This window comes from Brachybacterium sacelli (assembly GCF_017876545.1).
GTDB classification, from domain to species: Bacteria; Actinomycetota; Actinomycetes; order Actinomycetales; family Dermabacteraceae; genus Brachybacterium; species Brachybacterium sacelli.
This window is the reverse complement of the sequence record NZ_JAGIOD010000001.1, coordinates 460,003-516,714: the sequence shown is the minus strand read 5'-3', so window position 1 is coordinate 516,714 and position 56,712 is coordinate 460,003. Positions and strand designations below refer to the sequence as shown.

52 protein-coding genes (2 of these 52 cut by a window edge) are annotated in these 56,712 nt (G+C 70.9%); 38 read left to right on the top strand and 14 right to left on the bottom strand.

Features of this window, described 5'->3' with window-relative positions; genetic code table 11:
- Positions 1–432, top strand: the 3' portion of a protein-coding gene (locus tag JOF43_RS02160; RefSeq protein ID WP_209898452.1) for a glycoside hydrolase family 32 protein. 897 nt of this gene lie to the left of the window's left edge; only the last 432 of its 1,329 coding nucleotides appear in the window; its start codon lies beyond the left edge, outside the window; its stop codon occupies positions 430–432.
- Positions 433–441: 9 nt separating this feature from the next.
- Here JOF43_RS02160 and JOF43_RS02155 read toward each other — a convergent pair whose 3' ends face one another.
- The 5 genes from JOF43_RS02155 to JOF43_RS02135 form a co-directional block, all read right to left on the bottom strand.
- Entirely contained in the window at positions 442–1,557 is a 1,116-nt protein-coding gene (locus JOF43_RS02155; protein WP_209898449.1) for a PLP-dependent cysteine synthase family protein, read from the bottom strand.
- 25 nt (positions 1,558–1,582) lie between these two features.
- Positions 1,583–2,359, bottom strand: coding sequence for a GNAT family N-acetyltransferase (locus tag JOF43_RS02150; protein WP_209898446.1), 777 nt, complete (start codon positions 2,357–2,359; stop codon positions 1,583–1,585).
- Positions 2,360–2,531: 172 nt separating this feature from the next.
- Complete coding sequence (locus JOF43_RS02145; RefSeq protein ID WP_209898443.1) at positions 2,532–2,966, bottom strand: hypothetical protein; 435 nt, start codon at positions 2,964–2,966, stop codon at positions 2,532–2,534.
- A gap of 95 nt (positions 2,967–3,061) precedes the next feature.
- Positions 3,062–3,544, bottom strand: a complete 483-nt coding sequence (locus JOF43_RS02140; protein ID WP_209898441.1) for an SRPBCC family protein — start codon at positions 3,542–3,544, stop codon at positions 3,062–3,064.
- Positions 3,545–3,546: 2 nt separating this feature from the next.
- On the bottom strand, positions 3,547–3,912 hold the full coding sequence (locus tag JOF43_RS02135) for an ArsR/SmtB family transcription factor (protein WP_209898438.1): 366 nt from the start codon (positions 3,910–3,912) through the stop codon (positions 3,547–3,549).
- Positions 3,913–3,986: 74 nt separating this feature from the next.
- On the opposite strand from JOF43_RS02135, the gene JOF43_RS02130 reads away from it, so the two are divergent.
- The 4 genes from JOF43_RS02130 (at position 3,987) to JOF43_RS02115 (ending at position 9,157) form a co-directional block, all read left to right on the top strand.
- Positions 3,987–4,898, top strand: coding sequence for a hypothetical protein (locus JOF43_RS02130; protein WP_209898435.1), 912 nt, complete (start codon positions 3,987–3,989; stop codon positions 4,896–4,898).
- A 129-nt stretch (positions 4,899–5,027) separates the two neighbouring features.
- Positions 5,028–5,699: a hypothetical protein gene (locus JOF43_RS02125; RefSeq protein WP_209898432.1), complete on the top strand. Its 672-nt coding sequence runs from the start codon at positions 5,028–5,030 to the stop codon at positions 5,697–5,699.
- A gap of 130 nt (positions 5,700–5,829) precedes the next feature.
- Positions 5,830–8,037 carry a 3-hydroxyacyl-CoA dehydrogenase NAD-binding domain-containing protein gene (locus JOF43_RS02120; RefSeq protein ID WP_209898428.1) on the top strand — a complete coding sequence of 736 codons (2,208 nt, stop codon included), beginning with the start codon at positions 5,830–5,832 and terminating at the stop codon, positions 8,035–8,037.
- 178 nt (positions 8,038–8,215) lie between these two features.
- Positions 8,216–9,157, top strand: coding sequence for a hypothetical protein (locus JOF43_RS02115; protein WP_209898426.1), 942 nt, complete (start codon positions 8,216–8,218; stop codon positions 9,155–9,157).
- A gap of 160 nt (positions 9,158–9,317) precedes the next feature.
- On the opposite strand, the gene JOF43_RS02110 is transcribed toward JOF43_RS02115, so the two are convergent.
- Both JOF43_RS02110 and JOF43_RS02105 read right to left on the bottom strand, forming a co-directional pair.
- Positions 9,318–10,541 (bottom strand): aminotransferase class I/II-fold pyridoxal phosphate-dependent enzyme, encoded by a 1,224-nt coding sequence (locus JOF43_RS02110; RefSeq protein WP_209898423.1) that lies wholly within the window; start codon positions 10,539–10,541, stop codon positions 9,318–9,320.
- A 65-nt stretch (positions 10,542–10,606) separates the two neighbouring features.
- Positions 10,607–11,311: a GtrA family protein gene (locus JOF43_RS02105; RefSeq protein ID WP_342592061.1), complete on the bottom strand. Its 705-nt coding sequence runs from the start codon at positions 11,309–11,311 to the stop codon at positions 10,607–10,609.
- A gap of 253 nt (positions 11,312–11,564) precedes the next feature.
- On the opposite strand from JOF43_RS02105, the gene JOF43_RS02100 reads away from it, so the two are divergent.
- The 17 genes from JOF43_RS02100 (at position 11,565) to JOF43_RS02020 (ending at position 25,873) form a co-directional block, all read left to right on the top strand.
- Positions 11,565–12,365 (top strand): hydroxymethylpyrimidine/phosphomethylpyrimidine kinase, encoded by an 801-nt coding sequence (locus JOF43_RS02100; protein WP_209898420.1) that lies wholly within the window; start codon positions 11,565–11,567, stop codon positions 12,363–12,365.
- Positions 12,366–12,486: 121 nt separating this feature from the next.
- Positions 12,487–13,296 carry an amino acid ABC transporter ATP-binding protein gene (locus JOF43_RS02095; protein ID WP_281065006.1) on the top strand — a complete coding sequence of 270 codons (810 nt, stop codon included), beginning with the start codon at positions 12,487–12,489 and terminating at the stop codon, positions 13,294–13,296.
- Between the two features lie 76 nt (positions 13,297–13,372).
- Positions 13,373–14,356 (top strand): glutamate ABC transporter substrate-binding protein, encoded by a 984-nt coding sequence (locus JOF43_RS02090; protein WP_209898416.1) that lies wholly within the window; start codon positions 13,373–13,375, stop codon positions 14,354–14,356.
- A 126-nt stretch (positions 14,357–14,482) separates the two neighbouring features.
- Positions 14,483–15,184: an amino acid ABC transporter permease gene (locus JOF43_RS02085; RefSeq protein ID WP_209898413.1), complete on the top strand. Its 702-nt coding sequence runs from the start codon at positions 14,483–14,485 to the stop codon at positions 15,182–15,184.
- A gap of 99 nt (positions 15,185–15,283) precedes the next feature.
- Positions 15,284–16,111 carry an amino acid ABC transporter permease gene (locus JOF43_RS02080; protein WP_209898410.1) on the top strand — a complete coding sequence of 276 codons (828 nt, stop codon included), beginning with the start codon at positions 15,284–15,286 and terminating at the stop codon, positions 16,109–16,111.
- 57 nt (positions 16,112–16,168) lie between these two features.
- On the top strand, positions 16,169–17,116 hold the full coding sequence (locus JOF43_RS02075) for a class II glutamine amidotransferase (RefSeq protein ID WP_209898407.1): 948 nt from the start codon (positions 16,169–16,171) through the stop codon (positions 17,114–17,116).
- Between the two features lie 158 nt (positions 17,117–17,274).
- Positions 17,275–18,123: an ABC transporter ATP-binding protein gene (locus tag JOF43_RS02070; protein ID WP_209898404.1), complete on the top strand. Its 849-nt coding sequence runs from the start codon at positions 17,275–17,277 to the stop codon at positions 18,121–18,123.
- Positions 18,120–18,770 (top strand): ABC transporter permease, encoded by a 651-nt coding sequence (locus JOF43_RS02065; RefSeq protein WP_209898401.1) that lies wholly within the window; start codon positions 18,120–18,122, stop codon positions 18,768–18,770. The genes JOF43_RS02070 and JOF43_RS02065 overlap by 4 nt, the downstream gene beginning before the upstream one ends.
- Complete coding sequence (locus JOF43_RS02060; protein WP_209898398.1) at positions 18,767–19,438, top strand: ABC transporter permease; 672 nt, start codon at positions 18,767–18,769, stop codon at positions 19,436–19,438. The genes JOF43_RS02065 and JOF43_RS02060 overlap by 4 nt, the downstream gene beginning before the upstream one ends.
- Before the next feature lie 74 nt (positions 19,439–19,512).
- A complete protein-coding gene (locus tag JOF43_RS02055) occupies positions 19,513–20,460 on the top strand; it encodes an ABC transporter substrate-binding protein (protein ID WP_209898395.1) in 948 nt (315 codons plus the stop codon).
- Positions 20,460–21,296, top strand: a complete 837-nt coding sequence (locus JOF43_RS02050) for an SDR family oxidoreductase (protein WP_209898393.1) — start codon at positions 20,460–20,462, stop codon at positions 21,294–21,296. Before JOF43_RS02055 ends, JOF43_RS02050 begins: the two co-directional genes overlap by 1 nt.
- A gap of 233 nt (positions 21,297–21,529) precedes the next feature.
- Positions 21,530–22,000, top strand: coding sequence for an SRPBCC domain-containing protein (locus JOF43_RS02045; RefSeq protein WP_209898390.1), 471 nt, complete (start codon positions 21,530–21,532; stop codon positions 21,998–22,000).
- A complete protein-coding gene (locus tag JOF43_RS02040; RefSeq protein WP_209898387.1) occupies positions 21,997–22,404 on the top strand; it encodes an ArsR/SmtB family transcription factor in 408 nt (135 codons plus the stop codon). The genes JOF43_RS02045 and JOF43_RS02040 overlap by 4 nt, the downstream gene beginning before the upstream one ends.
- Positions 22,405–22,421: 17 nt before the next feature.
- Complete coding sequence (locus JOF43_RS02035) at positions 22,422–22,967, top strand: SRPBCC family protein (protein WP_245353989.1); 546 nt, start codon at positions 22,422–22,424, stop codon at positions 22,965–22,967.
- Between the two features lie 54 nt (positions 22,968–23,021).
- On the top strand, positions 23,022–23,894 hold the full coding sequence (gene fdhD / locus JOF43_RS02030; protein ID WP_209898384.1) for a formate dehydrogenase accessory sulfurtransferase FdhD: 873 nt from the start codon (positions 23,022–23,024) through the stop codon (positions 23,892–23,894).
- Between the two features lie 152 nt (positions 23,895–24,046).
- On the top strand, positions 24,047–24,538 hold the full coding sequence (locus tag JOF43_RS02025; RefSeq protein WP_209898381.1) for an ASCH domain-containing protein: 492 nt from the start codon (positions 24,047–24,049) through the stop codon (positions 24,536–24,538).
- Between the two features lie 252 nt (positions 24,539–24,790).
- Positions 24,791–25,873: a hypothetical protein gene (locus JOF43_RS02020; protein ID WP_209898378.1), complete on the top strand. Its 1,083-nt coding sequence runs from the start codon at positions 24,791–24,793 to the stop codon at positions 25,871–25,873.
- Positions 25,874–26,045: 172 nt separating this feature from the next.
- Here JOF43_RS02020 and JOF43_RS02015 read toward each other — a convergent pair whose 3' ends face one another.
- Entirely contained in the window at positions 26,046–27,005 is a 960-nt protein-coding gene (locus tag JOF43_RS02015; RefSeq protein WP_209898375.1) for a sugar-binding transcriptional regulator, read from the bottom strand.
- Positions 27,006–27,137: 132 nt separating this feature from the next.
- Here JOF43_RS02015 and JOF43_RS02010 point away from each other — a divergent pair, with 132 nt between their 5' ends.
- The 4 genes from JOF43_RS02010 (at position 27,138) to putP (ending at position 33,446) form a co-directional block, all read left to right on the top strand.
- The gene (locus JOF43_RS02010) at positions 27,138–28,886 is read left to right on the top strand and encodes a glycerol-3-phosphate dehydrogenase/oxidase (protein WP_209898372.1); all 1,749 of its coding nucleotides are present in this window, start codon (positions 27,138–27,140) and stop codon (positions 28,884–28,886) included.
- 157 nt (positions 28,887–29,043) lie between these two features.
- Positions 29,044–29,766 carry an MIP/aquaporin family protein gene (locus JOF43_RS02005; protein WP_209903017.1) on the top strand — a complete coding sequence of 241 codons (723 nt, stop codon included), beginning with the start codon at positions 29,044–29,046 and terminating at the stop codon, positions 29,764–29,766.
- 73 nt (positions 29,767–29,839) lie between these two features.
- A complete protein-coding gene (gene glpK / locus JOF43_RS02000) occupies positions 29,840–31,384 on the top strand; it encodes a glycerol kinase GlpK (RefSeq protein WP_209898369.1) in 1,545 nt (514 codons plus the stop codon).
- Positions 31,385–31,886: 502 nt separating this feature from the next.
- On the top strand, positions 31,887–33,446 hold the full coding sequence (gene putP, locus JOF43_RS01995) for a sodium/proline symporter PutP (RefSeq protein ID WP_209898366.1): 1,560 nt from the start codon (positions 31,887–31,889) through the stop codon (positions 33,444–33,446).
- A 110-nt stretch (positions 33,447–33,556) separates the two neighbouring features.
- On the opposite strand, the gene JOF43_RS01990 is transcribed toward putP, so the two are convergent.
- The 5 genes from JOF43_RS01990 to JOF43_RS22420 all read right to left on the bottom strand — a co-directional run bounded on the left by JOF43_RS01990 (position 33,557) and on the right by JOF43_RS22420 (position 39,614).
- Positions 33,557–34,408 (bottom strand): SMP-30/gluconolactonase/LRE family protein, encoded by an 852-nt coding sequence (locus JOF43_RS01990; protein ID WP_209898363.1) that lies wholly within the window; start codon positions 34,406–34,408, stop codon positions 33,557–33,559.
- A gap of 84 nt (positions 34,409–34,492) precedes the next feature.
- Positions 34,493–36,808, bottom strand: a complete 2,316-nt coding sequence (locus JOF43_RS01985) for an FdhF/YdeP family oxidoreductase (protein ID WP_209898360.1) — start codon at positions 36,806–36,808, stop codon at positions 34,493–34,495.
- A gap of 168 nt (positions 36,809–36,976) precedes the next feature.
- The gene (locus JOF43_RS01980; protein WP_209898358.1) at positions 36,977–37,984 is read right to left on the bottom strand and encodes a transketolase family protein; all 1,008 of its coding nucleotides are present in this window, start codon (positions 37,982–37,984) and stop codon (positions 36,977–36,979) included.
- Complete coding sequence (locus JOF43_RS01975) at positions 37,981–38,865, bottom strand: transketolase (RefSeq protein ID WP_209903014.1); 885 nt, start codon at positions 38,863–38,865, stop codon at positions 37,981–37,983. Before JOF43_RS01975 ends, JOF43_RS01980 begins: the two co-directional genes overlap by 4 nt.
- A 2-nt stretch (positions 38,866–38,867) precedes the next feature.
- A complete protein-coding gene (locus tag JOF43_RS22420) occupies positions 38,868–39,614 on the bottom strand; it encodes a FadR/GntR family transcriptional regulator (RefSeq protein WP_209898355.1) in 747 nt (248 codons plus the stop codon).
- 416 nt (positions 39,615–40,030) lie between these two features.
- On the opposite strand from JOF43_RS22420, the gene JOF43_RS01965 reads away from it, so the two are divergent.
- From JOF43_RS01965 to JOF43_RS01950, 4 genes are all read left to right on the top strand, one after another.
- Positions 40,031–40,810, top strand: a complete 780-nt coding sequence (locus tag JOF43_RS01965; RefSeq protein WP_209898352.1) for an SDR family NAD(P)-dependent oxidoreductase — start codon at positions 40,031–40,033, stop codon at positions 40,808–40,810.
- On the top strand, positions 40,807–41,673 hold the full coding sequence (locus JOF43_RS01960; RefSeq protein WP_209898349.1) for a sugar phosphate isomerase/epimerase family protein: 867 nt from the start codon (positions 40,807–40,809) through the stop codon (positions 41,671–41,673). The genes JOF43_RS01965 and JOF43_RS01960 overlap by 4 nt, the downstream gene beginning before the upstream one ends.
- Positions 41,674–41,738: 65 nt before the next feature.
- A complete protein-coding gene (locus tag JOF43_RS01955) occupies positions 41,739–43,166 on the top strand; it encodes a GntP family permease (protein WP_209898347.1) in 1,428 nt (475 codons plus the stop codon).
- An 80-nt stretch (positions 43,167–43,246) separates the two neighbouring features.
- The gene (locus JOF43_RS01950) at positions 43,247–44,158 is read left to right on the top strand and encodes an NAD(P)-dependent oxidoreductase (protein ID WP_209898345.1); all 912 of its coding nucleotides are present in this window, start codon (positions 43,247–43,249) and stop codon (positions 44,156–44,158) included.
- An 83-nt stretch (positions 44,159–44,241) separates the two neighbouring features.
- Here the strand turns inward: JOF43_RS01950 and JOF43_RS01945 are convergent, their stop codons facing one another.
- Positions 44,242–45,732 (bottom strand): FGGY-family carbohydrate kinase, encoded by a 1,491-nt coding sequence (locus JOF43_RS01945; RefSeq protein WP_209898343.1) that lies wholly within the window; start codon positions 45,730–45,732, stop codon positions 44,242–44,244.
- 314 nt (positions 45,733–46,046) lie between these two features.
- On the opposite strand from JOF43_RS01945, the gene JOF43_RS01940 reads away from it, so the two are divergent.
- The 8 genes from JOF43_RS01940 to JOF43_RS01905 form a co-directional block, all read left to right on the top strand.
- A complete protein-coding gene (locus tag JOF43_RS01940; protein WP_209898341.1) occupies positions 46,047–46,988 on the top strand; it encodes a sugar-binding transcriptional regulator in 942 nt (313 codons plus the stop codon).
- A 344-nt stretch (positions 46,989–47,332) separates the two neighbouring features.
- The gene (locus tag JOF43_RS01935; protein ID WP_209898339.1) at positions 47,333–48,421 is read left to right on the top strand and encodes a zinc-binding dehydrogenase; all 1,089 of its coding nucleotides are present in this window, start codon (positions 47,333–47,335) and stop codon (positions 48,419–48,421) included.
- A gap of 419 nt (positions 48,422–48,840) precedes the next feature.
- Positions 48,841–49,515: a DUF2291 family protein gene (locus JOF43_RS01930; RefSeq protein ID WP_209898337.1), complete on the top strand. Its 675-nt coding sequence runs from the start codon at positions 48,841–48,843 to the stop codon at positions 49,513–49,515.
- Complete coding sequence (locus JOF43_RS01925) at positions 49,512–51,068, top strand: sugar ABC transporter ATP-binding protein (protein WP_209898335.1); 1,557 nt, start codon at positions 49,512–49,514, stop codon at positions 51,066–51,068. Before JOF43_RS01930 ends, JOF43_RS01925 begins: the two co-directional genes overlap by 4 nt.
- A 26-nt stretch (positions 51,069–51,094) precedes the next feature.
- On the top strand, positions 51,095–52,324 hold the full coding sequence (locus JOF43_RS22880) for an ABC transporter permease (RefSeq protein ID WP_281065005.1): 1,230 nt from the start codon (positions 51,095–51,097) through the stop codon (positions 52,322–52,324).
- A 100-nt stretch (positions 52,325–52,424) separates the two neighbouring features.
- Positions 52,425–53,417 (top strand): D-ribose ABC transporter substrate-binding protein, encoded by a 993-nt coding sequence (locus tag JOF43_RS01915; RefSeq protein ID WP_209898333.1) that lies wholly within the window; start codon positions 52,425–52,427, stop codon positions 53,415–53,417.
- A 250-nt stretch (positions 53,418–53,667) separates the two neighbouring features.
- Positions 53,668–55,044: an RbtT/DalT/CsbX family MFS transporter gene (locus tag JOF43_RS01910; protein ID WP_209898323.1), complete on the top strand. Its 1,377-nt coding sequence runs from the start codon at positions 53,668–53,670 to the stop codon at positions 55,042–55,044.
- Positions 55,045–55,093: 49 nt separating this feature from the next.
- On the top strand, positions 55,094–56,712 hold the 5' portion of the coding sequence (locus tag JOF43_RS01905; RefSeq protein ID WP_209898320.1) for a dihydroxyacetone kinase family protein. The gene runs 85 nt beyond the window's last position; the window shows 1,619 of its 1,704 coding nt (coding positions 1–1,619); it begins with the start codon at positions 55,094–55,096; its stop codon lies off the right edge, out of view.

Below are 56,712 nucleotides of genomic sequence, written 5' to 3'. Positions count from 1 at the left end.
GGCCTCGAGCGCAGCCAGGAGCAGACCGACGTGCAGGGCTGGGCCGGCGCGCTGACGTTCCCGCGGGAACTCCGGCTCGACGGCGGCACCCTGCTGTCGCGGGTCCCGGCGGAACTCACGGCGCTGCGCAAGGAGCTGCTCGAGCTCCCGGCCGGGAACGTCCTCGACCTGCGAACCCCGGCGCGGGTCGAGGTGCGCACGCGCGGCAGGGTCCAGGTGGAGATCCACGCGGCGGACGGCACGGCCACCGAAGTGCTCGCGGCCGACGACGGCCCGGCCACCGTGTTCCTGGACGGAAGCCTGCTCGAACTCCTCCCGGACGGAGCGCCACCGTGCACCGTGCGGCTCTACCCGGGCGCCGGGGATCTCGTGCGAGTGCGCGGCGACCTCGAGGGGGCCTGGGCGCTGGAGAGGCCCGACGTGCGGAGCTGACCGTGCGACTCAGTGGTTCCCGATCGGCAGCTTCCGCTCGAGCACGGCCCGCCACGGGCCCAGGTCCCAGCCCTGGGCCGCGACCCAGTCGTCGTCGAAGTAGGTGTCGGTGTACCGGTCGCCGGCATCGCACAGCAGTGTGAGCACCGAACCGCTCTCGCCGCGCTCGCGCATCTGTGTGACCAGGTGCGCGACCGCCACCAGGTTCGTGCCCGTGGAGGCCCCGACCCGTCGGCCGAGACGCTCGGAGAGGTACCGGGCCGCCGCGACCGAGGCCGCATCGGGCACCCGGATCATGCGGTCGACCGCCCCGGGCACGAAGCTCGGCTCCATCTGCGGACGGCCGATGCCCTCGATGCGGGAGCCGGCCGCGGTGGTGCGGGAGGGGTCTTCGTGCACCCATCCCTCGAAGAAGGCGGAGTTCTCGACATCGGCGACGCACAGCCCGGTGGACAGACGGCGATAACGCAGGTAACGGCCGAAGGTGGCGCTGGTGCCGCCGGTGCCGGCACCGACGACGATCCAGCGCGGCACCGGATGCGGCTCGAGCTCCAGCTGACCGAAGGCGCTGACGGCGATGGAGTTGTTGCCGCGCCAGTCCGTGGCCCGCTCGGCGTGGGTGAACTGGTCGAGGAAGAGCCCACCGAGTTCATCGGCCAGGCGCTGGGCCTCCCGACTCATGAGCTCGGCGCGGTCAACGACGTGGCACCGACCTCCGGCCGATTCGATGAGCGAGATCTTGCGGGAGCTGGTGCCGCGCGGGATCACCGCGATGAAGGGGACCTCGAGCATGCGCGCCACATGCGCCTCGCTGACGGCGGTCGACCCCGAGGACGCCTCGATCACCGGCATTCCCGGCCTCAGCCACCCGTTGACCAGGGCGAACAGGAACAAGGACCGGGCGAGACGATGCTTCAGGCTGCCGGAGGCATGGCTGGACTCGTCCTTGAGGTACAGCTGGATGTCCCAGTCGGCCGGCAGATCGACCGTGACCAGGTGGGTATCGGCCGAGCGGCGGTCGTCGGCCTCGAGCCGGTGGATCCGCTCCGCCACCCAGGCCCCCAGTCCGTCGTCGCTGCGGTCGATGTCCTCGAGCTGTGCCAGCAGAGTCGCCTCGTCATCCATGCGATGACCGTAACGGGTCGACAGCTCAGGGCGTGCGTACGGCTCCGAACATCAGGCGGCGCCGCAGAGCGAATCCGAGCTTCTCGTACCCGGCGATGGCCGAGGTGTTGGTGGCCGAGGCGTGCAGGAGCGCCTTCTCGCCACGCTGCTGGATGCCGAAGGCGACGTCGAGCACGAGGCGCGAGGCGAGTCCCTGGCGGCGATGCTCCTCGTCGACCGCGACGGCGCTGATCTCGGTCCAGCCCTCGGGGTGCAGGCGCTCGCCGGCCATCGCGATCAGCCGTCCGGCGCGGCGGATCCCCACGTAACGGCCGAGCTCATGGGTGCGCGGCAGGAACGGGCCGGGCCGGGTCCGCTCGACCAGCTCGAGCATGTCGGTGGCGTCGGCCTCGCCGAGCTCGATCGCCTCCTCGTCGGGCCGGGTCTCGAGGTGCTCGGTCTGGACGAGCTGCACGCCGGGGATGGAGAACACCGGGGCCCAGCCGTCGGGCAGCAGCGGATCCGCGTGGGAGACGCTCACGGTCGCCTCGTGACCGAAGACGTCGAGGATCGCGTCCCACACCTCCGGGTGGTCCCAGTCCTTGACCCCCACGAAGGGGGAGACGTCGTCCGGGAAGCGCCGGACCAGCTCGTTCCCGATCGCGAGGTGGCCGTGGCGGCCGGTCAGCGAGGACCAGGCGGGGTTGTCCAGCACGGCGTCGGCGGCCGCCGTCCCGGGCGTGGGCCCGCCATCGGTCGACGAGTCCGCGTCGCGGGCGCTCACGTGCAACGGCTCGGCGGGGGAGGCGTTGTGCAGGTCCATGCGTGCTCCTGGATCACGGGGTCCCGATCGACGGGGGCGACGGGCGTCGACGGCACGGTACTCCGCAGGGCCGGTGTCGATGAAGAGTCGCGTCATCCGGCGTGACGTACCCGTCGGTGCGCAGGCTGTGCGCGCCGACTCGCGGTGGGCGGCGGTGGCACCTGGCGCGACCTCAGGCGCTCGCCGGCGCGGGGCGCTCCTGCACCGTGCGACGGGTGAGGATCCGGTCCTCCCAGCGTATGGACAGGAAGAAGGCGGCGCCCACAGTGAGCCCTGTCAGCGTGCGCAGGGCGAGCAGTGCGTCGTGCGGGAAGAGCAGGATCGCCAGCCACAGGGCGATCGTGAGCAGCAGCAGCAGCGCCGACGGCAGGTCGACGGAGAAGGCCGAGGCGCCTGCGCGGCCGTGGCGACGGTCCGCCCAGGTGGTGAGCAGCGTGGCCGCGGCGATCAACAGTGCGCCGGCGCCCAGGCCGCCGGGCAGAGGGAGCACGGCGAGCATCGCGAGCGCTCCGAGAGTGGCCAGCGCGCCCGCCACCAGATGCGTCGACAGCGGGATGCGGGTGGTCGCTCGTGCGGCGCGGCCTGAGGCCGGGTCCGATGCGTGCATGCTCGCCTCCTGGGTGTGCTCCGCCCACCGTAGAACCGCTCGGCGCCCCCTGTCACGTGACAGAGGGCGCTGAGCGGCGGTGTGGCGAGCGCGGTTCAGGCGACCAGGTCGTCGATCTGATCGATCGCCGAGCGCGAGCCCTCCTCGACGCCCATGTCGAGCACGGTCTGCAGCTCCTCGCGGCTCTTGTACGAGGTCACGTAGACCGCCTGTGTCCCGCCGTCCGTCGCACGGAGGGTGCTCACGCAGGTCGATATGGGCAGCTCGGTGTTCGGGGTGAAGTCCTCGTGGGCGAAGCCGTCCTCGTAGGAGAACGAGGAGGGCTCCTCGACCGAGAGCACCTTCCAGTAGCCGTAGTGACGCTCCCCCTCGGGGCTGGTCATGTAGTAGGTGACGTGGCCGCCCGGGGTGAGGTCGTGGTCCACGACCGTGGCCGGGTACTCCTTCGGCCCCCAGACCTTCTCGAGCTGGCGCGGATCCGCATAGATGTCCCAGATACGCTGCACGGGGGCGGCGAACTCCGCGGTGATGGTGAGGGTGAGCGCCTCGATATCGTGGCTGATGTCGGTGACGGGCATGGTCAGTCCTTCCGGTGGGGCGGGGGAGCCGGGGCCGGGTCGGCCTCGGCGGCCAGGAGCTCGTCGATGCGGGCGATGTGCTCGCGCCGCTCGGCTTCCAGCTCGGTGAGGAGATCGGAGACGGAACGCAGGGCGTCGGCGTCGCCGCAAGCCAGGCTCTCCCGGCCGCGACGACGCTTCGTGATCAGGCCGGCCCCTTCGAGCACCGCGACGTGCTTCTGCACTGCGGTCAGGCTCATGGAGTAGTTCCTGGCCAGGGACGAGACCGACTGTTCTCCCGTCAGCACCCGCCGCAGGATGTCGCGGCGGGTCCGGTCCGAGAGAGCGTGGAACCAGGCGTCGGCCCGGTCGTCGTCGATCTGATGCATACCCGAAACCTACAACCGAATGGTTGTATGTGGCAAGGGGTGTCCCGCGGTCGAGTGCGCCGTATGCTCGAGGCATGGCGCAGCAGCGGGGGAGGTTGCCCGACTACGACTGGGCGGGACCCCCCGCCCCCTCGGAGCCGGAGCCCCTCGCCCTGCCTCCTTCCGACGGTGGCCCCTGGTCCGACGCGGGCCCCTGGTCCGACGGCGCCCCGTGGTCCGACGGAGGAGGGACGACGGCGCCCGCGGCACCCGACGGCGCCGGATTCGGGGCGCCCCGCTTCGAGTATCCCGACGAGGACGATCCCGAGCCACCCTCTCGCGGGCTCCCTGCCTGGTCCATCGTCGCGCTCGTCGCCCTGCAGGTTCTCGCGCTGGTCGGCACGGTCGGCCTGGTGGTCGGGGGTGTGCTGCGCCTGACCGAGGAGGACCCCGTCCCGAGCGCCGGTCCGCCGTCCACGTCGGCCGGGCCGTCCTCGTCAGCTCCTTCGGACGCGGCGGATCCCCAGCGCGGGCCGGGCGTGGTCACCGACGCCGCCGGCACGGAGCTGAGTGACGGGACCGGGCGCTACGAGGATCCGGCTCGGATCGGCGAGCACACCTTCAGCTGGCGTGCCTGGACCGACGGCAGGCTCAGCGTGAGAGGCCTCGAGGTCGACAGGGACGCGACCCTGCCCGGCGCCGACGGCGCCGACGTCGTCGAAGAGGGGTACCGACTGCTCACCGTCACCTACGAGGTCCGGTACGAGGGCTCCGGCCAGCTCGCCCCGGCCGAGGAGCTGTGGCTGACCGGCGAGTCGGATCGCGCGTACTACCAGGACATCTCCCAGGGGCTGGTCCCCGATCCGATGCGCGACGTCCCGCCTCTGGGCAGCGGCGAGAGCGCCGAGTTCCGTAGCGTCTTCGTGGTGCCCGAGACGGACCTGGAGGGCTTCCGGCTCGGCGTGGAGACCTACAGCGGCGAGCCGCTCTACTACGCCGTGCACTGACCGGATCCCTCCGCGGGGCGGGGCACCACGTGCGCTAACGTGAGGTCGGTCGCGGGCCTGCGCGGCCGATGCCTGCCACGCCGAGAAGGGGGAGCCCGGCGCTGCGCGCCACGGCCCATCATGAACCAGATGCCACCCACCGAGCCGCTCAGCGCAGGAGCCCCACCCCGCACCCAGGCCCAGCGGACCTCGCGCTCGCCGTTCTACCTCACGGTCGGCTGCGCCTCCGTGGTCCTCGGGCTGGTCCTCGGCATCGGAGGCTTCTTCGGCGTGCGGGCGGTCACCGCCGGCGAGGCGACCGAGCCCACCGCCACCGGCCCCACCCAGGGCGAGACCCTCGAGACGGCACCTGTCGGGCGCGACGCGGCGGTCTCTCTCGGCGTCACCATCCCCCACGCCTCGCCCGACAAATTCCCCGGCGAGGCCGAGATCGCCCTCGCCGAGACCGACTGGGACGCGACCGAGGACGTCGCCGCGGCCAACGAGTTCAACCCGGCGCCGCCGTCGGGCGCGAAGTACATCAGGGTCACCGCGGAGGCGACCTACCACGGAGAGGGCGCGCTCTCGCCCCTGGACTGGATAGGGGTGCAGTACGTCGACCCCGACGGCGGTGAGCACTTCCGGACCTATGTCGTCACGGAGACGGACGCCGACCTGCCCGCCGAGGTCGCGGACGGCGAGAGCTTCCGGGACTCCTTCGTGTTCCAGATCCCCGAGGACACCCGGGCCGGTGGGCACATCGTCGTCCTCCCGGACCTGATGCACGGGCTGGACGAGGGCGCCTGGGTCGAGCTCGCCTGAGACCGACGGCCCCTCGGTCGCGGTGGACAGCGGCGGCCGCCCTGAGGCATGATCTACCTGAAACCCGCGGTATCAGACAACCGTGCGGGGAACCGCCTCCCCTCGACGACGAGATCGCGAAAGGTCACTGATGAGCAGCTACACCGAGCACGTCACCCGAGTCCTCACGGAGGATCGCGAGCATCCCGGACTGGGCACGGTGGCCGTGCTGACCTTCGCCCCGCCGGAGGGTGAGGAGAAGCGTCCCGCGACCCTCGGCCCCCGCTCCCTCGAGGCCGTCACCGGCGCCCTCGCTGCCGCGCTCGACCGCGCCGAGGCCGGCGAGATCCAGGCGATCGCCCTGACCGGGACCGGCCGAGTGTTCCTCGCCGGCGCCGACCTGTCGATGTTCTCCGACCCCACAGTGGTCGCGAACGTCGAGGACATGACCAGAGCCGTGCACGACCTGCAGGTCCGTGTGCGCGCCAACCCTGTGCCAGTGCTCGCGCACCTCAACGGCGTCGCCCTCGGCGGCGGGCTCGAGGTCGCGCTCATGGCCGACGTGCGCACCGTGGTCGAGAACGTCAAGGGCCTCGGGGTGCCGGAGACCAGTCTGGGCATCCTGCCCGGCTGGGGCGGCACCACGCTGCTGCAGTCCGTCGTCGGCCCCGAGACCGCCGTGCGGATGATCCTCGAGGACCCCGCGCGCGACAAGCAGCTGAACGCCGAGCAGGCCCTCGAGGCCGGGCTCGTCGACGAGATCGCGGCCGACCTCGACGAGGCCCTCGACGAGTTCGCCGCGCTGGTCGCCGCGCACATCGACGTCGACGAGGCCGATACCGACGTGGTCGACCCGGCGGTCGCCGAGGCCGCGGCCGACGTGACCGCCGTCCCCGGCGCCTGGGGCGACCGCACGGCGCCGCTGCCCGGTGTCGACACCCCCGAGGCCGAGGCTCTGCTCGACGCGCTCGACGCCGCGCACGGCAGCGCCGAGACCCGCCGCACCTGGGCCGCCCGCCTCGAGGGGCAGGGAGCGCCCGCCGTCGGTCGCGCCCTCACGCTGCTGCAGAAGCTGCCCGGATCCACCCTGCCCGAGGCCCTCTCCCGTGAGGCCGATGCGCTCGCCGAGCTGGTCCGCTCCGACGCCGCCGCGGCCTCCCTGTACTCCGCCGAGCTGCTGCGCCATGGCAAGCCCGGGCGGGCTCCGGTCGACGGGGCCCGCGAGATCCGCCGCGTCGGTGTGGCCGGAGCCGGCCTCATGGCCTCCCAGATCGCCGCGCAGCTGGCACTGGGACTCCAGGTGCCCGTGGTGATGCGGGACCTCGACGAGTCGATCGCCGCCAAGGGCCTGACCTCGGCGCGCGACGTGATCGCCCAGGCCGCCGCCCGCGGTCATCTCGACGAGGACACCGCCACGCAGGTCGCCGGGGCCCTGTCGGCCACCACCGACCTGCAGGAGCTCGCCGGCTGCGACCTCGTGCTGGAGGCTGTCCCCGAGGTCCTCGACATCAAGAAGTCCGTGTTCGCCGAGCTCGAGAGCGTGCTGGATCCCGAGGCGCTGCTGGTCACGAACACGTCCTCGCTGTCGGTGACACGGATGTCCGAGGGGCTCGCCCATCCCGAGCGCGTCGTCGGCCTGCACTTCTTCAACCCCGTCGCCAAGATGCTGCTGGTCGAGGTGGTCCACACCGAGGCGACCGACGGGGCCACGCTGGCCACCGGGCTCGAGGTCGCGCGCCGCCTGCGCAAGTTCGCCGTGCGCAGCGCCGATGCCCCCGGCTTCGTCGTCAACCGTCTGCTGTTCCGCGTCCTGGGTGCGGTGCTCGCCTCCGTCGACGCCGGTGCGGACCCCGCCGAGGTGGACGCCTCCCTGGATGCCCTCGGGCTGCCGATGCGGCCCTTCGCCCTGCTCGACCTGGTGGGCCTGGGGGTCGCCGACCATGTCGGCGCGGTGCTCCGCGGGGAGCTCGGCGACCGCTTCCACGCTTCCCCGGGCCTGCACGCCATGGTGGAGAAGGGGGCACGCTTCACCGAGCACAGCAAGAGTGCCGTCCATCCGCCGGTCTCCCCGACCGTCGCCGAGACCTTCGCGACCGACGCCGCCTCCGGCTCCGCGGCGCAGGCCCTCGTGGGCGACGCGCTGCTCGAGCGGGTCCGCGACGGCCTCGCCGAGGAGATCGCGATCATGCTGGACGACGGTGTCGTCGAGCGCCCCGAGCAGATCGACCTGGCGCTGATCCTCGGGGCCGGCTTCCCCCGCCACCGCGGCGGCATCACCCCCTACCTCGACGCCTCCGGCGCCGCCGAGAAGGCGGCCGGGCGCACTTTCCACGGGGAGCTGTTCACCGCGCAGCGGTGAGAGCGATGGTCGGAAGTCAGGGACGTCACCGCTCCTCGGCGATGCCCGTGCCCTGACCGCCGGCCGGGCCTGTCGCCTCAGGACGTACGATGTCGCGATCGGGCCGGTGGAGCCCGACCTTACGCAGTCGTGCCGCAAGAGAGGGGACGGCGCCGCGCGTGCGGCGCCGGTGAAGACCATGTCGCAACCACCGCAGAACGGATGGGGCCAGCCCCCGCCCGATGATTCCCACGGCCAGCCCTCCCCGAACGGCGGCTACGGCCAGGGTCAGTTCGGGGGCTACGGCCAGGGCCAGGCCAGTGGCTACGGCCAGCCGGGTGCTTTCGGCCAGGACGCCTCGCCCGCGCCCTCGTTCGGGGGCGCCGGAGGCGGATTCCCGCCGCAGGGGCCGGAGAAGACGGGCCCCGGGAAGGTCCCGCTCCTGATCTGTGCCGGCTGCGCGCTGCTCGCGCTCCTGCTCGTCATCCTCGGCGGCGGTATCTTCCTCTTCATCCGGAGCGGGGGTGGGGGGACCGACGGCGGGGAGACCACGCAGTCCGAGCCGGCGGGGGACGAGACGTCCGAGCAGCCGACGGACGCAGAGACCTCGGAGCAGCCGACGGACCAGGAGACGTCCGAGCAGCCGGCGGATGATGCCACCTCGGAGGGGGCGACCGAGGAGGCCGCCGCGGGCGCCGGCACCAAGGACGACCCCTACGCCGTGGGCGCGACGTTCACGCTCGAGGACGGCGAGGGCGGAACCTATGACGTGACGGTCGGCGAGGTCGATTGGGACGCGACCGACGCCGTCATGGAGGCGAACCAGTTCAACACCGAGCCCTCCGACGGCGAGACCTACATCCTCATCCCGCTCGAGCTGACCTATCACGGCGACAGCAGCGCCGAGGTGTTCAGCGCGGTGACCGTGCAGTACGCGACGAGCGGCGGCGACGTCTACGAGGACCTGGGCACGACCATCACTCCCCACGACTCCCTCGACGTGGAGTCGCTCTCCGACGGGGACACTGGTTCCTGGGAGATGGGGATGATCGTGCCGGAGGACCAGGTCAAGGACGGCGCAGTCGTCGTCGACACGTGGCTCAACGCGGAGGACGAGCCGGCCTGGGTCGCCGTCTCCTGAGCCGGCCTCCGGACCGCATTCGGCCCGCCGGTTCCCCGGTCTCCCGGGAAGCCGGCGGGCCGTCGTCGTGTGCGGTGCCGCGGTGGGAGGGACCGATGCGGTTCACCATCGGGGGCCGCAGGCGCGGCTCAGGGACGGTGCGCTGCCCATGCCTCGTCCTTCAGCGGCGAGGTGCCGCCCAGGCCTCGAGCCGCTCGAGGGAGCGCTCGAGCGTGGGGCGGTCCTTGCAGAAGGCCAGGCGCAGGTAGGAGGAGGCCTCGCCGGCGTGGCCGTCGCGGTAGAAGGCGGACAGCGGGATGCCGACCACGCCGGCCTCGCCCGGCAGGCGCTCGCACAGCGCGGCGGCGTCGGGCTCCCCGAGGCTCGCGGCGTCGGCCACCGCGAAGTATCCCGCCTCCGGCACGCTGACCCGGAAACCGATCGACCGCAGTCCGTCGGTGAGCAGATCGCGGCGCCCGCGCAGGTCCTGGGCGAGATCATGGAAGGCCGCGGGCGGCATGGCGAGGCCCGCCGCCACGGCCGGCTGGAACGGAGCGCCCGAGGAGTAGGTCAGCCACTGCTTGGCGCCGAGAATCGCGGTGACCAGCTCCGGCCGCGCCGTGACCCAGCCGATCTTCCAACCGGTCACCGAGAAGGTCTTGCCGGCGGAGGAGATCGACACGGTGCGGTCCTGGGCCCCCGGCAGCGTCGCGATCGGCAGGTGCGCGGGGCCGAAGGTGAGGTGCTCGTAGACCTCGTCGGTGACGATCAGGGCGTCATGGGCGATCGCCTCCTCGACGATCGCCTGCATAGCGCCCACCCACAGCATCAGCCCGGTGGGATTGTGCGGGGTGTTCAGCAGCACCATCCGGGTGCGGTCGGTGAAGGCGGCCCGGAGGTCGTCCTCGGCGACATCGAGCACCAGATCGCCCGCCTCATCGGTGCGGGAGCTGATCGGGACCGTGCGGTGCACCCCACCGGCGAGGGCGATGAGCGCGGCGTACTGGTCGTAGAAGGGCTCGAGGGTCACCACCTCGTCGCCCGGCTCCAGCAGCGCCAGCATCGTCGCCGCGAGCGCCTCGGTGGCACCGGTGGTCGCCAGCACCTCGGTTTCCGGGTCCCAGTGCAGGCCGTACCACTGGGCCTGGTGACGGGCGACCGCCTCGCGCAGCTCGAGCTCGCCGAGGCCCGGCGGGTACTGGTTGCGGCCGGCGCGGATCGCGGCGATCGCGGCATCGGCCACCACGGCGGGCGGGTCGTCATCGGGGAAGCCCTGGCCCAGGTTCAGCGCCCCGGTCGCGACGGCCTTGGCGGACATCTGGGCGAATACGGTGGGGCGGGCCTCGCCGTCGACGAGCAGGCCGGCGGCCTGCGAGGCGCGCATCCAGGGGCCGGTGGTGTCCATGCCCCGAGTCTGTCAGAGACCCGGCACCGTCGCGGGGTCGTCCGCAGAGCCGTGCCCGGTGGGGCTCAGCGGCGGGGGAAGACGAAACGGCCGTAGGTGACGTACCGGAAGGAGGTCGAGACGGCCTGGCCGATGAGCGTGCCCGAGATGTTGTCGGCCAGCACCGAGTCCAGCCCCAGCACGTACCGCGAGAAGCCCAGGCAGGACAGCTGCAGCCCGGAGGCGATGACGTTGATGAGGATGAACAGCATGATCGAGCGGGTGGTGTCCGGTCGCGGCCGGTCCCCGAAGGTCCACAGCCGGTTGCCCAGATAGGTCAGGCACGAGGCGGCGGCGATCGTGAGCACCTTCGCCGTCAGCGGGTTGCCGTGCATGAGGCCCTCGCCCCAGCCCTCCGTCGGGTGCCAGAACACCAGCACGTTGTACATCGCCGCGTCCAGCAGGAAGACGACGCCGCCGACGAGCAGGAACTTCAGCGTGGAACCGAGATGCTCGTCGAGAAGGGTGCGCGCGGCGCCGGCGAACCGGCCGCGCGAGCTCGTGCGGGGGGAGCGGGCCGAACGGCGCCGCCCGGGGGCCGCGGAGTCCTCGTCCGCGGCTAGCTCCAGCGACGAGCAGGAATCCCACCGGTTCGGGGACGGGGGAGCGGTGCCCGTCGCCGAGGCCTCCTCGGAGACGGGAGCGGTCCCGGTCGCCGCGTGGCGGGACATGGGGGAGGCCGCGGGCCGGGTCGGGTCCGCGATCTCCGCCTGCGGGTCGGGCGTCAGCACGCCCGGCACTGTACCCGAGGCGTTAGGATCGACGTCCTGCCGCGGCGGCGGGTCGGAGGGACCTCACATCGGGTCCCCGGGCCGGTCGCCCGCGTCACGACCGCTGCGACGGGTCCGACGGGACGTCGGCGCCCTGGGAGCGCGCGGTCACGGCCGTCACGTCGGCCCCGACCCGACTCGTCGAACCCGGCGAGCCCGTCGAGCACGGTCGGCGTGCGGCGACCTCACGATCACCGCGCAGGAAGAGATCCTCATGACCCACGTCGCCCTCACCATCGCCGGCTCCGAGACCACCGGAGGCGCCGGCGCGCAGACCGACCTGAAGACGTTCCACCAGCTGGGAACCTTCGGCACAGCGGCGCTGACCTGCATCGTGTCCTTCGACCCGAGCAACGACTGGGCGCACCGCTTCGTGCCGGTCGAGCCCCAGGTGATCACCGACCAGATCGAGGCCACCACCGCCGTGCACGACATCGACACGGTGAAGATCGGCATGCTCGGCACCCCCGCCACGATCGACGCGGTCGCCGCCTCCGTCGCCGAGCGCTCCTTCACCCACGTGGTGCTGGACCCGGTGCTGATCTGCAAGGGCCAGGAGCCCGGGGCCGCCCTGGACACGGACAATGCGCTGAAGTCGCAGATCCTGCCGCTGGCCACGTTCGTGACGCCCAATCACTTCGAAGCGCTCTCGCTCTCCGGGATGGAGAGCATCGAGTCCGTCGCGGACCTCACCGAGGCGGCGCGGCGCATCCACGAGACCTACGACGTGATCGTGCTGGCCAAGGGCGGCGTGGTGCTCGAGGGCGAGGACGCGGTGGACGTCTTCCACGACGGGGAGCAGACCGTGGAGCTGCGCAGCCCCAAGATCGGTCAGGAGCGGGTCTCCGGTGCCGGCTGCACCCTGGCCGCTGCCGTCACCGCCGAGCTCGCCCAGGGCGCGACCCCGCTCGAAGCCGCCCGCGTGGCCAAGGACGTCGTCACCAGCTCCATCGAGCACCGCCAGGGCGGTCACGCCCCCTTCGAGGCCGTCTACCAGGGCGCGTACCGGGCCTGAGAGCCGGCATGCGGGTGGCCGGCCGTGGCCCGTTCGCCTGACCGGTCACGAAAACGTTCCGACATGCGGTCCGTCGTGTCGTGATCTGGACAGGCGTCCTCGGCACGCGCATTCTCGGACCATGAGCGACAGCAGCACGCCCCCGGGGACACCCCGCGCCGGGAGCGCGACCGCCGGCCCGACGAAGCAGATCGGCGAGCCGCTGATCTCGGCGCGCGGGGTCGACAAGTTCTTCGGCGACTTCCAGGCGCTGAAGGACATCGACCTCGACATCCACCGCGGGGAGGTGGTGGCGCTGATCGGCGCCTCCGGCTCCGGCAAGTCCACCCTGTGCCGCTGCCTGAACCGCCTGGAGACCATCACCCACGGGGAGATCACCGTCGACGGCCGGCCGCTGCCGGAGGAGGGCAAGGAGCTGACGGAGCTGCGCAGCGACGTCGGCATGGTGTTCCAGTCCTTCAACCTGTTCCCGCACCTCAAGGCCGTCGACAACATCACCCTGGGGCCGCGCCGGGTGCGCGGCGTCAGCAAGGCGGCGGCCGAGAAGCTGGCGAGGGAGCTGCTCGAGCGGGTGGGCCTGACCGACAAGGCGAACTCCCTGCCCGCCGCGCTCTCGGGAGGTCAGCAGCAGCGTGTGGCGATCGCCCGCGCCCTGGCCATGGCGCCCAAGGCGCTGCTCTTCGACGAGCCCACCTCGGCGCTGGACCCCGAGGTCATCCACGAGGTCCTCGACGTCATGACCGAGCTCGCCGAGCAGGGTATGACGATGCTCGTGGTCACCCACGAGATGGGCTTCGCCCGCCATGTCTGCGACCGCGTGGTCTACCTGGACCAGGGCGAGATCGTCGAGCAGGGCGATCCCGAGGAGTTCTTCACGGATCCCCGCAGCGACCGGGCCCAGGCCTTCCTCAGCAAGATCCTCGCCCATTGACCCCCCGCACCTGCTCGGCACCCGTCGGGCCGCCATCCCCGCTCCGCCCGGAGCGACTGACGAATCGGAGAGATCCATGACCCCCAGCACCTCCCGACCCGGTCGTCGCGCCGTCGTGGCGGCGGCCGCGGCACTGCCGTTCGGCGCTGCTCTGGCCGCCTGTTCCTCCGACACCGGTTCCGGCCCCGACCTCGGCGGAGGCGCCTCCGACGGTGGCGGCGAGGGCACCCCCTACGGCGACGCCATCGCCTCCGGTCCCCTCGCCTCCGAGGACGCCGTCGCCGCCAGCGCATGGGCCACCGCCATCAAGGACAACGGCAAGCTGGTGCGCGGCGGCACTCTCGCCAATCAGGTGTTCTCCCTGGCCAGCACCACCGGGGAGGATCCCACCGGCTTCGACGCCGGCATCACCCAGCTGCTTTCCCGGTACATCCTCGGCGAGGACGGGGCGGAGAAGGTCGAGTACATCGACACCACCGTCGAGACCCGCGAGACGATGGTCGAGAACGGCACCGTGGACTGCGTGATCGCCACCTACTCGATCACCCCCGAGCGGCTCGAGGTGATCGACTTCGCCGGCCCCTACTACCTCTCCGGCACCGCCATCCAGGTGCGCACCGAGGACAAGGACTCGATCTCCGGCCCCGAGGACCTCACCGGGCTCGAGCTCGTCACCCAGGCGAACTCGACCGGGATCCAGGCCATCGAGGAGAACGTGCCCGACCACGATCCCGACAAGGTCCAGACCCTCCCGGACAACGAGTCCTGCGTGGCCGCGCTCAAGCAGGGCCGCTCCGACGCGTACGTCCTGGACCAGGGAGTGCTGCTGGGCAACTCCAAGGCCGACCCCGACGTCACGGTGGTCGGCGAGCCCTTCGTCGACGACCCCTACGGCATCGGGCTGTCCACGGAGCACGAGGACGCCGCGGACTTCGTGAACACCTTCCTGCAGGAGATCATCGACTCCGGCACCTGGGAGGCGCTGTGGACCGCCACCGTCGGCGAGGTCGTCGACGGGGAGGCTCCCGAGCCGCCCACCCCCGGGGACCTGCCCGTCTGATCCGCCGACGGCGGGACGTGCCCGCGTGCACCGGAGGCGGCCCGCCGCCCGCGCACCGACCCGCCGCCTGCGCCTGTGCACCGAGGTCTCCCGCCGTCCGGCCCCGCCCGCATCGAGAGGGTTTGCATGGAAGCCATCGCCGAGAACACCCCCCTGCTGCTGCAGGGCATCGCGTACACCGTCGCGCTGACCCTGCTCGGCTATGTGCTCGCGCTCGTCGTCGGCACCGCCCTCGCGGTGTGCCGCGTCAGCCCGATCCCGCCGCTGCGCTGGGCGGCGACGGTGTACGTCGAGATCTTCCGGAACATCCCGCTGCTGAGCCTGCTGATCCTCATCTCTTTCGGCCTGCCCGACGTCGGCCTGCGCCTGCCCTACTTCTGGTGCGGCGTTCTCGGCCTGACGCTGTCCTCGGCCGCCTTCGTGTGCGAGAACGTGCGCTCGGGCATCAACACCGTGCCCGTCGGCCACGCCGAGGCCGCCCGCTCCATCGGGCTCGGCTTCTTCGGCACTCTGCGGTACGTGGTGCTCCCGCAGGCCTTCCGCACCATGATCCAACCCCTGGTGAACGTGTTCATCGGCACCGTGATCGGCTCGGCGCTGTGCTCGGCGATCGCGGTCAGCGAGATCACCTGGGTCACCCAGACCCTCAACATCCAGTACGCGCAGGCAGTGCTCATGTTCCTGGTCGCCGGAGCCGTCTATCTCGGCATGTCCCTCGGCGGTGCGGCCCTCGGCGGCGCCCTCGAGCGTGCTGTCTCCCCGGGCGGCGATTCCGAGCGCGGCAGGGACCGCAAGGCGCTGGACGTCACCGCAGGAGCGCAAGCATGATCCCCGGTCGACGAACTGCGAGGCACGAGCGGGAGGAGATGGGGTCATGAACCTCCCCGGTCGACGAACTGCGAGGGACGAGCGGGAGGAGATGGGGTCATGACAACCACCAGCAACTCCGCCACGCAGGTGCTCTTCGACGCCCCCGGGCCCAAGGGGCGCCGACGCATCCTGCTGCTGTCCCTCCTCAGCACGGTGGTGATCCTGGGCCTGATCGCCGGCGGGCTGTGGCAGTTCGCCGAGAACGACCAGCTGGATCCGAACAAGTGGGTCGTCTACCTGCGGGTCGACTACCTCGCCTTCCTCGGCCGCGGGCTGTTGGGCACGCTGCAGGTCACCGCGGTCGCGGCCGTGGTCGCCTTCCCCTTCGGCCTGCTGCTGGCCCTGGCCCGCCTCTCACGGTTCAGGCTCCTGCGGGCCCCGGCCGCCACCTGGATCGAGTTCTTCCGCGGCATCCCGATGCTGCTGGTCGTCTACGCCTTCCTGCTGGCGCTGCCCGCCTTCGGCGTCACCCTCCCACGGTTCTGGATGCTGGTCATCCCGATGATCCTGGTCTCGGCCGCGACCACCGCCGAGGTGTTCCGCGCCGGCATCAAGGCCGTCGACCGCGGTCAGCACGAGGCCGCCGCCGCGATCGGTCTGGGCCGACGCGACGCCCTGGTCCACGTGATCCTGCCGCAGGCGGTGCGCCTGGTGCTGCCCAGCCTGATCCTGGCCCTGGTCACCCTGTTGAAGGACTCCACCCTCGGCTACGTGGTCAGCGTCAACGAGCTCCAGTTCCAGGGCAAGACGATGGTCTCGATCACGCGTTACCTGGTGCAGACCTACGTGGTCGTCTCCGTCATCTACATCGTGCTGAACTTCCTGCTCACCCGTATCGCGCTCGCCCTCGACGCCCGGATGAAGGCGCGCGCGACCGCGGGCTGAGCCCGTCCTTCGTCCCGAGGTCCGGTCCTGCCCCTGCTCGCGAAAGCTGGTGCCCCCATGTGCCGTCTGCTCGGCGTCGTCTCCCGTGGCCCCATCGCCCTGGACCGGGCCGTGGGGGAGGAGATCGAGCCCTTCACCGCTCAGTCCGAGGTCCACCGCGACGGCTGGGGCGTGGCCTGGTTCGACGACGAGGACGGCCGGGAGCGTCAGGACCGACAGGGTGAACCGGGCGGCAGCGGTGACGCGGACGCCAGAGCTGACCCGGAGAGCGGCGCTGACCACGGCGGTTCGGCCGACCACGGTAGTTCGGCCGACCACGGTGGTTCGGCTGACCACTGCGGCCGAGGCGCGCGGCTCGCGAACCCCCGTCGGCCGCAGACCCGCCGCCACCTCGACGTGGCACGGGAATCCGCCGCCTATCGCGAGGCGATCGCCGCCGCGCGGGGGCCGATGATGCTCGTGCACCTGCGCCGCGCCAGTCCTGGTCTGCCGATGGAGATCGCGAACACCCACCCGTTCCGGGAGGGGGAGACGGTCTTCGCGCACAACGGCCAGTTCGACCTCTCCGCACCGCTGCGCGAGGCGATCCTGGCCCGCGGGGGCCGTACCCCGGAGGGCACCACCGACTCCGAGCTGTTCTACTCCCTGATCACCCTCCACCAGCGTGAGCACGACCTCGCCGCGGCGGTGCAGCACGCCGCGGCCGAGCTGACCGCGCTGTGCCTGCACCACGGCGCCCGGGTACCGGAAGCGCTGAACTGCCTGGTGATGACCCCCGACCTGATGGTCGCCTACCAGCAGCACGACCCTGCGCAGGCGGCGCGCCACCAGGTGGCCGACATGTACGCCCTGCGCTACCGCATCGACGCCGACCGCGTCATCGTCGCCTCCACGGGCATCCCGCAGACGGGCCACCTCGAGGTCGGCGAGGGACAGGCGCTGGTGATCGAGCGCTCCGACCTCAGCGTCGCCGTGCGCCCCGCGCTGGAGGAGACCGGGCGCTGAAGCGCGCGACAACCGCTGCCTCGTCGGGGCGATGGCGTAGTGTCGAACTCACCGGATCTCCAGGCCGGGCGGCGATCTACCCGTGCGGATCGGCCCGGGGAGCCGGTCCGCAGGACGCCGGACATCACTGCACATGACGACCCGATGGGGAGCAGCCCGTGATCGGATTCGAGAACGTCCGCAAGCAGTACCCGGGCGGCACGCTGGCCGTCGAGGACTTCAGCCTCGAGGTCGCCTCCCACGAGTCGGTGGTGCTGGTGGGCTCCTCCGGCTCCGGCAAGACCACCCTGATGCGCATGGTCAACCGGATGGTCGAGGCCACCTCGGGGCGGGTGCACATCGACGGCGACGACGTGGCGAGCCTGGATCCGGTGCGGCTGCGTCGCAGCATCGGCTACGTCATGCAGGCCTCCGGGCTGCTGCCGCACCGCACCGTGCTCGACAACATCACCACGGTCCCGGTGCTGCGCGGCACCTCCCGGCGTGAAGCCCGCGTCCGTGCCGGTGAGCTCATGGAGACCGTGGGCCTGGACGCCGCGCTCGGGCGCCGCTACCCCTCCCAGCTCTCCGGTGGCCAGCAGCAGCGCGTCGGCGTCGCCCGCGGCCTCGCCGCCGACCCCAACATCCTGCTGATGGACGAGCCCTTCGGAGCGGTCGACCCCATCGTCCGCGGGGAGCTGCAGCAGGAGCTGCTGCGCCTGCAGCGCGAGCTGCGCAAGACCATCGTCTTCGTCACCCACGACATCGACGAGGCGTTCCTCGTCGGCGACCGCGTCGTGATCCTGCGACCGGGCGGGATCATCGCCCAGGTGGGCACCCCGCAGGAGATCCTCGCCGAGCCGGCCGACGACTTCGTGGCCAGCTTCGTCGGAGCCGACCGCGGCGCCCGGACCCTGCATCTCGAGCGCGTCGACGGGCGCGACATCGTGGTGGACGCCGACGGGCGCGCGGCCGGGGTGCTGGGCGAGCGCGAGGACGCCCTCCCGTCCGGGGAGGCCCCCTCGTGAGCTGGGTGCTTCAGAACCTCGACGTGATCATCGGCTACACCGGCTCCCACCTTCTGCAGGCGCTGCCACCGATCCTGATCGCCTTCGCCCTCTCGCTGCCGATGGCGAAGCTCGCCAACGCCCGCGGCTGGTTGCGCACCGGGGTGACCACCACCTCGGGGCTGCTGTACGCGATCCCCTCGCTGCCGCTGTTCGTGCTGCTGCCCGGGATCGTCGGCACCGGCGTGCGCAGCCCGCTGAACATCGCGGTCGCGCTGTCGCTGTACGGGCTCGCCCTCATGGTCCCGGCGGCCTCCGACGCCTTCCGCTCGGTCGACCGCATCGTGCTCAGCTCCGCCACCGCCCAGGGTTACGCGCCCGGGGCCCGCTTCCTCCGCGTCGAGCTGCCGCTGGCGGGCCCGGTGCTGCTGGCCGGAGTGCGTGTGGTCGCGGTCAGCACGATCTCGCTGGTCACCGTCGGAGGCGTGCTCGGCGTCCCCAGCCTGGGCATGCTGTTCGTCGACGGCTTCCGCCGCGGCATCCTCGCCGAGATCGCCGCGGGCGTGGTGTTCACGGCGGTGCTGGCCCTGCTCACCGACGCGCTGCTGGTGCTGCTGGGACGTGCACTGATGCCCTGGTCCCGCACCACGGCCGGGAGGCGCTCATGACCGGCAACCCCTTCCTCGAGGCCCTCGCCTGGCTCGCCGACCCCGTGCACTGGTCGGGCCCCTCCGGCATCCCTCTGCGCACCCTCGAGCACCTCGGGTACACCGTGCTCGGCGTGCTGGTGGCGGCGCTGATCGCGGTCCCCCTCGGGCTGCTGGTGGGTCACACCGGCGTGGGAAAGGGCGTGGCGGTCACCGCCGCCGGCGCCGCCCGCGCCCTGCCCACCCTGGGCCTGGTCACCCTGTTCGCCCTGCTGCTGGGTATCGGGCTGACCGCGCCGCTGCTGGCCTTCGTCGTCCTCGCAGTGCCCTCCCTGCTGGCCGGCGCCTACGCCGCCGTCGAGTCCGCGGACCCCTCGACCGTCGACGCCGCCCGCGCCCAGGGCATGACCGAGTGGCAGATCCTCACCAAGGTGGAGATCCCGCTGGGCATGCCGCTGATCGTCGGCGGCTTCCGCGGCGCGACCGTCCAGGTCGTGGCGACCGCCATGCTCGCCGCCTACGTCGGCAACGGGGGGCTGGGGCGCTACATCTTCCTGGGGCTCGGCTCCCAGGACTACCCCCTGATGATCGCCGGCTCCCTGCTGGTGATCGCGCTCGCCCTGCTGCTCGACCTCGTCCTGCTGCTGACCCAGCGCCTGACCGCCCCGCGCGGAGCCCTGCCCGCCTGAGCCGGATCTCGTGAGAGATGCTCGTCCCCGTCGGCCCCCAGCTGCCCGTCCCGCTCGCACCCCAGGAGAACCCCATGAGCATCCACAGCACCCGCCGTCACCTGCTCGGCGCCCTCGGCGTCGGCGGAATCGCCCTCGGCGCGGCCGCCTGCGGCACCTCCGACCCCTTCGCGGAGGAGGACGGTGAGGGCACCGGTGCGTCCGACGGCGGCCGCGCGGCGCCGGGAAGCGTGGCCATCGGCTCGCAGGCGTACTACTCCAACGAGATCATCGCCGAGCTCTTCGCCCAGTCGATCGAGGCGGTCGGCCTGACCGTCGACCGCCAGTACCAGATCGGCCAGCGTGAGGTCTACATCCCCGAGCTCGAGGCCGGGAAGCTCGACGTGCTGCCCGAGTACCTCGGCAACCTGCTGCAGCACTACGACTCCGAGGCCGGGACCGCGACCCCGGAAGAGGTCCATCACGCGCTCGCCGAGGCACTGCCCGAGGAGCTGCGCGTGCTGTCCTTCGCCGAGGCCGCCGATCAGGACTCCTACACCACCACCTCGGCGTTCGCCGAGACGAACTCGCTGACCGCCATCGGCGACCTCGCGGACGTCGAGGAGGACCTGAAGATCGCAGCCAACAGCGAGTTCGAGGTGCGCCCCTACGGGCCCGAGGGTGTGAAGGAGGTCTACGGCGTCGACGTCACCGTCGTGCCGGTCGAGGACTCCGGCGGCCCGCTGACCGTGCAGGCCCTCGCCGACGGCGAGGTGCAGCTGGCGGACCTCTACTCGGCCGACCCGGCGATCGTGGCGAACGACTTCGTCGTGCTCGAGGACCCCGAGTCGCTGATCCTGCCGCAGAACGTGGTGCCCGTCGTCTCCTCGAGCCTCGACGAAGAGGCGGAGACGGCGATCACGACGGTCATCGAGGCGCTGAGCATGGACGACCTCATCGAGCTGAACCGCCAGAGCGTCGAGGAGAAGTCGAGCTCCGCCGACATCGCCAAGGCCTGGCTCGGCGAGAAGGGGCTGGTCTGATGCGCCTCGCGGTCACCGGCGCGAGCGGCAAGGTCGGGGGAGAGGTCGCCCGTCTGCTCGCACGCGCCGGGGCGCAGCCGCGGCTGGTGGTGCGCGATGCGCGCCGCGCTCCGGATCTTCCCGGCACCGAGGTGGCGCAGGCGCACTTCTCCGACGCGACGGCCTGCCAGGCGGCCTTCACCGGGGTCGACGTCCTGCTGCTGGTCTCGGCCGGGGAGTCCGCGGACCGGGTCCAGCAGCACCGCACCGCGATCGCCTCCGCCGCGTCGGCCGGAGTCGGCCACGTCGTCTACACCTCGTTCCTCGGCGCCGCCGCCGAGGCGGAGTTCACCTTGGCCCGCGACCACGGCGCGACCGAGGATCTCCTGCGGGACTCCGGGATGACCTGGACCTTCCTGCGCGACAGCTTCTACGCCGACGTGCTGCTCGACTTCGCGGGCGCGGACCACGTGATCCGGGGGCCCGGGGCGGACGGCCGTTGCGCCTATGTGGCCCGCGCCGACGTCGCGGCGGCCGCCGCCGCGATCCTGCGCGATCCCGCGCCCTGGGCGGGGCGCACGCTCGACCTCACCGGTCCGACGGCGCTCACCCTCGCCGAGGCGGTGGAGATCATGACCACGTCGCGCGGCGAGGAGTACTCCTATGTCGACGAGACCCTCGAGGAGGCTCGCGCCTCGCGTGCCCCGTACGGCGTTCCCGACTGGCAGGTCGAGGCCTGGATCAGCACCTACACCGCGATCGCCTCGGGTCAGCTGGACGTGGTCAGTGGTGATCTCGCGGCGGTGCTCGGCCGTGCGCCGCGGCCGCTCTCGGAGGTCGCTGCGGCGCCGCTGTGAGGAGGCGTCACTGTGGCCTGACGTCGTAGACAGTCATCCGCGCGCCATGGGAGCAGTCGGCCGAGCGCACCAGCTCCAGGTGCTGGTGGGTGCCGTCGCCGCCTCCCGGGCTTCGCCGGTGATCGGGCCATCTGCTCGATTAGTGCAACCAGAGGGTTGCACTGTGCGTGGCGTCGTGCCAGGCTGGATCCTGCGGCCGTCCCGGTCGCGCACCGCGATCGAGGAGTTCGCTCATGACCGACGACGTCACCTCCCTGACCACCGACGACATTCCCGACGAGATCGTCCGCAGCATCCGCATCGACGCCTCCGCGGAGACCGTCTTCGACCTGATCAGCGAGCCGGGCTGGTTCATCAACGACGGCGAGTACCGCGAGCACGAGATCACCGTCGACGGTGCGACGGCGACGGTCGTCGATCCCGTCCACGGGGAGTTCTCGATCGGCACGCTCGAGCTGGATCGCCCGCGTCGTGCCGTGTTCCAGTGGCTCGGGGGTGAGGTCGGTGCGCTCGAGGACTTCCCCTCGAACACGATCGAGTTCACGATCGAGCCCGCCGGCGACGGCGTGGAGCTCACCGTCCGTGAGGTCGGCTTCGCGGGGATCAGCCCCGACGCCGTCGAGCGCCGCACCCGCTTCGAGGACAACACCCAGGGCTGGATCGAGGAGCTCGGCGTCGCGAAGACCCGCGCCGAGGCGGCATGACCGGGCGCTCCCCGGCCGAGGTTCTGCTCGGGCAGGGAGCCGATGCGACCTTCGCGGCGCTCGCCGATCGCACCCGCCGGCAGATCCTGGTGCGCCTGGCCGACCGGCCGGACGACGCGGGGGCCATCGCCCGCGATCTCCAGGTCAGCCGCCAGGCGGTGGCCAAGCACCTGCGGGTCCTCGAGGACGCCGGGATCGTGCATGCGGCGAGGGAGTCGAGGCGGCGGGTCCACCGCGTCGACGCCGCCCGTGTCCTGGAGATCTCTGATCTGCTCGGCGTCGTCGCCCGCGGCTGGGACCGGCGGCTCGCCGGCGTCGCGGCGGAGGCGCAGCGGCGTGAGAGGTCGCCCGAACGGCCGACGTCTGACAGGCTTCTGTCAGGCGGTGACGATGCCGCCTCCTGACCACGAGGAGCGCAGTCATGGCTGACGAGTCCATCCTCCCGGGCGACGGCGAGGTGCCCGACGAGATCGTGCGCAGCGCGCTGATCCACGCGAGCGCCGAGACCGTCTTCGCGATCGTCCAGGAGCCGGGGTGGTTCATCAACGACGGTGAGTACCGGGAGCACCGGATCACGACCGACGGCCCGGTCACGCGGGTCCTCGACCCGGTCCACGGCAGCTTCGAGCTCACGGTCGAGGTTCGGGAGCCTCCCCATCGAGTCGCCTTCCGCTGGCTCGGCGGGGGAATGGGGGAGATCTCCGACGCGCCGAACAACACCGTCGAGTTCGTCATCGACCCGGCCGGCACCGCGAAGCGGAACCTGGTGCGACTCACCGTGCGCGAGCGGGGCTTCGCGAAGCTGGGACCGGATGAGTCCGTGCGTCGTCGCAACTACGAGGAGAACCTCCGCGGCTGGGAGCAGCAGCTCGACGTGGCGCGCTCCCTCGCCGAGGGCGGGTGCCGCGGGACCGACGTGGACGCGCCGGAGCAGAGCGCTGGGGAGGATGCCGGGTCCGAGCGCTGAGCGCCGGGGTGGATGCCGGGTCCGAGCGCTGAGCGCGAGCACTATCCTCGAGGGATGGGCAGGGTCACCGATTCCACGCGGATCCGCACCGTCCGGGTGCGCGAGGGCAGGCTGTATGCGGGGCGCAAGGCGGACCGTGTCGCCGTCGAGGAACCGCTCGACATCCGCCTGAACGGCCAGCAGCTGTCGCTGACCATGCGCACGCCCGGCCATGACATCGAGCTGATCCATGGCTTCCTCCACGGCGAGGGGATCATCGCCCATCGCGAGGACATCTCCGAGGCCAGGTACTGCGACGGCGCCGTGGTCGACAACAGCACCGGCTTCGCCCGCAATACCTACAACGTCATGGACTTCACGACTACGGCGCCGCTCCTGCTTCCTCAGGTCACGCGGAACTTCACGACCACTTCGGCCTGCGGGGTGTGCGGCTCGGAGAGCATCGACGCGGTGCGGCAGAAGAGCCGGTACACGCTGATGCCGAGCTGGTCCCTGGACCCCCGCGACCTCCTCGGTGCCGCCGGCGCCCTGACCGCGAAGCAGGCCGTCTTCGCACGCACCGGCGGCGTCCACGCCGCAGCCCTCGTCGACCTCGAGGGGAACCTGCTGGTGGTGCGGGAGGACGTCGGCCGGCACAATGCGGTCGACAAGGTCATCGGCTGGGCCCTGCTCGAGGACCGCCTCCCGCTTCGCGAGCTGTTCCTGCTGGTCTCCTCCCGTGCGAGCTTCGAGATCGCCCAGAAGGCGTACATGGCCGGGATCCCGCTCCTGGCCTGCGTCTCCGCCGCCAGCTCGCTCGCCGTCGACACCGCCGAGGAGTTCGGCATGACCCTGCTCGGCTTCACCCGCGCGGGCGAGCACGGCGACGGCCGCTTGAACGTCTACACCCACCCCGAGCGTCTCGACCTCACCGGCGCCGAGGGGTGAGGTCGCGCCGCCGGGCCGGCGAACGATCGCTTCATTCTCAGCCACTCTGGCCGTGAAAGTGGCTGTGATCCTGACGTAGATCGGCGCTGACCCGACCCGCGGAACGGAATGGATGCGGCGCTGCATCGCGGCGTCGCCTACCGTATCTTCTCGTGACCGCCTCCCACGTCGAGCTCACCCGCTTCTGGGCTGACGCCCGCGCCCTGCATCCCTCGCTCCCGGCGGAGCGTCCGGAGGCCTGGGCCTTCGGCGCCACCCCCGCGCATGCCGACGAGCTCCTCACCCTCGTCCTCGAAGGGACCAAGACCGCGACGGCGTCCTCGCTGTGGGACTACGAGGACGACGCCGAGCCGCTCCCCGCCGTCGGAGACCTCTCGATCATCCTCGACGGTGCCGAGGCGCCTCGCGCGGTCCTCGAGGTGACCGCGATCGACATCGTGCCCTTCGACGAAGTCGGCGCGGAGCACGCCCGCGCCGAAGGTGAGGACGACCGCACCCTCGCTTCCTGGCGCCGCGTCCACGAGCACTTCTGGAGCACGTACTCGACGCGGGGATCCGCCCCGGACATGCCGGTGCTCTGCGAACGATTCCGCCTCATACACTCGGCCCCGTCGGAGCGGAGCTGCCCGCCCGGGCTCGGCTGACCTGCCGGATCGCGGCGGAACTGCCCGGGCTGGGCTGACGTGCCCGGAGTGGCCGGATCCGCCTGGGAACGATTCACGTGACCTGCCGGATCGCGACGCGCGCCGAGGCGTGAGCGGAGCCTTCGGAGCACGATCGACGACACCCGCCTCGTGGGCACTCCGACGCCGTTCTTCTCTCCTCCCCACAAGGGTGCTGTCCACCGCGCGCGGCGGGTGGCAGACCGCCGCGACGACGCTGCGTACGGTCGCGCCATGCGTCGTTCGCTCGAGAGATACGCCGGTGCGCTGATCCATCACCGAGAGTGGGGCAGGCTCGGATTCCACACGCGCGACCTCGCCTCGGAGCACTTCACGACGGTCTTCCCGGGGTACCGAACGCCCACCGACCATCCGGCGACGGTGAACGTGATGGCGTGGGTGCTCCAGAACCGTGTCCAACCAGGGTGCGTGCTGAGCCACACAACAGCGGCGCTGTTCTGGGGGATCCCGTTCCCGCTGCGCCTCGACAGCGGGCTCGGCGCGCTGTATCGCCCGGGTCTTCCCGTCCGGCGAGGGGTGGCGGTCATCCCGGTGGTCGAGCCGGAGAGCTCCCTGAGGTCAGGTGCGCGGCTTCCTGTGCTGCGCTGCCGGGTCGACCGGGGCGGCACCTCGGGAGTGGGGCGGGGTGCGATCGTGCACCGCCTGCGCCCTGGGCACACCGCGCAGCTCGGGCCGCTCACCGTGTCAGCGCTTCCGGAGGTGCTGCGGGAGCTCGCGACGATGATGCCGCTGTGGGATGTCGTGGCCGCCGCCGACGCGATCATCGGGCCGCGGTTCCGCTGGCCGGGAGAGACGGTCCCGACGCTGACGGCCGCATTGGAGGAGGCTAGAGGTCTCCACGGCACCCCACGCGCCCTGGCGGCGTTGCGCCTGGCGAGTCCACGGGTGCGTTCGCCGGGGGAGACCGTGTTCCGTCTGCTCCTCGGCGCCGCAGGGTTTCCTCCGGCGACCCCGAACCTCCGGGTCCGCGAGCCGCTGACCGGGTCGGCACGAGAGATCGACCTCGCCTGGGAGGGGATCGGGTTCGGGCTGGAGTACGACGGCGACGTCCACCGGCGGACGAAGGACCAGTGGCGGAAGGACGAGGCACGGCGCGATGAGCTCTCCTCGTACGGATGGACGCTCGCCCGCGCGAACGGGGCGGATCTCGCCCACCCGCTGCGCATTCTGCTCCGGCTCCGGCGCACGATGGGCCGGCGAGGGCTCCGTGTTCCGAGCGAGGAGCACATCCGGCGCACCGTGGCCGAAGTCGGAGCGGGGCGACTCTCGCTGCGGATCGCCCAGCGCCAACCGTGACCCGGCCGCCCCCGGCTCGGGTAGAAGTGCTCCGTTCTCAGCCACTCCCGGTGCGAAAGTGGCTGAGAAGCTGACGCAAGACGGTGTGGGTGATGGGGTTGGTTCGGGGTGGGTGATGGGGATGGCGCGGTGTGGGTGAGGGGATCGGCGCCGTCCGGCGGCGCCGTGGTCCTCACCGCAGGGACAGCAGGCTCGCGGCCGTGAGCTCGTCGACCACCACGTCGGTGGCGACCCCGGCGCGCAGGGCGGCTCGCAGCGGCAGGGCCTTGCGGGAGCCGGAGACCACCAGCAGCCGATGGGCGATGCGGGAGAGCCGGCTCGGGTCCGTGCCGGAGCCTCGGGCGTTCATCGAGATGTCACGGAAGGAGCCGTCGGCCCGCAGGAACACCGTGCACACGTCCCCGACCGCCGAATCGGCTCGCAGCGAGGTCAGGTCCTCCCGGGTGAGGTAGTTGTTGGTGTAGACGTGGCTGGGCACCTCCGCGTCGAAGGCGCCCACGCTGAACACGGCCAGGGTGGTCTGCCGCTGGGTCTCCAGCACCTTCTGCACCGAGCGCTCGCGCCACATCGCCTCGCGGGTGGCGGCGTAGTCGAAGAACGCGGGCACCGGGAAGTGGTGGACCGTCGCGTCCCACAGCATCGCGGCCCGGGCCAGCACCGTCGAGACGTAGGTGAGCCCGGTGCCCTCGGTGTTGATCGCCCCGTTGAGCTGCACGATCCGGAGGCCGGGAATCGGGCGGGCCTGCACGCTGCCCAGCAGCGTCGCGATCGTGGTGCCCCAGGCGATTCCCAGGGTCATGCCCGGCTCCAGCATCTCGTCGAGCAGGTCGGCCCCGGCGTCGGCCACCGCCTGCAGCCGCTCGTGCTCGCCATCGCCCGCGCGGGTGGGCACCACCCGCGCCCGCACCCCGTACTTGTGGGCGATCCGCCGGCGCAGCTCCTCGACGCGGTGGGCGTCCGGTGGTCTCAGCGTGATCTGGACCAGTCCCGCCTCCCGGGCGTCGCGCAGCATCCGCGAGACCGTGGACCGGGAGACGTCGAGCCCGCCGGCGATCGCCTCCATCGTGCGACCCTCTGCGTAGTACATCCGTGCAGCCTCGAAGAGGTCATCGGACCGTGAACCAGGGGTCATGGCACCAGTCTTGCACGTCCGTGCATCCAGTTTGCGTCCCGCTGCACGGCGATTCCACCATGGCTGGATCGCCCGCCGTGACCGTCGCGACGGACCACGAGCCCATCGGTGCTATTGCGAAGGAGCATCCACGTGTCCGATCAGAACCGGTCCGCACTCACCCCGGGAGCCCGGACGGAGCACCTCGCGCGCCTGCGCGCCGCGACCGCTGAGAACCCCCTGGACGTGCTCGTCGTCGGCGGCGGGGTCAACGGGGCCGGTGCCGCGTTCGACGCCACCACCCGCGGCCTGTCCGTCGGCCTCGTCGAGACCCGTGACTGGGCCGCCGGCACCTCCTCGCGCTCCTCCAAGCTCATGCACGGCGGTCTGCGCTACCTGCAGATGCTCGACTTCAAGCTCGTCGCCGAGGCCCTGCGCGAGCGCGACCTGCTCATCGAGCACACGGCTCCGCACCTGGTCAAGCCCATCAAGTTCGTCTTCCCATTCTTCAAGAAGGTGGTCGACCGCGCGTTCATCGGCTCCGGCGTCGCCCTGTACGACGCGATGCAGTCCGTCGGTCGCAAGCGGGCGGTCCCCTTCCACCGCCACCTGCTGCACTCGAAGATGCTCGAGGTCTTCCCGGGGCTCGACGGCGACAAGGCGGTCGGCGCGCTCGAGTACTACGACGCGCAGATGGACGACGCCCGGTTCGTGATGATGCTGGTGCGCTCGGCCGCCGAGCACGACGCCTCCGTCGCCAACTACACGAGCGTCGTCGGTTACCTCCACGAGGGCGATCGCGTCGTCGGCGCCCGCGTGCGCGACGAGGAGACCGGCGAGGAGTTCGAGATCCATGCCCGCGACACCATCCTGGCCGGCGGCGTGTGGACCCAGGACCAGCAGGATCTCGCCGGGGCCGACGCCGGTCTCGAGGTCCTCGCCTCCAAGGGCATCCACGTCACCATCGCCCGCGACCGCATCCCCGCGGTGCCCGACACCGGGATCATCACCCAGACCGAGAAGTCCGTCCTGTTCATCATCCCCTGGGACGAGTACTGGGTCATCGGCACCACCGATACCCCGTGGACGCAGGACCCCACCGACGTCGGTGCCACCTCCGAGGACATCGAGTACGTGCTCGAGCACGCCAACGCCGTGCTCGCGGACGACCTGACCCGTGAGGACGTTATCGGCGTCTACTCCGGCCTGCGTCCCCTGCTGCAGCCGGTCCAGAAGGCCAGCGGCTCCGGGGCAGGATCAACGAAGGTCTCCCGCGAGCACACGGTGATGGAGGTCGAGCCGGGTCTGTCGGCGATCGCCGGCGGCAAGTTCACCACCTACCGGGTGATGGCCGAGGACGTCGTCGACTTCGCGATCACGGAGAACCAGCCGGGGCGCCCCAGTCTGACCCGCTCGGTCCCGGTGATCGGCGCCCAGGGCTACGAGCGGCTCGTGCGCGACAAGCAGGCGATCGCCCGACGGTACGGCTTCGACGCGCTGCGCACCGACCGCCTGCTGTTCCGTTACGGCGCGCTGCTGAGCGACGTGCTCGCCCTGATCGACGAGGATCCCTCGCTCGGCACGCCCCTCGAGCAGGCGCCGCGCTACCTGCGGGCCGAGGCGCTCTACGCGGTGCGCGCCGAGGGGGCGCGCCATCTGGCCGACGTCCTCGAGCGCCGCACCCGGCTGGACTACGAGACCCGCGACCGCGGCGTGGACGCCGCGGCGGAGGTCGCCGCCCTCGTCGGCCCCGAGCTGGGCTGGGACGAGAGTGCGCAGGCGGGCGAGGTCGAGACCTACCGTGCCTACATCGCCGCCCGGCTCGAGGGCGAGCGGAGCACGAGCGACGACGAGGCCGCGGCCCGCATCGGTGCCGTCCCCGAGGTGCCGCCGAGGCACTGACCCAGACCCAGCGATCCCCGGGCACCGGGCCCTAGGATCCCCAGGAGGCGGCAGAGCGCACGCCCCCGGAGGCCGACCACGGCCGCAGGCCGGCGGGAGCCGGCACTCGACCTGCACGCAGGCAGGTCGATCTCGACGAGGAGAACACATGGGAACGATCGGAACGATCCTTCTGTCAGAGGTCGCGGGCACCGCGATGCTGACCCTGATGGGCGGCGGAGTCGTCGCCAATAACATCCTGGGCAAGACCAAGGGCAACGGCGGCGGTTGGCTGATGGTCAACTTCGGCTGGGGCCTCGCGGTGTTCGCCGGCGTGTGGACCGCTTTCAAGACCGGTGCCCACATCAACCCTGCCGTGACCTTCGGGCTGCTCATGAGTGAAGCCACTGAGTACGCGCCAGGCATCCCGAAGACCTTCGGGACCACGCTCACCTACTTCGCGGCCGAGTTGATCGGTGCCTTCATCGGTGCCGTTCTCGCCTGGCTCGTCTACAAGAACCACTACGACCAGGAGAAGGACCCTGGCACCATCCTGGGAACCTTCTCCACCGGCCCGGAGATCCGCTCCTACGGCTGGAACCTGGTCACCGAGATCATCGCGACCTTCGTGTTGGTGTTCGTGATCATCATGTTCGGCAACACGCCGCACCAGCTCGGCCCGCTCGCCGTCGCGCTGCTGGTGCTCGCGATCGGCGCCTCCCTCGGTGGGCCGACGGGCTACGCCATCAACCCGGCCCGTGACCTCGGGCCGCGCCTGGCGCACGCAGTTCTGCCGATCCCGAACAAGGGCGGCTCCGACTGGGGATACTCGTGGGTACCGATCGCTGGGCCGATGATCGGCGGTGCCCTCGCGGGCCTGTTCTCGATCATCTACTTCTGAGCGGTCCCGAAGCCCGGCACCTCCGAGCGCCGCACCGGCCTCACCCCACCGCATCCACGACGAAGGAGTTCCGATGAACGACAAGTCCATGTACATCATGTCGATCGACCAGGGCACCACCTCGACCCGCGCGATCATCTTCGACCACGGCGGCCAGATCGTCGCCAGCGGGCAGAAGGAGCACGAGCAGATCTTCCCCAAGTCCGGCTGGGTCGAGCACGACCCGAAGGAGATCTGGAAGAACACCCGCGACGTCGTCGGCCAGGCGCTCGTGAACGCCGAGATCAACCGTCACCAGCTCGCGGCGGTCGGCATCACCAACCAGCGTGAGACCGCGGTGGTCTGGGACAAGAACAACGGCGAGCCCGTCTACAACGCGATCGTCTGGCAGGACACCCGCACCCAGAAGATCTGCGACGAGCTCGCGGGCGACGAGGGTGCCGACAGGTACAAGGAGCGCGTGGGCCTGCCGCTGGCTACCTACTTCTCCGGCCCCAAGGTGAAGTGGATCCTCGACAACGTCGAGGGCGCCCGCGAGAAGGCGGAGCGCGGTGACCTGCTGTTCGGCAACACCGACGCCTGGGTGCTGTGGAACCTGACCGGCGGCCAGAGCGGCGGCATCCACGTCACCGACGTCACCAACGCCTCGCGCACGATGCTGATGAACATCGACACCCTCGACTGGAACGAGGACATCGCCGAGGACATGGGCATCCCGCTGTCGATGCTCCCGGAGATCCGCTCCTCCTCCGAGGTGTACGGCACCGGCCGCAAGAACGACCTGCTCATCGACACCCCGATCGCCGGCATCCTCGGCGACCAGCAGGCGGCCACCTTCGGCCAGGCCTGCTTCGAGGTGGGCCAGGCCAAGAACACCTACGGCACCGGCAACTTCATGCTGATCAACACCGGCGAGGACCTGGTGCGCAGCGAGAACGGCCTGCTGACCACGGTCGCCTACAAGATCGGCGACGCCAAGCCGGTGTACGCCCTCGAGGGCTCGATCGCCGTGACCGGCTCGCTGGTGCAGTGGGTGCGCGACAACCTGGGCCTAATCAAGGAGGCTCCCGAGATCGAGGACCTCGCCAAGGAGGTCGACGACAACGGCGGCCTGTTCATCGTCCCCGCCTTCTCGGGCCTGTTCGCCCCGCACTGGCGCTCCGACGCCCGCGGCGCGATGGTCGGCATGACCCGCTTCCACACCAAGAACCACATCGCGCGAGCCACCTTGGAGGCCACCGCCTTCCAGACCCGCGAGGTGCTGGACGCGATGATCGCTGACGCCGAGAGCGAGGGCGTCTCGCTCAGCGAGCTCAAGGTCGACGGCGGCATGGTCAAGAACGAGACCCTCATGCAGTTCCAGGCCGACATCCTCGGCGTGGCCGTGGTGCGCCCGAAGGTCATCGAGACCACCGCACTCGGCGCCGCCTACGCCGCCGGCATCGCCGTGGGCTTCTGGGACGGCGAGCAGGACGTCATCGACAACTGGGCCGAGGACAAGCGCTGGGAGCCGTCGATGGACGAGGAGACCCGCGCACGGTACCTGCGCCTGTGGAAGAAGGCCGTCGAGCGCACCCTGGACTGGGTCGACGAGGACACGGAGATGCTCTACAGCTGATCGAGCGCAGCTGATCGACGAACTGCGAACGCGCAGTCGTCGGCGAGGGACGAGCCGGCGGCGCAGTGTTCGCGGGAGGAGAGCAGCAGGTCGAGCGCAGCTGATCGAGTACAACTGAACATCGCCTCGGGGTTACCCACCCGTCATGTGCACGTGGCTTCCATTCCTGGAAGTCGCGTGCACATGAGCGTTTTCCGCCGCAGTCGATGAGCAGGAGGCGCGGACCTGGGATTTCGCCTGCCCGGTGTCGGTGCGATGAGCCGCGACACACGTCACCGTCGTGCAACGACGCCGGTGCGCAGAGCCCGTGAGGCGTAGTCTCTGCGGCACCCCTGGTCCTCGACGCTCGCACGGCGTCCCGTCGTCGTCCCCGGGCGCGGATGCAGCCTCCCCGGTCTGTGACCGCGACCCCGGCTGCGCGATCCGAGCGTGTCCGTCGTCGGCCATCCCACCCACCACCCCGTCCCCGACCCCTTCCCCACACTGAGATCGGAGTCCTCTCGTGGATCTCGTCTTCAAGATCATCGCCCTGGCCGTCTATTTCGGTGCCATGATCGGCATCGGGCTGTACGCCTTCCGCAAGACCGCGGACGGCGAGGACTACATGCTCGGCGGGCGACAGCTGCACCCGTTCACCGCCGCCCTCTCCGCCGGCGCCTCGGACATGTCCGGCTGGCTGCTCATGGGCCTGCCCGGCGCGCTGTACATGAACGGACTGGTCGAGGCCTGGATCGCCGTCGGCCTCACGGTCGGTGCCGGTCTGAACTGGTTCTTCGTGGCCCCGCGCCTGCGCCAGTACACCCAGATCGCCGGCAACTCGATCACGGTGCCCAGCTTCTTCGGCAACCGTCTGCACGATCGGACGAACATCCTGCGCATGGCCGCCGGCGTGATCATCCTGGTGTTCTTCACGTTCTACGTCTCCTCCGGCATGGTCGCCGGAGGCGTGTTCTTCGAGTCGATGTTCGGCGGCAGCTATCTCTTCGGCATGCTGCTGGTCGGTGGCGTCACCATCCTGTACACGCTGTTCGGCGGGTTCCTCGGCGCCTCCTACACCGACGTCGTCCAGGGCATGATCATGCTGGTCTCCCTGCTCGTCGTCCCGATCACCGCGATGTTCGTCGTGGGCGGCCCGATGGCGATGTTCGAGTCCGTGCGCCAGGTCAACGCCGACTTCGGCTCCATGACGGCCGGCGGCACCTTCATCGGGATCATCTCCTCCCTGGCCTGGGGACTGGGCTACTTCGGCCAGCCCCACATCATCGTGCGCTTCATGGCACTGCGCTCCTCCCGCGATGCCAAGTACGGCCTGGTCGTCGGGATGACCTGGATGATCATCTGCGTGATCGGTGCCGTGTTCACCGCGCTCGCCGGCCTTGCCTTCTTCCAGCAGAACTCCGACGCCGTGCTCACCGACGCCGAGAACGGCGAGTCCGTGTTCCTGGACCTGTCGCTGATCCTGTTCCACCCGCTGATCGCCGGCATCCTGCTGGCCGCGGTGCTGGCGGCGATCATGTCCACGATCTCCTCGCAGCTGATCGTCAGCAGCTCCGCGCTGATCGAGGACCTCGTCGGCGGCGTCGGGGTCAAGCTCAGCGCCAAGGGAGCCCTGTGGGGCGGGCGCATCGGTGTGCTCGCCGTCTCCGTGATCGCCCTGATCCTCGCGCTGAACCCGGACAGCTCGGTGTTGGGACTGGTCGCCTTCGCCTGGGCGGGCTTCGGCTCCGCCTTCGGCCCGATCATCCTGCTGGCGCTGTTCTGGCGCCGACTGACGGCGGCCGGCGCCGGTGCGGGCATGGTCGCCGGAGCCGCGGTCGCGTTCGTGTGGGGCCAGTTCGAGCCCGACGTCAGCTGGGGCCTGTTCGGCGACCAGCACCTGTACGAGATCATCCCCGGCTTCGCGATCTGCCTGATCCTCGCCGTGGTGGTCAGCCTCCTCACGCCGCAGCCGCCCGCGAAGGCGATGGAGGAGTTCGAGGAGATGGAGTCTTCGCTCGCCACCGGTGACATCCCTGCGCATTCGGAGGACGCCGAGGTGGCCGGTTCGGGCTCCACCGCCTGATCCGTGCCGCGCGGTATCCCCTCCGGGGGCGGAGGCCGCGATCTTCCCCCGTGGGCGTGCGGATGATCGCACCCGTCGGCGTTGCCCAGAGCTGCGCCGACGGGTCCGGATCAGACGCCGAAGAGCGGCTCGATCTCCGGTCCGAGCGGCCCTGGCCGAGCGGCGAACAGCGAACCCGCCTGCGGGTCCTCGCCCTCGGCGAGGTTCTCCCGGCTGGTGGTGATGAACAGCGTCGAGCGGTCCTCGCCGCCGAAGGTGCAGGCCGTGACCTGCCGCGCCCCGACGGTGATCCTGGCGTGCACCTCGCCGTGCTCGTCGAGGCCGAGCACCTGGCCGCCGCCGTTCATCGCGACCCAGACCCGACCCTCCGTGTCGAGCGTGAGGCCGTCGGGGTGGCCGTCCTGGCCGGTCAGGTCCGCGAAGGGGCGACGTCCGATGAGACCGTCCTGGTCGGACCAGTCGAACACGTCGACCCGGCCGGTGGGAGTGTCGACGAAATAGGCGCGGGTCCCGTCGGCCGTGAACGCCAGCCCGTTGGAGATCGTGAGGTCACCGAACAGCTCCCGTGTGGTCCCGTCGGGCAGCAATCGCCACATCGACGCGGCACCGGGGTGTTGGTCGTAGGCCATCGAGCCGCACAGGAAGGATCCGTCGGGCGCGATGGCCCCCTCGTTCATCCGGACCGCCTTCTCCCACAGCGGCGGGAGCGGATCGATCGATCCGTCGGCGTCCTCGAGGGCGAAGCCCTTTTCCAGCGCGAGCACGGCACCGCCGCCCGTGGCCGGGCGCACGCAGGCCACCACGGGGCTCGGAGTGGCGATGCGGTGGGTCGCGCCCGCGGCGTCGAGGTGCATGATGTCGCCGGCGAGCATGTCCACCCAGCGCAGCCCGCCCCAGGTCTCGGACCAGTACGGCCCCTCGGCATGATGGGAGATCGAGTCGGTGATGCGGTCGGCGTGCATGAGACCTCCGGTGGCGCGGGACTGCTGGGCTCCCCACCGTACGGCGTGGGGCATCATCCTGCTCGGGCGATCCGTGAGGGCCGCTCAGCGCAGGGGTGCCGGGCCCTCCAGGGTGGTCGGCGCGAGCGAGATCTGGAGCGACTTGTACACGGGGGTGTTCGACTTCTCGGCGACGTGCGTGTTGTGCACGAGCACGTTCGCCTCCGGGAAGTAGGAGAAGGCGCAGCCGGGGGCGGTGGGATAGGAGAGCACCCGGAAACCCTGGGCGAAGCGCTGCTCCCCGTCGTGCTCGCTGGTCACGTCCACGATCTGCCCGCTGGTCACGCCCAGGCGGGTGATGTCCTGGTTGTTCACCAGGATCACCCGGCGCCCCTCGCCGATGCCGCGATAGCGGTCGCTGAGCGCATAGATCGTGGAGTTGAACTGGTCGTGGGAGCGGGAGATCTGCAGCAGCAGCCGGTCCTCGGGCAGACGCAGCACGTGCAGCGGTGAGGACGTGAAGTGGGCCTTGCCGTCGGGCGTCGCGAAGGTGCGGGAATCGCGTGGCCCGTTGGGCAGCTGGAAGCCTCCGGGCTCGTCGAGCCGGCGCTCGAAATCCTCGAAGCCGGGCACCACGCGGGAGATGTGGTCCCGGATCACCGAATAGTCCTCGATCATCTCTCCCCAGTCCACGGGGGAGGACGGGTCGAAGGTCTCCTGGGCGATCCCCACCAGGATCGAGGGCTCGCTCATCAGCATCCGCGAGGGCGGCTTCAGCGATCCCTGCGTGGCGTGGACCATCGACATGGAGTCCTCGACGGTCAGCCGCTGCGGGGCGCCGCCGGTCCGGTCGAGCTCCGTGCGGCCCAGGGTCGGCAGGATCAACGAGACCTCCCCGGGGGACAGGTGGGTGCCGCTGAGCTTGGTGGAGACGTACACGGTCATGTCCAGGGAGCGCAGCGCGGCATCGGTGATGTCGCTGTCCCCGGTCACGCGGGCGAAGTTGCCACCCATCTGGAAGAAGAACCGTGCCGTGCCGTCGGCCATGGCGCGCACGGCCTCGACGGTGTCGTAGCCGTGGCGGCGCGGGGCGGAGATGCCGAACTCGGTCTCGAGGGCGGCGAGGAACTCCTCCGTGGGCTTCTCGTAGATGCCCTGGGTGCGGTCACCCTGCACATTGGAGTGGCCGCGCACGGGGCACAGGCCCGCCCCGGGGCGGCCGATGTTCCCCGTCATCAGCAGCAGGTTCACGATCTCCTGGATCGTGGCCACCGACTGCACGTGCTGGGTCAGGCCCAGCGCCCAGCAGACGATGACGCTCCGGGCATCGATCACCCGCTGGGCGACGTCCTCGATCTGTGCGCGGGGCACACCGGCGGCGTACTCGATGTCCTCCCAGGAGATCGACGCGAGATGCTCGCGCAGCTCCGCGAGACCGGTCGTGTACTCGTCGATGAACACCTTGTCGAGGGCGTCGCGCTCGAGCAGGATCTTGTTGACGCCCTGGAAGAAGGCGAGGTCGCCAGCGAGGCGGATCTGCACGAACTCGTCGGAGATGACCTGCCCGCGACCCATCGCGTCCTTCGGGGACTGGGGGTCCTTGAAGCGCAGCAGACCGGCCTCGGGCAGCGGGTTGATACCGACGATCGACCCGCCGTTCTTCTTCGCCTCCCCGAGGGCGGTGAGCATGCGGGGGTGGTTGGTGCCGGGATTCTGACCGGCCACGATCAGCAGGTCCGCGGTCTCGACGTCCTGCAGCGTGACCGTGCCCTTGCCGACGCCGACGGTCGCGTTCATCGCCACGCCGCTGGACTCGTGGCACATGTTCGAGCAGTCGGGCAGGTTGTTCGTGCCCAGCTGGCGGGCCAGCAGCTGCAGCAGGAAGGCGGTCTCGTTCTCGGTGCGCCCCGAGGTGTAGAAGATCGCCTCGTCGGGGGAGTCGAGCCTCTGCAGCTGCGCGCCGATCAGCTCGAAGGACTCGCGCCAGGAGACCGGCTCGTAGTGGTCCGAGCCCTTCCGCCGGATCATCGGATGGGTCAGGCGCCCCTGCTCGCCGAGCCAGTGGTCGGAGCGCTCACGCAGGGAGGAGATCGAGTTCTCGGCGAAGAAGTCGTTGGTCACGCGGCGCAGCGTGGCCTCGTCGGCGACCGCCCGGGCACCGTTCTCGCAGAACGCGACCCGCTTGCGGGAACCGGGGTCCTCGTCCGGCCATGCGCAGGACTGGCAGTCGAAGCCGCCCACCTGGTTGACCTTCAGCAGCGTCTGCGCGGTGCGGACGGCACCCATCTGCTGGACGCCGGTCGCGACGGCGTTGACCGCCGCCGGGATGCCGGTCGCCCACGTGCCGGGCTCATGGACCGTGAGATCGCGGTCGCCCTTGTCCTCCGTGGGGGCCGGTCGGGCGAAGATCCGGGGGGTCATCGAAAGGTCCTTTCACCAGCTGATGCGTGGCGTCGTCGCCACCCCCATGGTCTCACGCGGCGGCCCCGTCGGCGCCGACGGCCTGTCCACCGGCGGGACCCTCACAGCACGCGACCCCTCACGCTCAGGGCAGCTGCTCCTCAGGTCCCGACCGGGGGCGCCCGCCGGTCACAGCAGGCTGCGAATCCTGGCGACCATCGACGCGACGCTCACGCCGTAGCGGTCCTCGAGCGTGGGCAGCGCGCCGGCGTCGAGGAACTCGTCCGGCAGGCCGATCGGGGTGATGCGCTCGCCGAGGCCGCGACCGGCCACCGTGCGGGAGACGGCGTCGAACAGTCCGCCCACCACCGAGTGGTTCTCCGCCGTCAGCACCAGGCGCCCCTTGCCGAGGGCGGAGACGACCGACTCCTCGTCGAAGGGCTTCAGGGTGGGGGAATGCAGCACCGCGACGTCGATCCCGTCCTGCTCCAGCGCGGTCGCGGTCTCCAGGGCGCGCTCGGTCATGAGTCCGCTCGAGATGAGCAGGACGTCCGCCCCGTCCCGCAGCAGCTTCGCCCGGCCGAGCTCGAAGGAGTAGTCGTACTCGTCCAGCACCAGCGGGACCTTGCCGCGCAGCAGGCGCGTGTACGTCGGGCCGTCCGATGCGGCGAGCTGCGGGACCGCCTGCTGGATGTCCAGGGCGTCGCAGGGGTCCACGATCGTCAGGTTCGGCATCCCCCGCAGGATCGCGACGTCCTCCGTGGCCTGGTGGGACGGCCCGTACCCGGTGGTCAGACCGGGCAGGGCGCAGACCATGTTGACGTTGAGGCCCGCCTCGGCGATGTCGAGGGCGAGGAAGTCGTAGGCACGACGGGTGGCGAACACCGAGTATGTCGAGGCGAAGGGGACGTAGCCCTCCATCGCGAGCCCGGTCGCCGCGCCGAGCAGCGCCTGTTCGGCCATGCCGATCTGGTAGAACCGCTCGGGCAGGGCGTCGCGGAAGATGTGCACGTCGGTGTACTTCGCGAGGTCGGCGGAGAGGCCGACGATCCGTTCGTCGCGCCGGGCGGCCTCGACCAGGGCGTGTCCGAGCGGCGCGGCGACGGTGCGCTGGCCCTCCTTCGCGAGGTCGGCGCTCATGGCGCCGGAGACCAGCTTCTTCGGGGCGGTCGTGGTGCTGGTGCTGTGCGTGCTCATCGTCCTGCGCTCTCGTTCAGCTTCTGGTGGGCGGCGGCCCACTCCGCGTCGTCGACCTTCATGAAGTGCAGCTTCTCCCGCTGCTCGAGGAAGTCGACCCCCTTGCCCAGGGTGGTGTCCACGATCAGGACCCTCGGGCGGGCGTCCTCGATCTCGCGCAGCTCGATCAGATGGCCGAGCACGGCGGGCACGTCGTGCCCGTCGCAGCGGCGGACGATCCAGCCGAAGGCCTCGAACTTGTCGGTGACCGGTTCCATGGACAGCATCTGCGTGCTGCGCCCGTCGGCCTGCTGGTCGTTGAAGTCGACGATCGCGATGAGGTTGTCGAGCTCGTGATGGCCGGCGACGGCGGCCGCCTCCCAGGTCGATCCCTCGCCGAGCTCCCCGTCGGAGAGCAGGTTGTAGACGAAGCGGTCGGATCCCTTGCGCTTCATGCCCAGGGCGACGCCGTTCGCGATGCCGAGGCCGTGGCCGAGGGAACCGCCGGAGATCTCGACCCCCGGGGTGTAGTTGCGCATCGAGGACATCGGCAGGCGCGAGTCGTCGCTCGCATAGCTCTGCAGCTCCTTCTGGGGCAGGAACTTCGCTTCCGTCAGCGCCGCGTACAGCGCCAGGGCGTAGTGCCCGATGGACAGCTGGAAGCGGTCGCGGTCCTCGGAGGTCGGGTCCGACGGGTCCAGGTGCAGCTGGTCGGCGTACAGGACGGCGAGGACGTCGGCGATGTCCAGCGCCTGGCCGATGTAGCCCTGGCCCTGGACCTCCGCCTGGATCAGGGCGTACTGGCGGATGCGGTGGGCGGCCTCGCGGATGCGCTCGATCCGTTCGGGGTCGAGCGCGGCCGTCGCCGCCGGCGGCTGCGTCGTCCGTGCTGGTTGCGGCATGGTCATTCTTCTCCTCGCGGGGTGGACGGGGTCGATCGGGTGGGGGAGTGCGAGATCCGCCGCCAGGAGTCGAAGTGCTCGACCATGGCCGCGGTCACCGCCTCCTTGCGGCGGGAGCGCAGGGCGCGGGTGATCTCGAAATGGACGGCGTCGCTGTCGAACATCGCGGGCAGCTCGCCGTGGTTGCGGGCGATCTCCTTGCCGATGACGATCCGGCGCCGCTCGAGCAGCAGGTCGTGCAGGGCGTGGTTCATGCCGTTGACCACGTAGGTCATGATCGGGTTGCCGACGATCTCGAACAGGGCGACGTGGAAGGCGTGATCGGCCTCCAGACCGCTGACGAAGTCCCGCGAGGCGGAGGCGTCGACCATCGCGTACACCTGGTCCTCGAGGGAATGGATCTGCTCGTCGGTGACCCGCTCGAGGATCCGTGGGGCGATCGCGACCTCGAGCATCTCGCGGGCCTCGTTGATCTGGGCGACGGTCACCAGGCCGGCGCGGAGCATCAGCTCGAAGACGTTGCCGGTGCCCGCCTCGAGCGCGGTGGGGGAGACGAGGACGTTCCCCGACCCCTGCACCTTCTTGAGCATGCCCAGCATCTGCAGCCCGGACAGCCGCTCGCGGACGCGGGCCCGGGACATGCCGCTGAGCTCGGCGAGCCGCCGCTCGGTGGGGATGAGGATGCCGCCGTCGACCTCGACGCCCTCGCTGACGAGTCCGTCCAGGAAATCCAGGGTCTGGGGTTCCACCTGACCTCCTTCGGTCGGGTTCGGGGCACCGGCGGGGCCTTCCGGGGGCGGGCGGCGACGCACCGGAGGGTGCGGCGGGGCCGATGCAAGCACGGGGTCGTGGAGCGGGCAATCGTCGAGGACCCGGAGGTTCGCCCCTCGGTGCGAGGAGCCGCAGGTCAGAGACGTGCCCACGCCCATGATATTGGTCGGCCAATTCTGCGGCGCCCGCTCCGGATGGGCATTCGGACGCGGTGCACGGGAGAATGGTCTGACCAATCGGGGAGGGGTGTCGATGCTCTGAACAGGACGATCACTGATGCCTCCCCGCTCATCCCTCGGTGATCGCTTGTTGGCATGACCTCTGCCTCGTAGCGTTCCCGTCGATCCGATCGGGGCCACCAGGGCCTCGGCCACACCGACGTGCAAGGAGTGCAGTGACGCACCACGAGCCCACGGGCACCCGGACCAGGACCGCAGTCGTCACCGGCGGAGCCTCTCCGCGCAGCATCGGCCGCGCGACGGCCACCCGCTTCGCCCGTGACGGCTGGGCGGTGGCGATCCTCGACCTCGACGGAGAGGGCGCCGGCGGGCTGGCCCAGGAGCTCGCCGCCGAGTTCGGCGTCCCCGCCGCCGGATACGGCGTCGACATCACCGACAGCGCCGCCGTGAACGAGGCCGCCGCCCGGGTCGCCGCCTCCGAGCTGCCGCCCGTCGGGGCGCTGGCGAACATCGCCGGCATCCCTTCCCCGGTGCCCTTCCTCGAGGTCGACGACGCGCTGTGGGACACGATCATCTCCGTGAACCTCACCGGCACCTTCTACGTCACCCGCGCCTTCCTGTCGGCCATGCTCGAGGGCGGCTACGGCCGCGTCGTGAACATGTCCTCGGTCTCCGCGCAGCAGGGCGGCGGCGTCTTCTCCAAGACCCCGTACTCCGCGGCCAAGGCCGGCGTGCTGGGCCTGACCCGCTCCCTGGCCCGCGAGATGGCGCCCGAGGGGATCACCGTCAACGCCATCGCCCCCGGCGCCGCGGACACCAACATCCGGGGCGCGAGCACCGAGGAGTCCGAGGCCGCGCTGTCCGCCTCGATCCCGATGGGCCGGCAGGCCACGGCCGAGGAGATCGGCGCCCTCGTGGTGTGGCTCTGCGGGCAGGACGCCGGCTACATCACCGGCACCACCCAGTCCATCAACGGCGGCGCGTACATCTCATGACCCCGTCCATCCCCACGACGACCGTGGTGACGGGGCATCCCGCCCGCCTCGGCGTCTCGACGATCTCCTTCCGCCATCGCCCCCTGCGCGAGGCGCTGCGCCTGATCAGCGCGACCGGCGCGTGGGAGATCGATCTCGGCGCGATCCCCGCGGTCACCGAGCACGTCCCGGTCCCCTTCGACGGGGACCCCGGCGAGTACGCCGGGCTGCTCCGCGAAGCAGGTCTGACCTGCGGCGCCGTCAACGCGGATCCCGGAGACCTCAACGATCCCGGGCTCACCGGGGACGAGCTCTTCTCGACCGTGGACCCCCTCGCCGAGCTGGCCGCCGCCCTCGGTGCGGCGCTCATCGTCCCCGCAGGCCGGGCCGACGACGTCCCGTTCGTCGACCACGAGGCAGACCTCACCCGGATCGCCGGGAACCTGCAGCTCATCTCCCGCGTCTGTGCGGCGCGCGGGGTGCGGCTCCTCGTCGAGGTGCTGCACCACCGCCGCTACGTGCACACGGTCGCGGTGGCGGACGACCTCCTGACGCGCTGCGATCCCGACTCCTTCGGGGTCCTGTTCGACGTCTCCCACGTGGTCGCCTCCGCCGAGGACCCGATCGCCTGGGCACGTCGCCTCGGCGACCGGATCGAGCGGGTGCACCTGCGCGACGCCGTCCCCGGGAACCTGAACCTCTCGCTGGGCGCCGGCGAGGTCGACCTCGCCGGAGTGCTCGCCACCCTCGAGTCCCAGGGCTTCACGGGCACCTACGTGCTCGAGCTCGAGACCCACGACGTCGCCGAGGCGGACCGTGAGGCCGACGTCGCCCGCAGCCTCGCCCTCGTCGGCTCGCACCTGGGTGCCGCGGCCACCGCCTGAGGCACCCGACCTGACCCCATCGGCCGCGCGAGGACGCACGGTCGCCCCGATCCCCTGGAGGAACCATGGACACAATGGTGATCGTCCATCTCGTGATCGCCGTCGTCGGCGTCATCCTTCTCATCGCCTGGGCGAAGATCAACCCGGTGATCTCGCTGGTCATCGGCTCGCTCTACCTGGGCGTCGCCGGCGGCCTCGGCTTCACCGCCACCGTCAGCGCGGTCAACACCGGCTTCGGCGACCTGATGACCGAGGTCGGACTGATCATCGGCTTCGGCGTGATGATCGGGACGGCGCTGTCCGCGACCGGGACCATGCAGCGGGTGGTCGACGCGCTGCTGAAGGTCGTCGGTCCCTCGCGCTCGCCCTTTGTGCTGGGCCTGGCCTCCGGCATCGTCTTCCCCTCGATCTACTTCGACGTCGCCCTGGTGATCCTGGCCCCCATCGCGGGCACCATCGCCAAACGCACCGGCCGCAGCATCGCGAACCTCGCCGGCGCGCTCGCGATCGGTCTCGAGGTGGGCCTGCTGGTGGTCGTCCCGGGTGTCGCCGCCGTGGCGGTCGCCGGGCCGCTCGGCATCCCGCTGGGCACGCTCCTGATCTGGGGCCTCCCGCTCGGTGTCGTCTTCATCGTCTCGAGCATCTTCCTGCACTCCCTGCTCATGGGGCGGATCTTCGATCCCGCCACCGACCTGGACCCCGACTTCGACGACTCGATCTTCGGCGAGTCGCCGGAGGAGGAGCGCCGGCGCCTCCTGGCCGAGCGGGACGACCGGTCCGAGGGGGCCGAGGAGTCCCTGCCCGGCCCCGGAGGCGTCGCGCTCGGGCGGGCCACCACCACGACGCACCGCTACCCGCTGGCCGTCGCCATGCTCCCGGTGATCACGCCGGTCGTGCTGATCGTCGCCGACACCTTCACCCAGGCGCTCGGCACCGAGATCGCCGTGCTCGGCTTCCTCGGCAGCCCCGTCGTCGCCCTGCTGATCGGCCTGGTCATCGGCATCATCCTCGCCATCCCCGAGGTCACCCGCGACGGCATCGACGACCTCGTGACCAAGGGGGCCGCCAACGCCGGCTCGATCCTCCTGTTCACGGGCGTGGCCGGCTCGCTCGGCGCGGTCATCGCCGAGGTCGGCGTGGGGGAGATGCTCGCGAACCTCTTCCAGGCCAATGCCGCCATCCCCGTGCTCCTGGCCTGGGTGGTCGCCGCCGTGCTGCGGCTCGCCCAGGGCTCCGCCTCGGTCGCCGCGATCACCGCCGCCACCCTGCTGGCCCCGATCATGGGCTCCATCGAGGCGGCCCCGCTGCTGATCCTGCTGGCCGCGGGCAGCGGCGCCGCTTTCGGCGGTCACGTCACGGACAACACCTTCTGGATCTTCAAGCAGATGCTGGGATTCACCACGAAGGGCACGTTCAAGATCTATACGCTCGCACAGGCGACCTTCGCGGTCGTCGGCCTCGTGGTCTGCCTCGTGCTCGACCTCTTCCTGTGAACCATGACCCCTGCTGCTCCGTATCCACCCCACCTCGCTGACAGGCTCGTGCTGCGTCGGCCGGAAGGAACCGTGACCCCATGACCGAGGACCTCCTCGCGACCCGACCCGTCACCGTCGTCGGCGTCGGCGCCATCGGACTGCCCATGGCTCTGCGCCTGGCCGCCGCCGGCGCCGCGGTGACCGGCGTGGATCCCGTCGAGGAGTCCCGCCGGAGAGCGGCGGCGCACGGGTTGACCGCGGAGGCCACGGCCGCCTCCGCCGCGGCGGCCGATACCGTGATCTGCATGGTCGCCACCCCTGACCAGCTGCGGGAGGCGGCGCTGGGCGCGAACGGGCTGCTGGCGACGATGCGACCCGGTGCGACCCTCGTGGTGATGAGCACCGTCGGGGTCGCCCCGGTGGAGGAAGTCCTCGCCGCGGCGGCCGGGACCGGCATCACGGTCCTGGACGTCCCTGTCACCGGCGGCGTCGCCGGGGCGGAGGCGGGCACGCTCACCCTCTTCGCCTCCGGGGATCCGGCGCGCCTGGCCGAGCTGCGCCCGTTGCTGGAGGCGATGGGCACGCTGCGCGACTGCGGCCCGGCGGTGGGGCGCGGCCAGGCGATGAAGGCCGTCAATCAGCTGCTCGCCTCCGTGCATCTCGTCGCCGCCGCCGAGGCCCTCGCCTTCGCCGAGGCGCTGGGCCTGGACCCCACCGAGGCGTTCGAGGCGGTCTCGGGCGGGGCGGGCGGCTCGTGGATGCTGTCCGACCGCGGGCCGCGCATGCTCGAGGGGCTCGACGCACAGGTCATGAGCTCGGTCGGGATCTTCGTGAAGGACTCGGGCCTGGTCTGCGACATGGCCGAGGAGGCCGGCTTCGAGGCGCCCCTGGTCACCGCGGCCCGGGACCGCTTCCGGGCCGCCGCCGAGCAGGACCTCCTCCGGCGCGACGACTCCCAGGTGATCCGCACCTACCGCGACCTCGAGAACGAAAAGGATCGGCAGGTGTGACCTGACCGGGCCCCGGCGTGCGGAGCGTGGTGCGGGTCCGGTTCCCTCAGCGCGCCCCACCCACCCGGTTCACCCGGAGCGCCTCAGCCCGCGCGCTGGAGCCGTGCCAGGGAGTGGGTGATGTCCTTCGTGGCGGGGTAGAGCTCCCGGTACATCCGATACAGCTCGTCGTAGCGCGCCCCGGCCTCTGGATCGGGGACGCAGACGTGGTCGATGTCGTTCCAGGTGCTGGTGTCCTGGCCGTGAGCAGCGCCGGCCGCGAGCATCGAGGTGCCGTAGGAGGCGCCGACGGTGCGCCGCGGCACCTCCTGCGCCAGCTGGGTGACGTCGGAGACGATCTGCGGCCACAGCTCGTTCTGGGTGCCGCCGCCCACCGCCACCATCCGGTCGATGCGCACGCCCGCCTCGCGCAGCGCCTCCACGTGGTGGCGCACCCCGAAGGCGGCGGCCTCGAGTGCCGCCCGATAGAGGTCGCCCCGGGTGTGGGAGAGGGTGAGGCCGGCGATCACGCCGCGGGCCGAGGGGTCGCTCATGGGGGAGCGTTCACCGGCGAAGTAGGGCAGCATGAGCAAGCCGTTCGCGCCGACACCGCTGATCTCGGCCTCCTGGACCAGCGTCGAGAAGTCGGCGTCACCGGTCAGCTCACGCAGCCATCCGGTGATCGCCCCGGAGCTCGCCATCCCGCCCGAGAGGGTGAACGTCCCCTCCGTCGTGCCGGAGGTGACCCACAGGCTGCGGCTGGGGGCCGGTCGATCGGTGATGGCGACCAGGAACGTCGTCGTGCCGTACATGAGCATCACGTCGCCCGGCGCGGTGGCGCCCACGCTGATCGCCTCGGCCCAGGCGTCGATGGTCCCGGCGACCACGGGCACGCCGGCCTCGACCCCCGGCAGCTGCCTGGCCGCCGCGTCCGAGACCGTCCCCGCGATCTCGCCCGACCACCGCAGGGGCGGCAGGTCCAGCCCCGGCGCTACCTGCTCTGACCAGGGGTGATGCCAGTCCAGAGTGGCGGTGTCGTAGATCGGGGTGACCATGCTGGCACTGGCGTGGTCGAGCATGTACTGCCCGGTGAGGCAGAAGGCGAGATAGGAGGAGGGCATGAACAGCCGCGAGGCCCGGGCGAACACCTCGGGCTCCTGGTCGGCGACCCAGCGGATCTTGGGGCCGGCGGCCTGGGAGGACAGCACGCTCCCGCAGCGAGCGAGGATCTCGTCCTCGCCGAAGTGCCCGGTCAGATGGGCGATCTGCTCCTCGGCGCGGGAGTCGACGCCGTAGAGGATCGCCGGCCGCACCGGCTCCCCGTCGTCGTCGGCCAGCAGCACGCAGGGACCCATCCCGGAGACGCCGATCCCCGTGACCCGGACGTCCGTCCCTGCGGTGAGCTCGGTGGAGATGCCGATGAACTCCTCCCACCACACACGGGCGTCCATCTCGACATGCCCGGGGAAGGGACGCTCGACGGTGTGCTCGCGGGTCGCCGTGCGCAGGATCGTCCCGTCGAGCGCCACCAGCACGCCCTTCGCGCTCGAGGTGCCGATGTCGACGCCCAGCACCGCGTCATCAGATCCCGCCATCGACCTGCCCTCTCGTCGTCCGCCTCGTCCTCGGGGCCCGTGCCGGGACCGACCGGCAGGACCTGTACATCCTGCCACCGACCGGCGTCGCGGGCGGTCAGTGACGGGGACTGTGAGCGGGTCGATCCTCGCCGCCGTGCGGGTTCCCGGGTGAGCGTGCGGAAGGGCGGCGAGCCCGTCGCGTCGGCCGACGGCGGTTGCGCGACCCACCACGGACCTCTATAGGATCGTCGCGCCGGGGGCGGCACGTCCTTGCGGCACATCCGTGCTTCGGCGTCGAGGCCGATCACGGGACCACGACGAAAGGGGTGGACGTGCTCGAATCGCACATGGATCCGCAGCTCCTGCACCGCGCGGCCACCGCCTACTACCTGGACGACCTGCGACAGGCCGAGGTCGCCGAGCGGCTCGGCGTCTCCCGTCCCACCGTCAGCAAGCTGCTCACCGAGGCCCGACGTATCGGGATGGTGCGCTTCGAGGTGCTCGACGTCGGCGGGCCCGACGTGAGCGATCTGGAGCGCCGTCTGCGTGGCCTGCTCGGCATCGACGAGGTCCGGATCGCCCCCGGCGACCAGACCCAGCGCGAGTACCGGGGCATCGGAGACCTGCTGGGGGAGGTGCTGCGCGGGCTCGAGCTGACCCGGGGCGACGTGCTGCTGATCTCCTCGGGCAAGACCACGCACGCGGTGAGCCGGATGCCCGGCATGCCGGAGCTGCGCGGCGTCATCATCGCCCCCACGGTCGGCGGCCAGCAGGAGTCCGACCCCGCCTTCCAGACCAACGAGACCGTGCGGAACCTCGCCACCCGCACCGGAGCAGTACCGCGCTTCATCTTCGCCCCCGCCCTGCCCAGCCCCAGCCTGTGGCGATCGCTGCAGGCCGATCCGAGCTTCGTCGAGATTACGGACCTGTGGACCCGGGCCGAGGTGCTGGTCACCGGGATCGGTTCCCCCTACGGGCGGCGCGAGTCGCTGACCTCGGTGGTACCCCGTGAGGACGCCGGTCTGCGCGGTGCCGTCGGGGACCTCTGCCTGCACTTCTTCGACGCGGAGGGCAAGGAGGTGCTGTATCCGGGGTCGGACCGTCTCGTGCGCCCCTCCGTGGAGCTGCTGCGGTCGATCCCGACCTCGATCGCGCTCGCCGCCGGGGGCGAGAAGGCTCCCTCGATCCGGGCGGGCGCGAAGGCGGGCCTGTTCACCACGCTGATCACCGACGTGCCCACCGCGCAGGAGGTGCTCTCCCTGGTCGACGACTGAGGTCGAAGGCGAGCCGCCGGGCCACGGGTCCGCCTCGAGATCGACATGGGGACCGCCGCTGGGTCGAGATCGACATGGGGGCTGGCCGTCCCCCTCGAGATCGACATGGGGACCACTTTCGACAGGTGAAAGTGGTCCCCATGTCGATCTCGGAGCCTGGAGCGGCCTCGATGCGCAGGGCGATCTCGCGGCGGAACGTCCGAGCCCAGAGGGAACAATTGTGCTTGACGAATGTGCACGGAGTGTCTAGGCTCACGGGCGAACGGGGCCGCGCCGCTGCGACGGACCCGAGGTCGGCCGCCGCGAGGACAGCGCGCGGAACGTATCGAAGGAGATGTGTCGAGATGAGCGAGACCCCGACGACCATGCAGGCCGTGGTCATGCATGCCCCGGAGGACTACCGGCTCGAGAGCAAGGACGTGCCGACCCCGGCCGCCGACGAGCTGCTGATCAGGGTCGAGGCCGTCGGCGTCTGCGCGAGCGACCTCAAGGCCTACGCCGGCGCCGCCAAGTTCTGGGGTGACGAGAACCGCGACCGCTGGGTCGAGCCCGGCATCACCCCCGGTCACGAGATCACCGGCGAGATCGTCTCCGGCTCCGCCGAGGCTCTCGCCCTCCACGGCGTCGAGGTCGGCGACCGCATCGTCGTCGAGCAGATCGTCCCCTGCGGCGAGTGCATGTACTGCCAGCGCGGCTGGTACTGGATGTGCGACCCCCACGACATGTTCGGCTTCAAGCACTACCACGGCGGCATGGCGGAGTTCATGATCGTCCCGGCCCTCGCGCGAGCCCACAGGATCTCCAAGGAGATCCCGCCGCATCACGCCGCCTTCGCCGAGCCGCTGTCCTGCTCGCTGCACGCCGTCGAGCGCGCCCAGCTCACCTTCGACGACGTCGTCGTCATCGCGGGCGCCGGCCCGATCGGTCTCGGCGCCATCATCGGCGCGGCCCACAAGAACCCCAAGATGGTCATCGCCCTCGACTTCGACGAGAACAAGCTGGCGCTGGCGGAGAAGTGCGGCGCGGACCTCACACTGAACCCCTCGAAGGTCGACGTCTTCGAGGAGATCCGCGCTCTCACCGGCGGCTACGGCGCCGACGTGTACATCGAGTGCACCGGGCACCCCAGCGCCGTCGGCCAGGGCCTGAACCTGCTGCGCAAGCTCGGCCGCTACGTGGAGTACTCGGTGTTCAAGGAGAACGTCTCGGTCGACTGGTCGATCATCTCCGACGACAAGGAGCTCGACGTCCTCGGCGCCCACCTGGGCCCCCACACCTGGCCGGCCGCCATCAAGATCATCGAGTCCGGGGTGCTGCCGCTCGAGGAGATCTGCACCCACCAGTTCGGCCTGAAGGACGTCCAGAAGGCTCTCGACACCGTCGCCGACTCCGCCGGCGCCTCGGTGAAGGTCTCGATCCTGCCCGGGTCCTGATCCGTCCGCTCCCGGTGTCGCACGGCACCGGGAGCGACCGGCCGATGCCACGGTCGGTCCCGTCCAGGGGATCGACCGCGGCGTCCCCGCCACCACCCACGCCACCACGCCGACCGCTCACCACCTGACCACTCCCCCCGGCGCTCACCGCCGAGCGCCTCCTTCCCCGAGTGCAGGCCGCCGACGAGGGCGGCCGGACCCGCACTCACCGAGATCACCCCGCATCGCTCCACCCGGAGCCGGACCTCGACGTCGAGGCCCTCGCGGGCCCGTCTCTCACCATTCGTCGACGACCTCCGCCCGTCCGGCTCGCGCCGTGACGGCGACGCCGTCGGCGACCACCGACCGGCAACGACGCCCTCGTGCGGACAACGCCTCACGCGGACTCCACCAGGGCACCCCCGACAGGAAGGCTCAGCATGAGCACCGCAACGGCCGCGGAATCGCAGCCCCCGCAGCGCGCGAGGACCACCCCGAAGCATCTGGGCCGCTGGATCGCGATCGCCCTGACCGTGATCGGCCTGCTCGTGGTCGTGCTCGGCACGAAGATCGTCCCCGAGGGCGCCCAGGAGGAGGCCGCCGGGCCGGAGGCCTTCGACAAGGCGACCTTCGGCGCCGAGCAGTTCCCCACCGCCCAGCAGGAGATCACCGATCGGGCCGTGCCCGCCCCCGAGCTCGCCGAGGCCCTCGCCGCGGATCCCGAGGCCGCCGCCGAGGAGCACGGCGTCGAATCGGCCGGTCAGATGGTCTACAGCACGACCTTCACCGGAACCGTCGGCGAGGGCGAGGGCGGCATCTACGACGTCGCCGTCGAGGGGATGCCGGACAGCGTCTCCGTGCGCATCCAGACCGGGCCCGCGATCAACGGCACCGAGCTGCGCGATGCGACCGGCATCTTCGGCTTCGGGCAGTTCACCAACCAGATCGAGTACCAGGATGCCGGTGCCGCGCTCAACGAGGAGATGAAGAAGCAGGTCCTCGACCCGCTCGACCCGAGCTCGCTGCCCGGGCAGAAGGTCACCGTGACCGGGGCGTTCACCGCCATCAACCCCGAGGGGTGGCTCGTCACCCCGGTCTCCTTGGAGGTCCAGTGAGCACCGCGGCCGCTCCCAGCACCCCGCCGGGCACGTCCCCGGCCGACGACGTCGTCCTGCGGGCGCAGGACATCGTGAAGAACTATGGCGGCACCCAGGCGCTCAAGGGCGTGAACTTCGGGGTGCACCGCGGGAAGGTCACCACCTTGTTCGGGGAGAACGGCGCCGGCAAGTCGACGCTGATGAAGATCCTCTCGGGCGTCGAGCAGCCGACGTCGGGCCGGATCGTCCTGGACGGGCATCCCATCACCTTCGCCGACACCACCGAGGCGCGCGACCAGGGGATCGCGATCATCCACCAGGAGCTGAGCCTCGCCCCGAACCTCTCGGTGCGCGACAACATCTTCCTGGGCCGGGAGATCACCACCGCCACCGGCGTCGACTACGCCGAGGAGACCCGGCAGACCGCTGCCCTGCTGGCGGACATGCGATTGGACGTGGACCCCTCGACCGACGTCGGTGACCTGCGCGTGGGCCAGCAGCAGATCGTCGAGATCGCCCGCGCGCTGTCGATCGATGCCCGGATCCTGATCATGGACGAGCCGACCTCGGCCCTGGCCGCGAAGGAGGTCGAGATCCTCTTCGGCATCATCGAGGACCTCACCGCACGCGGCGTCTCCCTCGTCTACATCTCCCACCACCTCGAGGAGGCGCTGCGGGTCACGGACCACGCCGTGGTGCTGCGGGACGGCGCCGTGACCGCTCGCGGCGAGCGCGAGGACATCGACCTCGAGTGGATCGTGCGGAACATGGTCGGGGAGAACTTCGACCTGGGCTCCCCGCCGACCGGCTACGCCTTCGGTGACCCGGTGCTCTCGATCGAGTCCCTCACGCTCTGCGATCCTGAGAACCCCGAGCGCGCCGTCGTCGACGACCTGTCGCTCGAGGTGCGCTCCGGGGAAATCGTCTGCCTCTACGGGCTCATGGGCGCCGGTCGCACCGAGGTGCTCGAGGCCGTGGCCGGGCGCGGGGACGTCGCCGGTGGACGCCTCGTCTACCAGGGGCGCGAGCTGACCGGCGAGTCGATCCGCGAACGCCTCGCGATGGGCATCGGCCTGGTGCCCGAGGACCGTCAGCGCGACGGGCTGGTCCAGACCATGTCCGTCGGCCAGAACCTCACCCTCGCCAGTATCAAGCAGTTCCTCCGCCGCGGCTTCACCTCCCGACGGAAGGAGGACGCCCTCGCCACGCGCCTGATCAAGGAGGTGACGGTGAAGGCACCGGGGCCGGGCACCGCCATCGGGGCGCTGTCCGGCGGCAATCAGCAGAAGGTCGTGCTCGGCAAGATCCTCGGGACCGATCCCGGGGTGATGCTGCTGGACGAGCCCAGTCGAGGGATCGACATCGGCGCCAAGGCCGAGGTGTTCGGGCTGCTCGCCGACCGGGCCCGCAACGGTCTCGCCGTCGTCTACACGACCTCCGAGATCGACGAGTGCTTCAGCATCGCGCACCGCATCGTCGTCCTCCATCGCGGGCGTATCTCGGCCGAGTTCGGGCCCGACGCGGCGAAGGCCGACGTCATGGCCGCCTCCGGCGAAGTCATCACCCCTTGAACCAGTCCACAGGAACGGAACGCACCATGACCTCCCTCGCCGCCGGCGACACCGCGAAGAAGCCGGACTTCTCCAAGCTCCTTCTCGAAGGGCGCGCCTTCCTCGCCCTCGCGCTGATCATCGTCGTCTTCTCCCTGCTCTCGCCGAACTTCCTCACGGTCGACAACCTGCTGATCATGTCCTCGCACGTGGCGATCTTCGCGTTGCTGTCACTGGGGCAGCTGCTCGTGGTCCTCACCGGCGGGATCGATCTGTCCGTCGGTTCCACCCTCGGGTTCACCGCCGTCATCGGCGGCTTCCTCCTGCGCGGGGTGGAGCTGGACATCTTCGGGGTGACGCTCTACCCGAACGTCGCCGCCTCGGTTCTGATCGCGGTCGTCCTGGGCGGGCTGATCGGGGCGCTCAACGGCGTGCTGGTGGCGAGGTTCAAGGTCGCTCCCTTCGTCGCGACCCTCGGCATGCTCTACGTGATCCGCGGCTTCGCGCTGCTGATGACCAACGGACGCACCCTCAACGACCTCTCCGGTGATGAAGCGCTGGGCAACACCGGGTTCGAGTGGCTCGGCTTCAACCGGATCCTCGGCATTCCGGCCGGGGTGCTGATCATGGCCGTGATCGCCCTGGTCATCGCCCTCGTCCTGGGACGCACCACCTTCGGTCGTTGGCTGTATGCGACCGGCGGCAACCAGCGTGCCGCGCAGCTGTCCGGCGTGCCGGTGCGCAAGGTGACGGTGTGGGTGTACGTCATCTCCGGGCTGTGCTCTGCGGTGGCCGGGCTGATCCTCGCCTCCACGCTGACCAGCGCCAGCCCCACCGCCGGCAACACCTACGAGCTGACCGCGATCGCGGGCGTCGTGATCGGTGGCGCCGCCCTCTCCGGAGGCCGCGGCACCGTGCGCGGCACCCTGCTGGGCGCGTTCGTGATCGGCTTCCTCTCCGATGGCCTCGTGCTGATCGGCGTCTCCGCCTACTGGCAGACCGTCTTCGTCGGTGCCGTCATCGTCGTCGCCGTGCTGCTGAACTCCCTGCAGTACGGCCGTCCGCGCCGGGCGGCCAAGGTCTCGCCGGGAGCCGGGGCGGGAGTCGGAGCCGGGGCCGACGCCGATCCCGCGACCGGCACCGGGACCGACCGCGCCGACGCGGTCCGCTCCGACGCCGACGCCGACGCCGATCCCACGACCGGCTCCGGATCCGATCGCCCCGACGAGGGCCGGTCCGGCCCCGGCGCCGGACCCGACACCGATCGGACCGACTGACCCCAGCTCGACCATCCCGACGACCACCCCGCTCACGGCACCCCGTGCAGGAGTCCCGATGCACCCCGTCCGGGATGCATCTCCCCGAAAGGAACACACCATGGAACGCAGGCATTTCCTCTCCGCCCTCGGCGTCGGTGCCGCAGCGGCCGGTCTCGCAGCATGCGGCGGATCCGACGAGGCGGGCGGCGGCTCGTCCGACGGCGGCGGTGGCGGCACCGACGGCGGGCTGATCACGATCATCGTCAACGACCCCTCGAACCCCTACTGGAAGACCGAGGGCGACGTCGCCGCGGCCAAGGCGGAGGAGCTCGGCTACACGACGACGGTGGGCGCCCACAAGGGTGACACCAACACCGAGAACACCCTGGTCGACACCGCCATCTCGAACCAGTCCGTGGCGCTGATCATGGACCCGGCCAATGCCGACGGGTCGATCGGCACCATCAAGAAGGCCGTCCAGGCGGAGATCCCCGTCTTCCTCATCAACGCCGAGATCAACGAGTCCGGCGTCGTCATGGCGCAGCTGGTCTCCAACAACGCTCAGGGCGCCGCGCTCGGCGCCCAGGAGTGGGTCACGCAGATGGGGGAGAGCGGGAAGTACGTCGAGCTGTTCGGGCTGCCCTCGGACAACAACGCCCAGACCCGCTCCAACGGCTTCACCACGACGATCAGCCAGTACCCCGATCTCGAGAAGGTCGGGGAGGAGGTCGCCGACTGGGACCGCACCATGGGACACGACAAGGCGCAGTCCCTGCTGCAGGCCCACCCGGACATCACCGGGCTGATCTCCGGCAACGACGAGATGGCGCTCGGGGCGATCGCCGCCTTCCAGGAGGCGGGGGCGCTGGAGAACATCCTCGTAGGAGGCTTCGACGGCTCCCCGGACGCGATCGAGGCGATCAAGAACGGCGACCTCGCCTACACGGTGCTGCAGCCCGTGGCGCAGTTCGCGGAGCTGGTGATCGAGCTGGCCGACGACTTCCTGCGCAACGGCACCGAACCCGAGCAGGAGAAGCAGGCACTGGACTGCATCCTCATCACGGAGGAGAACATCGACAAGATGACGGCGCCGTTCACCTACACCGAGTGAGCGATCTCCCCGGCGGGGCGGCGAGGTGAGGGCCGAGGACCGGTGCGGTTCTCGGCCCCTCGTCCGTCGGCCGATCGGTGCATGCTCATCGGTGAGGCAGTGATCACGCTCGTGCGGCACATTTGTGCTTGACGAATGTTCGGCCCGGGGCCTATGGTCATCCCGACCGACCGCGGGACACCTCGGGATCGGTCAGCTGTGAAGGTCGACCGCCGACCGCCGACCGCCCCCGCACGAAGGAGTGTCCTGTATGAGTTCGGTACCGAACACGACCGGCCCGGTCCCCGCTCCCGGGACGGGGGCCAGAGAGCCGCTCCTGGACCGCCTCGGCTTCCCCCACGCCCTGCGTTGGGGTTTCCTCGGCGTGCTGGTCTTCATGACCGGCAACGGCGTCGAGTCCAACTTCGTCTCCCCGCACATCGCCAAGGCCTTCGGCGGCGGCGATGACATGATCAACCTCGCCGCCACCATCATCACGATGTACAGCCTCGCGGTGCTGGTGGGCTCCTATCTCGCCGGTGCGCTGTCGGACCTGTGGGGGCCGCGCCGCGTGATGGCCCTCGGCTTCGCCGTCTGGGTCGTCTTCGAGATCGCCTTCCTCCTGGCGCTGGGGACCGACTCCGCCTTCCTGGTCGGGGCCGCCTACTTCCTGCGCGGCTTCGGCTTCCCGCTGTTCGCCTTCGCCTTCCTGGTGTGGATCAACGCCGTCGTGGACAAACGACGCAACGGCACCGCCGTCGGCTGGTTCTACGTCATGTTCACCGGCGGCCTGCCCACCCTGGGCTCGCTCGTGGCCGTCTTCATGATCCCGCGCTTCGGCGGCGGCTTCTCCGGCGAGACGTGGACCATGATCGCCTCCGCCGTCATCGTCGCGATCGGCTTCTGCATCGCCTGGTTCGGGGTGAAGGAGCGCCACGGCTCGATCCGTCTGGCCCCCGAGGGGGAGACCGCCGGCGCGGTCCTCTCCTCCGGCTTGCGCCTGACCTTCACCAACAAGCGGATCGCCATGGGCTTCCTGACCCGGCTGATCAACACCGCGCCCGAGTTCGGCATGTTCATCATCCTGCCCAACGTGATCGCGGTGCAGCTGGGCTGGGGCCAGTCCCGTTGGCTGATCATGACCAGCGTCGTCTACGCAGGCAACATCCTGTTCAACGCCGCCTTCGGCGCGCTCGGCGACAAGGTCGGCTGGGTGCGGACCGTGCGCTGGTTCGGGATCGTCGGCTCCGCGATCGGCCTGCTGCTGTGGTGGTACGTGCCCCACATGGTCCCGGCCGGCTCGGACTGGGGCTTCGTCGTCTCCGTCGCCGCCGGCACGGTCTTCGGCATCCTGCTGGCCGGCTTCGTCCCGCTCGGGGCGATCATGCCGGCCATCGCCCCGAAGCACACCGGCGCCGCGATGGCGATGTACACCACCGCCGCCGGCGGCGCCACCTTCCTCGGCTCGGCGGTCGTGGCGATCGTGCGGCCCTGGGGCGGTAACGTCGGTGTGGTCTGGGTGTTCGTGCTGCTGTACGCCTGCGCCTTCGCGATGACCTTCTTCCTGAAGGTCCACCAGCCGCGGCTGCACGGCCCCGTGGTCCATGGCGCCGACAGCCCCGCGGACAGCCCGACGCGACCGGCGTGACCCGTCCATCCGTCCGACCCCCTCACCCCGCCTTCGAGAGAGACGTGCGATGACCTACCTGTTCGATGATCCGAAGTCCTTCCCCGCCGACGCCGTGGAGGGCCTCGTGGCCGCCCACCCCGAGGAGCTGCTGCAGGTCCACGGCGGGGTCGTGCGCAAGGACGCCACGCCGACGGGGCAGCCGGCGCTCGTGGTCGGCGGCGGCTCCGGCCACTACCCGGCCTTCGCCGGCTGGGTCGGCCCCGGCTTCGCCCACGGCGCGCCGTGCGGCAACATCTTCTCCTCCCCGTCGGCCGACCAGGTCTACTCGGTCGCCCGCAACGCGGAGAACGGCGGCGGCGTGATCCTCGGCTTCGGGAACTACGCCGGGGACGTCCTGCACTTCGGGGTCGCCGCCGAGAAGCTGCGCGCCGAGGGCATCGACGTGCGCATCGTCGCGGTCAGCGACGACGTGGCCTCCGGGGAGAAGGGCCAGCACCGTGACCGGCGCGGTATCGCCGGTGACCTGCCGGTGTTCAAGATCGCCGGCGCCGCCATCCAGTCCGGCGCCGACCTCGAGGAGGCCGAGCGCCTGGCCTGGAAGGCCAACGACGCCACCCGCTCGCTCGGGGTCGCCTTCGACGGCTGCACGCTGCCCGGGGCCGAGGACGCCCTGTTCCACGTCCCCGAGGGGACGATGGCGATCGGCCTGGGCATCCACGGAGAGCCGGGCATCGACGAGAAGCCCATGCCCTCGGCCGAGGAGCTCGCGAAGATCCTGGTCGACGGGGTCCTGAAGGAGACGCCGGAGCTCGACTCGACGCGAGCGGCGGTGGTGCTCAACGGCCTCGGCACCGTGAAGTACGAGGAGATGTTCGTCGTGTGGAAGCACGTCGCGGCGCTCCTGGCCGAGGCGGGGCTCACCGTGGTGCGTCCTGAGGTGGGCGAGCACGTGACCAGCCTCGACATGGCGGGTCTGTCGCTGACGGTGATGCGTCTGGACGACGAGCTCGAGCAGCACTGGCTGGCCCCGGCCGACACCCCGGCCTTCCGCCGTGGCGGCAGCGTCCAGGGTGATCTCGGCACGACCCGCGGCGAGGTGTACGCCCCGGGCGAGGACCCGATCCCCGAGGCCTCCGAGGACTCCCGCGCCGGCGCCGCCCGCATCACCGAGCTCCTCGGTGAGATCGAGTCGCTGCTCGAGGAGCTCGAGCCCGAGCTGGGCCGGATGGACGCCATCGCCGGCGACGGTGACCACGGCCAGGGCATGGTGCTCGGCATCCGCGCGGCGCACTCCACCGCGCAGCGCGCCGCCGAGGCCGGTGCCGGGGCACGCACCGTGCTCGTGCAGGCCGGGGCGTCCTGGTCCGCCGAGGCCGGCGGCACCTCCGGAGCCCTCTGGGGCGCAGCGCTGACCAGCGTGGGCAGTGCCTTCTCCGATCAGGAGAAGGTCACCGACGAACAGGTCGTCACGGCCCTCGTCCAGGCCGTCGAGGCCATCGAGCGGCTGGGCGGAGCGAAGCCGGGCGACAAGACCATGGTCTGCGCCGCGGTGCCCTTCCGGGAGAGCCTGGCCGGGGCGGACGGCGCTGCCGGCGAGGCCATCGTCACCGCCGCGGAGAAGGCGAGCGCGGCCGCCGAGGCCACGGCCGATATCGTGGCCCACAAGGGCCGCGCCCGTAACCACGG

What these genes read in the sequence shown, in the direction of transcription:
- JOF43_RS02150 (WP_209898446.1), bottom strand. Translation starts at nt 2,359, where the DNA reads ATGGACCTGCACAACGCCTCCCCCGCCGAGCCGTTGCACGTGAGCGCC.
- glpK (WP_209898369.1), top strand. Translation starts at nt 29,840, where the DNA reads ATGAACGACAAGTCCATGTACATCATGTCGATCGACCAGGGCACCACC.
- JOF43_RS02050 (WP_209898393.1), top strand. Translation starts at nt 20,460, where the DNA reads ATGCGCCTCGCGGTCACCGGCGCGAGCGGCAAGGTCGGGGGAGAGGTC.
- JOF43_RS01955 (WP_209898347.1), top strand. Translation starts at nt 41,739, where the DNA reads ATGGACACAATGGTGATCGTCCATCTCGTGATCGCCGTCGTCGGCGTC.
- JOF43_RS02055 (WP_209898395.1), top strand. Translation starts at nt 19,513, where the DNA reads ATGAGCATCCACAGCACCCGCCGTCACCTGCTCGGCGCCCTCGGCGTC.
- JOF43_RS02120 (WP_209898428.1), top strand. Translation starts at nt 5,830, where the DNA reads ATGAGCAGCTACACCGAGCACGTCACCCGAGTCCTCACGGAGGATCGC.
- JOF43_RS02075 (WP_209898407.1), top strand. Translation starts at nt 16,169, where the DNA reads ATGTGCCGTCTGCTCGGCGTCGTCTCCCGTGGCCCCATCGCCCTGGAC.
- JOF43_RS02085 (WP_209898413.1), top strand. Translation starts at nt 14,483, where the DNA reads ATGGAAGCCATCGCCGAGAACACCCCCCTGCTGCTGCAGGGCATCGCG.
- JOF43_RS02130 (WP_209898435.1), top strand. Translation starts at nt 3,987, where the DNA reads ATGGCGCAGCAGCGGGGGAGGTTGCCCGACTACGACTGGGCGGGACCC.
- JOF43_RS02045 (WP_209898390.1), top strand. Translation starts at nt 21,530, where the DNA reads ATGACCGACGACGTCACCTCCCTGACCACCGACGACATTCCCGACGAG.
- JOF43_RS01945 (WP_209898343.1), bottom strand. Translation starts at nt 45,732, where the DNA reads ATGGCGGGATCTGATGACGCGGTGCTGGGCGTCGACATCGGCACCTCG.
- JOF43_RS01910 (WP_209898323.1), top strand. Translation starts at nt 53,668, where the DNA reads ATGAGTTCGGTACCGAACACGACCGGCCCGGTCCCCGCTCCCGGGACG.
- JOF43_RS01950 (WP_209898345.1), top strand. Translation starts at nt 43,247, where the DNA reads ATGACCGAGGACCTCCTCGCGACCCGACCCGTCACCGTCGTCGGCGTC.
- JOF43_RS02035 (WP_245353989.1), top strand. Translation starts at nt 22,422, where the DNA reads ATGGCTGACGAGTCCATCCTCCCGGGCGACGGCGAGGTGCCCGACGAG.
- JOF43_RS01915 (WP_209898333.1), top strand. Translation starts at nt 52,425, where the DNA reads ATGGAACGCAGGCATTTCCTCTCCGCCCTCGGCGTCGGTGCCGCAGCG.
- JOF43_RS02155 (WP_209898449.1), bottom strand. Translation starts at nt 1,557, where the DNA reads ATGGATGACGAGGCGACTCTGCTGGCACAGCTCGAGGACATCGACCGC.
- JOF43_RS02125 (WP_209898432.1), top strand. Translation starts at nt 5,028, where the DNA reads ATGCCACCCACCGAGCCGCTCAGCGCAGGAGCCCCACCCCGCACCCAG.
- JOF43_RS02040 (WP_209898387.1), top strand. Translation starts at nt 21,997, where the DNA reads ATGACCGGGCGCTCCCCGGCCGAGGTTCTGCTCGGGCAGGGAGCCGAT.
- JOF43_RS02060 (WP_209898398.1), top strand. Translation starts at nt 18,767, where the DNA reads ATGACCGGCAACCCCTTCCTCGAGGCCCTCGCCTGGCTCGCCGACCCC.
- JOF43_RS01960 (WP_209898349.1), top strand. Translation starts at nt 40,807, where the DNA reads ATGACCCCGTCCATCCCCACGACGACCGTGGTGACGGGGCATCCCGCC.
- JOF43_RS01985 (WP_209898360.1), bottom strand. Translation starts at nt 36,808, where the DNA reads ATGACCCCCCGGATCTTCGCCCGACCGGCCCCCACGGAGGACAAGGGC.
- JOF43_RS01975 (WP_209903014.1), bottom strand. Translation starts at nt 38,865, where the DNA reads ATGCCGCAACCAGCACGGACGACGCAGCCGCCGGCGGCGACGGCCGCG.
- JOF43_RS01930 (WP_209898337.1), top strand. Translation starts at nt 48,841, where the DNA reads ATGAGCACCGCAACGGCCGCGGAATCGCAGCCCCCGCAGCGCGCGAGG.
- JOF43_RS02140 (WP_209898441.1), bottom strand. Translation starts at nt 3,544, where the DNA reads ATGCCCGTCACCGACATCAGCCACGATATCGAGGCGCTCACCCTCACC.
- JOF43_RS22880 (WP_281065005.1), top strand. Translation starts at nt 51,095, where the DNA reads ATGACCTCCCTCGCCGCCGGCGACACCGCGAAGAAGCCGGACTTCTCC.
- JOF43_RS02095 (WP_281065006.1), top strand. Translation starts at nt 12,487, where the DNA reads ATGAGCGACAGCAGCACGCCCCCGGGGACACCCCGCGCCGGGAGCGCG.
- JOF43_RS02015 (WP_209898375.1), bottom strand. Translation starts at nt 27,005, where the DNA reads ATGACCCCTGGTTCACGGTCCGATGACCTCTTCGAGGCTGCACGGATG.
- JOF43_RS02080 (WP_209898410.1), top strand. Translation starts at nt 15,284, where the DNA reads ATGACAACCACCAGCAACTCCGCCACGCAGGTGCTCTTCGACGCCCCC.
- JOF43_RS02090 (WP_209898416.1), top strand. Translation starts at nt 13,373, where the DNA reads ATGACCCCCAGCACCTCCCGACCCGGTCGTCGCGCCGTCGTGGCGGCG.
- JOF43_RS02145 (WP_209898443.1), bottom strand. Translation starts at nt 2,966, where the DNA reads ATGCACGCATCGGACCCGGCCTCAGGCCGCGCCGCACGAGCGACCACC.
- JOF43_RS01935 (WP_209898339.1), top strand. Translation starts at nt 47,333, where the DNA reads ATGAGCGAGACCCCGACGACCATGCAGGCCGTGGTCATGCATGCCCCG.
- JOF43_RS02135 (WP_209898438.1), bottom strand. Translation starts at nt 3,912, where the DNA reads ATGCATCAGATCGACGACGACCGGGCCGACGCCTGGTTCCACGCTCTC.
- JOF43_RS02110 (WP_209898423.1), bottom strand. Translation starts at nt 10,541, where the DNA reads ATGGACACCACCGGCCCCTGGATGCGCGCCTCGCAGGCCGCCGGCCTG.
- fdhD (WP_209898384.1), top strand. Translation starts at nt 23,022, where the DNA reads ATGGGCAGGGTCACCGATTCCACGCGGATCCGCACCGTCCGGGTGCGC.
- JOF43_RS01990 (WP_209898363.1), bottom strand. Translation starts at nt 34,408, where the DNA reads ATGCACGCCGACCGCATCACCGACTCGATCTCCCATCATGCCGAGGGG.
- JOF43_RS02100 (WP_209898420.1), top strand. Translation starts at nt 11,565, where the DNA reads ATGACCCACGTCGCCCTCACCATCGCCGGCTCCGAGACCACCGGAGGC.
- JOF43_RS02115 (WP_209898426.1), top strand. Translation starts at nt 8,216, where the DNA reads ATGTCGCAACCACCGCAGAACGGATGGGGCCAGCCCCCGCCCGATGAT.
- JOF43_RS01980 (WP_209898358.1), bottom strand. Translation starts at nt 37,984, where the DNA reads ATGAGCACGCACAGCACCAGCACCACGACCGCCCCGAAGAAGCTGGTC.
- JOF43_RS02020 (WP_209898378.1), top strand. Translation starts at nt 24,791, where the DNA reads ATGCGTCGTTCGCTCGAGAGATACGCCGGTGCGCTGATCCATCACCGA.